We start from the raw sequence: 57185 nt of genomic DNA on the forward strand, positions 1-57185 counted from the left end.
GGACAGGTCGGCGGTCCACACCGCGGCAGCGAGGCCGTAGGGCGTGTCGTTGGCGATCGCCACCGCTTCCTCGGCGCTGTCGAAGCTGATCACCGAGAGCACCGGGCCGAAGATTTCTTCCTGGGCGATCTTCATCGCATTGTCGACGCCATCGAAGATGGTCGGCTCGACGTACAGCCCGCCGGTTTCCTCCAGCGTCCGCTGGCCGCCGATCAGCACCTGTGCACCCGCCTCACGCCCGGCGTCGATGTAGCCAAGCACGGTATTGAGCTGCTGGGTGTCCACCAGGGCGCCGACGTTGGTCGAAGGGTCCAGCGGGTTGCCCGGCTTCCAGCCCTTGAGCGCCTCCACCACCATCGGCAGGAAGCGCTCCTTGATCGAACGCTCCACCAGCAGCCGCGAACCGGCGGTGCAGACCTCGCCCTGATTGAAGGCGATGGCACCCGCCGCCGCCTGGGCAGCGGCCTGCAGGTCGGGCGCATCGGCGAAGACGATGTTCGGACTCTTGCCGCCCGCCTCCAGCCAGACGCGCTTCATGTTCGACTCGCCGGCGTAGATCATCAGCTGCTTGGCTACCCGCGTCGAGCCGGTAAAGACCAGCGTGTCGACGTCCATATGCAGCGCCAGCGCCTTGCCGACGGTGTGGCCGTAGCCCGGCAGCACATTCAGCACGCCGGCCGGAATGCCGGCGTCGATCGCCAGCTGGGCGATGCGGATGGCGGTCAGTGGCGACTTCTCGGACGGCTTGAGCACCACCGAGTTGCCGGTGGCCAGCGCCGGGCCGAGCTTCCAGCAGGCCATCATCAGCGGGAAGTTCCACGGCACGATGGCCGCCACCACGCCGACCGGCTCGCGCGTGACCAGGCCCAGCTGGTCGTGGGGCGTGGCCGCCACCTCGTCGTAGATCTTGTCGATCGCCTCGCCGCTCCAGCGCAGCGCCCGCGCCGCACCGGGGATATCCACCGTCAGCGAGTCGCCGATCGGCTTGCCCATGTCGAGGGTCTCCAGCAGGGCCAGCTCCTCGCGGTTCGCTTCCAGCAGATCGGCAAAGCGGATCAGCACCGCCTTGCGCTTGGCCGGCGCCAGCTTCGCCCAGCTGCCTGCCTCGAATGCGGTACGGGCGCTGGCCACTGCACGCTCGGCATCGGCCTGGTCGCAGCTCGCGACCTGGGCCAGCACTCGCCCGTCCACCGGGCTGATGCAGTCGAACTGCCCTCCGTCCGCCGCGGCGCAATACTCACCCTGGATAAAGGCGCGACCTTCGATGTGCAGGTCGCGGGCACGCTGTTGCCAGTCGGCGAGGGTCAGGGTGGGCATGGTGCATCCTCTCTCAGGTCTTCGGGCTGTGGAAAAGGCACCCTAAACCAGCGGCGCGGACCCTATCAATATTTTTTACGAACGGCCGGTCAATCGCCTTGTTTTGTTCGTTTTATTAAACATAGACTCGATCAAAACGCTGCGGCGCCGCTGCAGCATAGTCGCTCGTCGCCGGAGCCCGCCCCATGTCCCAGGATTTCCATCCCAACGTCTCACCCGATCATTTCTGGATGCCCTTCACCGCCAACCGTCAGTTCAAGGCCACGCCGCGCCTGCTGGAGAGCGCCGAGGGCATGTACTACACGGCGAGCGACGGTCGCCAGGTGCTCGATGGCACGGCCGGGCTGTGGTGCTGCAATGCCGGCCATGGCCGACGCGAGATCAGCGAAGCGGTAAGCAAGCAGATCGCCAGGATGGACTTCGCCCCGACCTTCCAGATGGGCCACCCGCTACCCTTCGAGCTGGCCGAGAAACTGGCCGCCATCAGCCCCGAAGGGCTGAACCGGGTGTTCTTCACCAACTCCGGATCGGAGTCGGCGGATACCGCGCTGAAGATCGCCCTGGCCTACCAGCGCGCCATCGGTCAGGGCTCGCGTACACGGCTGATCGGCCGCGAGCTGGCCTACCACGGCGTCGGCTTCGGCGGCATGTCGGTGGGCGGCATGGCCAACAACCGCCGCGCTTTCGGCCCGATGCTGCCGGGTGTCGATCACCTGCCGCATACCCTCGATCTGCAGCGCAACGCCTTCAGCAAGGGTCTGCCGCAGCACGGCGTGGAGCGCGCCGATGAGCTGGAGCGGCTGGTGACGCTGCATGGTGCGGAGAACATCGCCGCGGTGATCGTCGAGCCAATGTCCGGCTCGGCCGGGGTGATCCTGCCGCCAGTTGGCTATCTGCAGCGGCTGCGCGAGATCACTTCCAAACACGGCATTCTGCTGATCTTCGATGAGGTCATCACCGGCTTCGGCCGCGTTGGCGACGCCTTCGCCGCGCAGCGCTGGGGCGTCACGCCGGACATCCTCACCTGCGCCAAGGGCCTGACCAACGGCGCGATCCCCATGGGCGCGGTACTGGTCGCCGACCACCTGTTCGATGCCTTCATGAAGGGGCCGGAAAGCGTCATCGAGTTCTTCCACGGCTACACCTACTCCGGGCATCCGGTGGCCTGCGCGGCGGCACTGGCGACCCAGCAGATCTATCAGCAGGAAAACCTGTTCCAGAAGGCCATCGACCTGGAGCCCTACTGGCAGGAAGCGCTGTTCAGCCTGCGCGACCTGCCCAACGTGATCGATATCCGCACGGTCGGGCTGGTCGCGGGTATCCAGTTCGCCGCCCATGCCGATGGCGTCGGCAAGCGCGGCTACGAAGTGTTCCGCGAGTGTTTCGAGAAGGGCCTGCTGGTACGCGCCAGCGGCGACACCATTGCGCTGTCGCCGGCGCTGATCGTCGAGAAGGCCGAGATCGACCAGATGATGGAGCTGCTCGCCGACGGCATCCGCAAGGCCGGCTGACACAGCGCTGCGGAGGCGATGACCCGGCCTGTCAGATCAGGCCGGGCGCTAGTGGCCTGTGCGGTGAGTGGGTTGAGGCAAGTCCGGATGAACATGGCTCCGAGGCAAGGAGCAGCAACACAGTATCGGGGCCACGGGCGCCGAAATTGACCAACTGAACTCACCCAACAGGCCACCAGATCACAGCGACTCCAGGCAGTCCGCCAGGGTGTCGCCCAAACCTTCGAGCAACTGTTCGTAGCCCTTGGCGTCCGTCGGCAGGCCGACGCCCAATACGTCCAGTTCCGCCATCTTCACCGGCAGGCCGGCGGTCAGCGTTTCGGCCAGGCGCGGGCGCGCCGGCGGTTCGCTGAACACGCAGCTCGGCCCGGCCTGCTGCAGGCGCTCGCGCATCGCCGCCACATGCCGCGCGCCCGGCTGCGCTTCGCCACCGGCAGTGAACACGCCGGCATGGCGCAGGCCGTAGGCAGCCTCGAAGTAGTCGTAGGCTTCGTGAAAGACGAAGAACGGCTTGTTCTGCACTTTGGCGAAACGCTGCTTGAGGCGGGCGTCGAGTGCCTTGACACGCTGGGCGAAGGCCGAGGCGTTGGCCTGATAGCGCGGGGCATTGGCCGGATCGGCGGCGGCCAGATCCGCCGCCATGCGCTCGGCGATCACCACGGCGTTGGCCGGCAGCAGCCACAGGTGCGCATCGAGCGCACCCGGGCGATGGTCGTGATCATGCTCGTCGGCATGGGCAGTCCCGCCATGTGCGACCTCTTCATGCCCGTGAGCATCATGGTCATGGCCGTCGTGATCGTCGTGATCGTCGTGATCGTGATCGTGATCGTGATGCTCGTCCTCGGCATGCGCGTCTGCATCGCCGAAGCGCCGCAGGGTCAGCTTCGGCAGGTCCTGCACGGCCACGGTCGTACCGTCGCGAGCGCTGAGCGGCCGCGGCAGGAAGCTCTCCAGATCAGGGCCGATCCAGTAGAACAGTTCGGCTTCACGAATGCGCCGTACGTCGGACGGGCGCAATGAGTAATGGTGTGCCGAGGCGTTGGCCGGCAGCAGCACATCCGGCGTGCCGACGCCGTCCTGCACCGCCGCGGCGATCAGCTGCAGCGGCTTGATGCTGGTCAGTACGCGGACTTCAGCCTGAACGGAGGCGGCGCCAGCGAGCAGCACCGCCAGCAACGGAAGGGAGTAAAGACGATTCACGGGCATCACTCGAAGGGGTTGGATTGGTACATAATAACGTCTCGCCCCCAACACGTCGCCGCCCATGTCCAAGACCCCACTGGCCTGCACGCCCCATGACCACAACCACTGTGTCAGCCACGCGCTGGCCGAAGCCGACAGCCTCTGCGCACGCCAGGGCGTACGTCTGACCGCGCTGCGCAAGCGCGTGCTGGAGCTGGTCTGGCAAAGCCACCGGCCGCTCGGCGCCTATGACATCCTCGCCGTGCTGAGCGAGCAGGACGGCCGTCGCGCCGCGCCGCCCACCGTCTACCGTGCGCTGGACTTCCTGCTGGAAAACGGCCTGGTGCACCGCATCGCGTCGCTCAATGCCTTCATGGGTTGCAATCACCCGGAGCATCCGCACCAGGGCCAGTTCCTCATCTGCCGCAATTGCCACACCGCCATCGAGCTCGAGCAGCCGGCCATCGCCGCCGCCATCGACAGCGCCGCGGGCAGCGTCGGTTTTGCCGTCGAGGGCCAGACCGTGGAAGTCGTCGGCCTCTGCTCGAACTGCCGGAACGCCGCATGAGCGAAGTGCTGCTGAGGCTGGATGACATCCATGTGCGCTTCGCCAACCAGAACGTGCTGGAAGGCGCGCAACTGCAGGTGCATCGCGGCGAGATCGTCACCCTGATCGGCCCCAACGGCGCCGGCAAGACCACCCTGGTGCGTGCCGTGCTCGGTTTGCTCAAACCGGATCGCGGGCAGGTCTGGCGCAAGCCGAAACTGCGTGTCGGCTACATGCCGCAGAAGCTGCACGTCGATCCCACCCTACCCTTGTCGGTACTGCGCTTTCTGCGCCTGGTCCCCGGCGTCGATCGCGCCCGCGCCCTGGCGGCGCTAGGTGAAGTCGGTGCCGAGCATGTGATCGACAGCCCGCTGCAGAAGATCTCCGGTGGCGAAATGCAGCGTGTGCTGCTCGCCCGCGCCCTGCTGCGCGAACCGGAGCTGCTGGTGCTGGACGAACCGGTGCAGGGTGTCGACGTCGCCGGCCAGGCCGAGCTGTACCGGCTGATCGGCGTGTTGCGCGACCGCTATGGCTGCGGCGTGCTGATGGTCTCCCACGACCTGCATCTGGTGATGAGCGCCACCGATCAGGTGGTCTGCCTGAACCGCCACGTCTGCTGCTCGGGGCATCCGGAGCAGGTCAGCAGCGACCCGGCCTTCGTCGAGCTGTTCGGCCAGGATGCGCGCAGCCTGGCGATCTACCACCATCAGCACGATCACAGCCACGACCTGCACGGCAGCGTGGTGATCGGCAAACCCCACGTCCACGGCCCGAACTGCAAGCACTGACATGCCCGATTTCCTACTCAACGCCCTGCTCGCCGGCCTCGCCCTGGCGCTGGTCGCCGGCCCGCTCGGCTCCTTCGTCGTCTGGCGGCGCATGGCCTATTTCGGCGACACCCTGTCCCACGCCGCGCTGTTCGGCGTCGCTCTCGGCCTGATGCTGGACGTCAACCTGACGCTGGCGGTGACTGTCGGCTGCGTGCTGCTCGCCCTGCTGCTGGTGACCCTGCAGCAGCGCCAGCCGCTGGCCTCCGACACCCTGCTCGGCATCCTGGCCCACAGCACGCTGTCGCTCGGCCTGGTCTCGCTGAGTTTCATGAAGGATGTGCGCGTCGACCTGATGGGCTACCTGTTCGGCGACCTGCTCGCCGTCGGGCCGAGCGACCTGGCCTGGATCATCGGCGGCAGCGCCCTGGTGCTGCTGATGCTGATCCCGCTGTGGCGGCCGCTCTTGGCGATCACCGTGCACGAGGAGCTGGCCAAGGTCGAAGGCCTGCCGGTGGCCGGCATCCGCCTGGCGCTGATGCTGCTGATCGCCGTGGTGATCGCCGTGGCGATGAAGATCGTCGGCGTGCTGCTGATCACTTCGCTACTGATCATTCCCGCCGCCGCCGCACAGCGCCACGCGCGCACGCCGGAACAGATGGCGCTGGGCGCGAGCATCCTCGGAATCGTCGCGGTGTGCCTGGGGCTGACGCTGTCCTGGTACGAGGACACCCCGGCCGGCCCGTCCATCGTGGTCAGCGCCGCCGCACTGTTCCTGCTCAGCTTCGCCTGGCCGAAACGCGCCTGATGAGCGACCTGAAATACCTGCGCGGCTACCCCGAGCCGCTGCTGGCTCAGGTGCGTCAGCTGATTGCCGAGGACCGTCTGGGCGACTATCTGCAGCGGCGTTACCCCGCACGGCATGAGGTGCAGAGCGACAAGGCGCTGTACGGCTACGTGCAGCAGCTCAAGCAGGAGTACCTGAAAAGCACGCCGCCGATCGACAAGGTGCTCTATGACAATCGCCTGGACCTGACCCATCGGGCGCTGGGCCTGCATACCGCGGTGTCACGGGTGCAGGGCGGCAAGCTCAAGGCGAAGAAGGAGATCCGCGTCGCCGCACTGTTTCGCGAGGCGGCGCCGGAATTTCTCAGGATGATCGTGGTGCACGAACTCGCCCATCTGCGTGAGAGCGAGCACAACCGTGCCTTCTACAAGCTGTGCGAACACATGCTGCCCGGCTACGGGCAGATCGAGTTCGATCTGCGCCTGTTCCTGCACTGGCGCGAGCTGGAGGCGCTACCGGGCAAGAACGCCTAGCGCATCAGTGCTGCCAGGCGTCGATCCAAAATGTTGGGCTGCTCAGATCCAACCCAGCCAGCGCCACCAGGTCATCGCGAACAGCAACATGCTCAGATAACCGATCAGCGTCACCAGCACGCCGACCTTGGCGAACTGCCGGGCACTGAAGGTTTCGGTGCCCAGGCAGACCATGTTCTGCGGTGCGTTGATCGGCAGGATGAAGCCGTAGCTGACGACGAAACCGAGCAGCATGGTCATCCCCAGCCGGCTGAAGTCGCCCGGCAGGCTCAGCAACACCGAAATCAGGATCGGCAGCATCGCCGAGGTCAGCGCCGTGGCACTGGCAAAGCCCAGGTGGATCACGATGAGAAAGGCGCCAAGAATGGCAAAGATGCCCAGCGGCCCCACCACGCCAAGCCCGGTGTGGGCCACCACCTGCGCGCCGAGCCACTGTCCGGCCTGGGTCGTGAGCAATACCGTGCCGAGGCTGATCCCGACCCCGAAGACGATCACCGTGCCCCAGGGCACCCGTGTCTGGACCTCCTTCCAGTTCATCACGCCGATGCGCGGCAGCATCAGGATCACCAGGCCGGCGTAGGTGGTGCTGGTGGTGTCGAAGCTGTGCAGCTTGCCCTCGGTGGCCCAGCACAGCAGCAGCCCGATGGACACGGCGAGCAGGCGCTTCTGCGCCGAGGTCATCGGCCCGAGTTCGGCGAGCGAACGGGCCACGGCTTCCTTGCCACCGGCTATCCGCTCGGTTTCCGGCGGCAGCAGCTTGAGCACGATGAACAGCAGCACGAAGGACATCAGCACGGCCCAGGGCGCGCCAGCGATGAGCCAGTCGATCCAGCTGACCCGCTCACCCAGCAGTTTGTCCATGAAGCCCACCAGCAGCAGGTTCTGCGCCGCCGCGGTCTGGATGCCGATGTTCCAGATGCTGGTGCCCTGGGCGACGATGATCATCATGCCGGCGGCGAAATTCGAGCGTTTGTCGATGCCGAACGCGGTGATGATGCCGAGCATGATCGGCACCACGCAGGCGGCGCGCGCCGTGGCGCTGGGCACCACCAGGCTGAGCAGGACGATGACCACCAGCGTACCGCCGAGAATGTGCCGAGAACTGGTGCCGACCCTGGAGAGGGTCATCAGCGCAATGCGGCGGTCCAGCCCGGTAAGCGTCATCGCCGCGGCGATGAACAGCGCGCCCGCGACCAGGGCCAGGGCGGGATTGGCAAAACCGGAAAGCCCCATGCCGATCGCTTTGGAGGTGCCGTAGACCACCTCGGGGTTTTCCAGCGTAGGCGCCGTGCCGACGAGAAACGCCAGCAGCGCGGTGATCATGATTGCGCTGACCTCGTAGGACACCGCTTCGGTGATCCACACCACCACTGCAAACACCAGGATGGCCAGCACCCGCTGGCCGGCCACGGGCAAATCGGCAGGCAACGGCATCAGCAGCACGCCAATCAGCGCAAGCATGGCCACCAACAGGCCGATCGGGATGCCGAGCAGCCCCTGACGGGCTGCAGTTTGGGTATCGCTCATGGTCTGGCTCCATCCGCTGACAGATACGCCTGCAGCATGGGCAAGCCAGACCACCGCAACCATGACCTGCGTCTATTGCGGGGCTCTGCGGCGAATTAACCAAGTAAAAAAAGCAGAACGCCGGCATGCGCCGGCGTTTCTGGTCGATGAATCGCAAAGGTCCGAACCGGCGGATACCCGGTTCGAACCTGGCGCAAACCTCAGGCGGGGATGGCCTCCGCGGCGGCCTCGCGCGCCCAGACGCGATGCTGACCGAGTGCCTGGGCAAAGTTGCCGAACACCCCATCAACATCATCGCCTTCCAGCAGACCCGCGTCGGGCTGCAGGCCCAGGGTCGCCAGCAGCGGACGCGCGGCGCCGAGCATGACGATAGGTTTCAGGTGCTTGTAGGCCTCCAGCACGTAGTGCTTGGCTTCGCCGGACTTGGCCATGGCTGCCGCCGCATCGGCGCCGCCCGGGACGAACACGGCGTCGAACATCACCGAGGGCATGCCATCCATCGCGGCATCCACCGGCAGCATCGTGCCGTCCGCCGTTTTCACCGGAGCCGGTGACGGCCCGATGATCTTGGCCAGCGCGCCCTCCGAGGCCAGCTTGGCCTTGAAGGCGTCGATCGCTGCACCATCGACGCCGTTGGCTACCAGGATGGCCACCTTGCGCGACTTGATATTGCCCGGCGCATGGTTCATCAGGCTCAGCGCCGGCGAACTCTGCACGCTGGACGCCCTGGTGGTGACGGTCGGTGCGCTCGGCGCCGGCAGACCCAGGTCCTCGGCGACGCGGCGGGCCAGCTCCAGGTCGATGTTGGCGAGGATTTCATTGACCTGACGCTCGCGGATGAACACCCGCTCCACCTTGCCCAGCTCGAAGGTATAGGCGCCGATGATGTGCTCCTTCTCCGGGCCGCTCATGCTGTTCCAGAACAGCGTGGCCTGGGAGAAGTGGTCGCCGAAGGACTCGCTGCGGTTGCGGATCTTGTGGCCTGCAACGCGCTCGGGATAGCTCTCGAAACCGCCGCCCTGCGCCGCCGGCGGAGTTTCCTTGGGCCAGCCGCTGTCGATGGAGTTGGGCTCGTAGTTGGCGCGGCCCTTGTGGATCGTCTGGCGATGGAAGGCATCGCGCTGGTTGTTGTGGAACGGACACAGCGGGCGGTTGATCGGGATCTCGTGGAAGTTCGGCCCACCGAGACGCAGCAGCTGGGTGTCGGTGTAGGAGAACAGCCGGCCCTGCAGCAGCGGATCGTTGGTGAAGTCGATGCCCGGCACGATATGGCCGATGTGGAAGGCGGCCTGCTCGGTCTCGGCGAAGAAGTTGTCCGGGTTGCGGTTGAGGGTCATCTTGCCGAGCTTCTGCACCGGCACCAGCTCCTCGGGGATGATCTTGGTCGGGTCGAGCAGGTCGAAGTCGAACTTGTGCTCGTCGGCCTCTTCCACCACCTGCACGCCCAGCTCCCACTCGAAGTAGTCGCCCATCTCGATGGACTCCCACATGTCGCGGCGGTTGAAGTCCGGGTCCTTGCCGGCAATCTTCAGCGTTTCGTCCCAGACCAGCGAGAAGGCGCCGGCCACCGGCTTCCAGTGGAACTTGACGAAGCGGCTGATGCCCTCGGCATTGATCAGGCGGAAGGTGTGCACGCCGAAGCCTTCCATCGCCCGGTAGCTGCGCGGCAGGGCGCGGTCGGACATGGTCCAGAGCACCATGTGCGCCGATTCCGGCGTCAGCGAGACGAAATCCCAGAAGCTGTCGTGAGCCGACTGGGCCTGCGGGATCTCGTTGTGCGGCTCGGGTTTGACCGCATGCACGAAGTCGGGAAACTTGATCGCGTCCTGAATGAAGAACACCGGCATGTTGTTGCCGACCAGGTCGAAGTTGCCCTCGTCGGTGTAGAACTTGGTGGCGAAGCCGCGCACGTCGCGCACGGTGTCCGCCGAGCCGCGCGAACCCTGCACGGTGGAGAAGCGCGTGAAGACCGGGGTTTCCTTGCCTTCGGCGGAAAGGAAAGAGGCCTTGGTCAGCCAGCTGTGATCGGCGTAGCTCTGGAACACACCGTGCGCCGCGGCACCGCGGGCATGCACGATGCGCTCGGGGATGCGCTCGTGGTCGAAGTGGGTGATCTTCTCGCGCATGATGAAATCTTCGAGCAGCGAGGGCCCACGATCGCCAGCCTTGAGAGTGTTCTGGTTGTCGGCGATCTTCACGCCCTGATTGGTGCGCAGCGCCTCGCCGGTGGCGTCGCTGCGAAACTCTTCCAGCTGATCGAGCTTGGCGTTGTGATTGGCGCGGTCGACGGTATCGGTGCCGGCGAGTTCGCTCTGTTTGGGGGTCTTGTCGGTCATGATGGGCCTCGGTTAGCCGGTTAGCTGAACCGCGAACGATCGGCCCGACGTGGGGGCAGATGCGTGATCGATTCACGGCGTACCGGTTAGTGACCCCCGCAACGGCTGCAAGGTTGCCGGCTGCGACGATTTGCATTGCCTATGGCAGCAATATATTCAGTCAATCGAATGGGCGCATTCGAGCGACCCGACCGCCAAACGGGTAGAATGCCCGGCTTTCGCCGACTATCCCGGCAACGAACGCCGCACCCACAAGGTTCGCCCGTGATCGAATTTCATCAAGTCCACAAAACCTATCGGACCGGCGGCAGAGACGTTCCCGCCCTGCAGCCGACGCAGCTGGAGATCGCCTCCGGTGAAGTGTTCGGCCTGATCGGCCATTCCGGCGCCGGCAAGAGCACGCTGCTGCGTCTGATCAACCGCCTCGAGGAACCCTCCGGCGGGCGCATCCTGGTCAACGGTGAAGATGTCACCGCGCTCGATGCCGACGGCCTGCGGCGCTTCCGCCAGCGCGTCGGGATGATCTTCCAGCACTTCAACCTGCTGATGTCCAAGACCGTGGCCGACAACGTCGCCATGCCGCTGCGCCTGGCCGGCATCCGCTCGCGCAGCGAGATCGACGCCCGCGTCGCCGCCCTGCTCGACCGTGTCGGCCTCAAGGACCACGCACGCAAGTACCCGGCGCAGCTCTCCGGCGGCCAGAAGCAGCGCGTCGGCATCGCCCGGGCGCTGGCCACCGAGCCGAGCATCCTGCTCTGCGACGAGGCCACCAGCGCCCTCGACCCGCAGACCACCGCCTCGGTGCTGCAGCTCTTGGCCGAGATCAACCGCGAGCTGAAGCTGACCATCGTGCTGATCACCCACGAGATGGACGTGATCCGCCGCGTCTGCGACCGCGTGGCGGTGATGGACGCCGGTGCCATCGTCGAACAGGGCCCGGTGACCGAGGTGTTCCTGCACCCCAAGCATCCGACCACCCAGCGCTTCGTGCTGGAAGACGAGGCGATGGACGAAAGCGAGATGCACGATGACTTCGCCCACGTGCCGGGCCGCATCCTGCGTCTGACGTTCCAGGGCGATTCCACCTACAAGCCGCTACTGGGCACCGTCGCCCGCGAAACCGGCGTCGACTACAGCATCCTGTCCGGGCGCATCGACCGCATCAAGGACACCCCCTACGGCCAGCTCACCCTGGCGCTGATCGGCGGTGACATGGCGGCGGCGATGACCCGTCTGCAGGCCGCCGACGTGCATGTGGAGGTGCTGCGCTGATGGAAGCCCTTTTCAGCTCTTTGTTGGGGAATGTGGACTGGTACGAAATCTGGCTGGCCACGCTGGACACCCTGCTGATGCTCGGCGGCTCGCTGCTGTTCACCATCATCCTCGGCCTGCCGCTGGGCGTGCTGCTGTTTCTCAGCGGCCCGCGCCAGCTGTTCGAGAACGGCCCGCTGTACGCCGCGCTGTCGTTCGTGGTCAACGTGCTGCGCTCGCTGCCGTTCATCATCCTGCTGATCGTGATGATTCCGTTCACCGTGCTGATCACCGGCACCTCGCTGGGCGTCGCTGGGGCGATTCCGCCGCTGGTGGTGGGTGCTGCGCCGTTCTTCGCCCGCCTGGTGGAAACCGCGCTGCGCGAGGTGGACCGCGGCATCATCGAGGCGACCCAGGCCATGGGCGCGACGACGCGGCAGATCATCTTCAGCGCATTGCTGCCCGAAGCGCGTCCGGGCATCATCGCCGCCATTACTGTCACCGCCATCACCCTGGTGTCCTACACCGCGATGGCCGGTGTGGTGGGTGCCGGCGGCCTCGGTGACCTGGCCATCCGCTTCGGCTACCAGCGTTTCCAGACCGACGTGATGGTGGTCACCGTGGTCCTGCTGCTGGTGCTGGTGCAGGTGCTGCAAAGCGTCGGCGACCGGCTGGTGACGCACTTTTCGCGTAAATGAACCGCAACCAGGGCGAGCGAACCTTCGCACCCCGCTCAACCTACGAAGGAACCGAACGATGAAGAAACTGATTGCCGCCCTGGCCACCGTTGCCGCGTTTTCCGCCCAGGCCGCCGAAACCCTGACCGTCGCCGCCACCGCCGTGCCGCACGCCGAGCTGCTGGAGTTCGTCAAGCCGCAGCTGGCCGAGCAGGGCGTGACGCTGAACATCAAGGTATTCACCGACTACGTGCAGCCGAACATCCAGGTCGCCGAGAAGCGTCTGGATGCCAACTTCTTCCAGCACCAGCCGTACCTGGATGAGTTCAACAAGGGCAAGGGCACCGATCTGGTCAGCGTGGCCGGCGTGCACATCGAGCCCTTCGGTGCTTATTCCAGCAAGCACAAGTCGCTGGATGCGCTGCCCAATGGCGCCAACGTAGTCATCCCCAACGACGCCACCAACGGCGGCCGCGCCCTGCTGCTGCTGGCCAAGGCCGGCGTGATCAGCCTCAAGGAAGGCGCCGGCATCACCGCCACGCCAAAGGACATTGCCGACAACCCCAAGCGCATCAAGGTGCGTGAGCTGGAGGCCGCGACCCTGCCGCGCGTGCTGACCCAGGTCGACCTGGCGCTGATCAACACCAACTACGCGCTGGAAGCCAAGCTGAACCCGACCCAGGACGCCCTGGTGATCGAAGGCAGCGACTCGCCCTACGTGAACATCCTGGTGGCCCGTCCGGACAACAAGGACAGCGACGCCATGCAGAAACTGGCTGCCGCGCTGCACAGCGAGGAAGTACGCCAGTTCATCGAGGAAAAGTACAAGGGTGCCGTCGTTCCGGCCTTCTGAGCCTGACCGCGCAACCTGCGTCAGAAACCCCGCCTCGGCGGGGTTTTTCGTTTCCGGGTTCGGCCATCCGGTGGAAAAGGCTGCGCCGTTTTCCACCCTACGAAATCTTGTGCCGACGCATCCTGCGCGTCGCCCTTACGGCACCAGCACCGCAGCACCCTGAAAGCGCCCGTGGCGCAGATCATCCAGCGCCTGGTTGGCCTGCTCCAGCGGGTAGGCATGGGTTTCGGTATGGATGCCGACCTGGGCGGCGACCGGGAAGAACTCCAGGCCGTCCTGGCGGGTGAGATTGGCCACCGAGACCACCTCGCGCTCCTGCCAGAGGATGTCGTAGGGGAAGCTCGGGATATCGCTCATGTGGATGCCGGCGCAGACCACCCGGCCACCCTTGCGCAGCGCGCGCAAGGCGGCCGGCACCAGCTCGCCCGCCGGCGCATAGATGATCGCGGCATCCAGCGGCACCGGCGGCAGCTCGCCCGAATCACCGGCCCAGACCGCGCCCAGCGAACGGGCGAAATCCTGCGCGGCCACATCGCCCGGGCGGCTGAAGGCATAGACATCGCGCCCCTGCCAGCGCGCCACCTGCATGACGATATGCGCCGCGGCACCGAAGCCGTACAGCCCGAGACGCTTGCCGTCACCGACCTTGACCAGCGAACGCCAGCCGATCAGCCCGGCGCAGAGCAGCGGTGCCAGCGCCACGGGGTCGCCCTCCTCGCCGAGGGCAAAGGCGAAGCGGGCATCGGCCACCACGTATTCGGCGTAGCCGCCGGGCCGGGTGTAACCGGTGAACTGCGGCGCGTCGCAGAGGTTTTCCTCGGCGTGCTGGCAGTAGCTGCAGGTGCCGCAGGTGTGCCCCAGCCAGGGAATGCCGACCCGCTGGCCCGGCTCGAAGCCGGTCACGCCCTCGCCCAAGGCATCGACCCGACCGACGATCTCGTGGCCGGGAATGATCGGCAGCGGCGCCTCCGGCAGTTCGCCGTCGACCACGTGCAGATCGGTGCGGCAGACGCCACAGGCCAGCACCCGCACGCGAACCTCGCCAGGCCCCGGTGGCGGCACGGGCAGCTCGCGCAGCTGCAAGGGTTGGCCAATCTGTTCCAGCAACATGGCACGCATCGACGTCTCTCCTTTCGTCTCCGGTCTGCTGCAGGGTAGGCCGATCGGCGGAAAAAGGCTCTAGACTCGAAGCGTCCCACGCCCAGGAGTGCCACCTATGACGCTTTCGCCCTTCCATCTCGCCATTCCCGTCTACGATCTGGCCGCCGCCCGTACCTTCTACGGCGAGGCGTTCGGCTGTGCCGAGGGCCGCAGCAGCGAGCACTGGGTGGATTTCGATTTCTTCGGCCACCAGCTGGTGATCCACGAAGCGCCGAAGATGCCGCATCAGGAGGCGGCGCACAGCAACCCGGTGGATGGCCACGACGTGCCGGTGCCGCACTTCGGCGTGGTACTCGGCTGGGAGCAGTGGGAAGCGCTGGCCGAGCGGCTGAAGGCGCGCGGCACGCGCTTCGTGATCGAGCCCTACGTGCGCTTTCAGGGCCAGGTCGGCGAACAGGCGACCATGTTCCTGCTCGACCCCTGCGGCAACGCCCTGGAGTTCAAGGCGTTCAAGGACATCGGCCAGCTGTTCGCCAAGTGAGCGGGATCAGCCGCGCTCGGCGAGGTGCAGGTCCTTGAGCTTGACGTAGTTGCCGGCGGTATAGCTGAAGAAGCTGCGCTCCTCGTCGGTCAGCGGGCGCGCCTGCTTCACCGGGCTGCCGACATAGAGGTAGCCCGACTCGAGCGTCTTGCCCGGCGGCACCAGGCTGCCGGCGCCGATGATCACCTCGTCCTCGACCACCACGCCGTCCATCACGATCGAGCCCATGCCCACCAGAATGCGGTTGCCCAGGGTGCAGCCGTGCAGCGTGACCTTGTGCCCGACCGTGACCTCGTCGCCGATGGTCAGCGGAAAGCCGTCCGGGTTGTACGGCCCGGCGTGGGTGATGTGCAGCACGCTGCCGTCCTGGATGCTCGAGCGCGCACCGATGCGGATGCGGTGCATGTCGCCGCGGATCACCGTGAGCGGCCACACCGAGCTGTCGGCGCCGATTTCCACATCGCCGATGACCACGGCGGAGTCGTCGACGAACACGCGCTCGCCCAGTGTCGGAGTGCTGTTTTGGTAGCTGCGTATCGCCACGATAGAAACCTCTTTGGCTGCGGGAAGGGTCGATTGTAATTAAGATGGCCGGCATTGCCGCTGCGGACCCGGGCTGAGCAGCATGCCGCCCGCCGTGGTCAGAGTAACAACCGGCCGACCGGCGTTGAAAAAGCACGACAGCGCGTCCATCTAGGACATCTGCCTGCCACGTCCGGCCTCGCTCCAGCGAGCGGCCTGCAATCCTCTTCGTCACAAGGTGTCCCCGTGAGCGCGAACAATCCCCTGCTGCAACAATTCGACCTGCCGCCCTATTCCGAAATCCGTCCGGAGCACGTCGAGCCGGCCGTCGACACCATCCTCGGCGACAACCGCGTGGCGATCCAGGAGCTGCTCAGCCGCCCGGCCGAAAGCCTGGACTGGCAGACCCTGGTGGTCGGGCTGGACGAGCTGAATGATCGCCTCGCCCGTGCCTGGGGGCCGGTCGGTCACCTCAACGCCGTGTGCAACAGCCCGGAACTGCGCACCGCTTACGAGGCCTGCCTGCCCAAGCTGTCGGCCTACTACACGGAACTGGGGCAAAACCGCGCGCTGTTCCAGGCCTACCAGGCGCTGGCCACGAACCCCGCGGCGGCCGGTTTCGAGGTGGCGCAGAAGACCATCCTCGAGCATTCGCTGCGCGACTTCCGCCTGTCCGGTATCGACCTGCCGCCGGTGGAGCAGCAGCGCTTCGGCGCCATCCAGATGAAGCTCGCCGAGCTGGGCAGCAGGTTCTCCAACCAGCTGCTGGACGCCACACAGGCCTGGACCCGGCACATCACCGACGAGAGCCTGCTGGCGGGCATCACCGCCTCGGCCAAGGCGCAGATGGCCGAGGCGGCCAAGGCCAAGGATCTGGACGGCTGGCTGATCACCCTGGAATTCCCCAGCTACTACGCGGTGATGACCTACGCCGACAACCGCGGCCTGCGCGAGGAGGTCTACACCGCCTACTGCACCCGCGCCTCGGACCAGGGCCCGAATGCCGGGCAGTTCGACAACGGCCCGGTGATGGCCGAGATCCTCGAGCTGCGTCACGAGCTGGCCGGCCTGCTGGGCTATCGCAACTTCGCCGAGCTGTCGCTGGCGACCAAGATGGCCGAATCCACCGAGCAGGTGCTGAGCTTTCTGCGCGACCTGGCGGTGCGCAGCAAGCCGTTCGCCGAACGCGACCTGGCCGAACTGCGCGCCTTCGCCGCCGAGCAGGGTCTGGACGACCTGCAGAGCTGGGACCTGGGCTACTACGCCGAGAAGCTGCGCCAGCAGCGCTACAGCCTGAACCAGGAAGAGCTGCGCGCCTACTTCCCGATCGACAAGGTACTGTCCGGGCTGTTCGGCATCGTCCAGCGCCTGTATGGCATCCAGATCCATGAACTGGAGCGGTTCGACCGCTGGCACCCGGATGTGCGGCTGTTCGAGATCACCGAGAACGGCGAGCACGTCGGGCGCTTCTTCTTCGACCTCTACGCGCGGCCGAACAAGCGCGGCGGCGCCTGGATGGACGGCGCCCGCGACAAGCGCCGCACCGCAGACGGCACGCTGCAGACGCCGGTGGCCAACCTGGTCTGCAACTTCACCCCGCCGGTGGGCGAGCGCCCGGCGCTCTTGACCCATGACGAGGTCACCACGCTGTTCCACGAATTCGGCCACGGCCTGCACCACCTGCTGACCCAGGTCGAGCACGCTGGTGCGTCGGGCATCAACGGCGTGGCCTGGGATGCGGTGGAGCTGCCCAGCCAGTTCATGGAGAACTGGTGCTGGGACCCCGAAGGCCTGGCGCTGATCTCCGGTCACTACCAGACCGGCGAAGCCCTGCCACAGGACAAACTGGACATGATGCTGGCGGCGAAGAACTTCCAGTCCGGCATGATGATGGCGCGCCAGCTGGAGTTCTCCCTGTTCGACTTCGAACTGCACGCCACCCACGGTGACGGTCGCAGCGTGCTGCAGGTGCTCGAACACATCCGCGACGAGGTTTCGGTGATGCGGCCGCCGGCCTACAACCGCTTCCCCAACAGTTTCGCGCACATCTTCTCCGGCGGTTACGCCGCCGGTTACTACAGCTACAAGTGGGCCGAGGTGCTGTCGTCCGATGCCTTCTCGCGCTTCGAGGAGGAAGGGGTGTTCAACGCCGAGACCGGCCGCGCCTTCCGCGAGGCCATCCTGGCGCGTGGCGGCTCCCAGGAGCCGATGGTACTGTTCGTCGATTTCCGAGGCCGCGAGCCGTCCATCGACGCTCTGCTGCGCCACCTCGGGCTGGTAGCGGAGGCCGCAGCATGAGCAACGAAGTATCCCGAGTCACCACCAAGCGCTTCATCGCCGGGGCCGTATGCCCGGCGTGCAGCGGCACGGACTGCATCAAGATGTGGGATGTCGACGGTGTGCCGCACCGCGAATGCATCGACTGCGGCTACGCCGACACCCTCAACGCCCAGGGCCAGTCGGTACCCATGGAGCTGGGCACGCGAGTGAACAAGGTCCAGCCCAAGCCGGCCAACCCGCAGGTGCAGTCGGTGCAGTTTTTTCCTAATCCGAAGTTGAAGAAGCCGGAGTGATACGCCTCGGCTGAACCGAAAGGCCCGCCAATTGGCGGGATCGGGCTGGGAAGATCGAGAAGCAGGCTTCGCTTGGCTTTTGCGTTTTTGCTTTCCTTGCACGGCCTGCCAGGCGGCACCAACCGCCCCTTTCAGGAGGCCGAATGGAGTCCGCTTGGAGGGAAGCGAGCGGCATGGATGCCGCGAGAGGCGTAAAGGGCCATGGACGGCCCTTGTACGCCGGCCGCCGGAGCGCGGATGGAATGAGGGAAGTCGAGCGCAGCGAGAGCCGGATGGAGGGGCAAGCGTTTTTGCTTACTTTTTTGGCGACTGAAAAAAGTGAGTCGCCCAGCAGGGCGAAACCAAGCGCTCAAGCGGCTCGCAAATCGCCATCCAAGCAAAACGCTTAGTCAGCACCCACCAGCCCACCCGCAATCTCCAATTTTCAGACAGCGCCTGTGCGCCATCCGAAGACTCAACCATCGGCACTCGGCGTCGCCCGTCCCGGCTGCGGTGGCGAGGCAAACAGGCGCTTGAGCTTCATCGCCGGCGCTTCGATCAGGTGCCAGGACAGCGCGGCGAGGATCAGCGTCGGCACGAAGGCGATCAGCGTCAGGCCGAGCACGCCGACCTGCGGGCCGAACAGGTAGACGGTGAGCTGCTGGAACGGGAAGGCGTAGATATACAGGCCGTAGGAGAAGTCACCGTACTTGCCGAAACGCGACACCCAGGGCAGCGGCGCGTAGGCCAGGTAGAGCACCAGGTACGGCAGCGCGACGAAGTACACCAGCGGGCCGATGTCGGTGCGGAAGGTCGCCACCAGCGCGGCGAACAGCAGCGCCGCGATCCAGCCGCGCCAGGGAATGTCGTCGCGATAGAGGAACAGTGCCGAGCCGCTGTAATACAGCAGACCGAGCTTGAAGATGTTCTTGATGAAGTAGGACTCGATACCCAGCTTGCCCAGCAGCCAGACGTGTCCGACCGCCAGCACCACGATCGGCAGGAAGATCAGGCGGCGCTTGAGAAAGCCGGTCAGGCCGAGAATCATCACGCCGATGTACATCAGCACTTCCAGCGGCAACGTCCACAGCGAGCCGTTGACCACATCGGGATAGATGTTGCCGGTGAACACGCCGGGCAGTTCGTAACGCGTCACCAGCAGGATGTTCTGCAGGTAGGTCCAGGTACCGTCGGCGGCCAGATAGCGGGCGAGGCTGAACTGCGTGACCATCGGTCCGATGACGAAGACCGACAGCAGCACCGCCACGATCAGCGCCGGGAAGATGCGCAGTGCGCGCTTGAGCAGAAAGCTCTTCGGGCTGCTGCTGGCCAGCCAGGACGAGGCGATCAGGTAGCCGCTCATGACGAAGAAGATGCCGACGGCGATCGAGCCGCCCTTTTCATAGCCGGTCAGCAACGTCAGCGGTTCATCGCCACGGCGACCAACCAGTGGATAGCTATGGGCGAACAGCACCAGAGCGGCAGCAAAGAAGCGCAGGAAATCGAAATTGTTTTCCCGGGTGTGAAAGGAACCGGTGGGATGCATGGTCTGCTCCTGACTGTCGGCAGTGGCTGGAAGCTGGAGTGCACTGATAGTGCAAATGCCGGTACTGCCGGATCGGTCGCCAGGGGCGCCCTGATCATCCTTTTATTTGTCTGCCGGCCGGCTCCAATTCGGGCAGCGTGGAACCACAGCGCTCGCCCGATCAGCCTCCTTTGTCCGGACCTGTAAGCAAATGTTCCCGAGCCAACCGACGGGCGGTAGCGGTTGCCATCGATCAGCTGGGCTGGCGCACGGACGACGAGCCGTTTACTGTATATATAAACAGCATTCGACTCACGACCATGACCCTGCCTACTCCCACACCACGCGGCCGCGGTACGGCGGTCAACCCGGACAATCGCTTCGCGCCCATGCGCAGCGAGGCCTATGACGACGGCTGGGAACAGGACGTCCCGCCGACCCGCGCCACCGAGGTGCGCCGCGAAATCGCCAAGTCGGTGCTGACGCGCAACCAGTCGCCGGACGTTGGTTTCGATCGCTCGGTCAACCCTTATCGCGGCTGCGAACATGGCTGCATCTACTGCTTTGCGCGGCCATCGCACGCGTACTGGGATCTTTCGCCGGGCATCGATTTCGAGACCCGGCTGATCGCCAAGACCAACCTTGCCGAACGGCTGGAGGCCGAGCTGAGCAAGCCGGGCTACGTGCCGCAGCCCATTGCTCTGGGGGTGAACACCGATGCCTATCAGCCACTGGAGCGCGAGCAGCGGCTGACGCGCCAGGCACTGGAGATCCTGCTGCGCTTCAGGCATCCGGTGCACATCATCACCAAGGGTTCGCTGGTGCTGCGCGACCTGGACCTGCTGGTGCCGCTGGCCGAGCAGCGGCTGGTGAGCGTGTCGGTCAGCCTCACGACCCTGGACGATGAACTCAAACGCATCATGGAGCCGCGCGCAGCCTCGCCTTCGGCGCGCCTGCGGGTATTGCGTACGCTGCACGAGGCCGGCGTGCCGGTCAGCGTGATGTGCGCGCCGATGATCCCGATGATCAACGACATGGAGCTGGAGCGCCTGCTCGAAGCCGCCCGCGAAGCCGGTGCGCGTTCGGCCGGCTACGTGCTGCTGCGCCTGCCTCATGAGGTGGCCGGGCTGTTCGAGGGCTGGCTCGAGGAACACTTTGCGCAGCGCGCCGCCCATGTCATGAGCCTGGTGCGCCAGTCGCGCGGCGGCAAGGATTACGACAGCCGCTTCGGCAGCCGCATGCGCGGCGAAGGGCAGTTCGCCCAGCTGCTCGCCCAGCGTTTCCAGCTGGCCTGCAAGCGCCTGGGCTTCAATCGGCGGGATCAGAACTACGGCCTGGACTGCAGCATTTTCGCGCCACCCGGGCAGCAGCTGAGCCTGATCTGACCGGTTTTACCCCGGCGGGAGACGCCGCCGGGTGGCTGACGCTTACCCATCCACCGCACTGCACGCTGCCACGCATCGCCCTGCAACCCGCGCCGGACTGCGCGACTGCTTGCAGACGCGTGGAAAACGCTTCGCGGTTTTCCACCCTACGTTCGAGCCTGTGTCGCGAGAATCTGCCGCATTCGGTGAGCGGCCCCTCGGGGTGGGCTGCCCCCCCGGCGACACGAGCCTCCTGCTGTCTGCCGGGCATGTTCGCGAGGAACTATCCCCGGCCGCCGTCGCACCAATCCCTGTATTCCTGCATCGGAGGCATCGTGGACTGGATCGATCTGCTGCAATGGCCGGCCATGGTGGTCACGGTGATCGCCGCCTGGCTGATCGGCTCGCTACAACCTGGCCGGCGCTTCGTCGGCTTCTGCTGTTTTCTGCTGAGCAACCTGCTCTGGGTGATCTGGGGCTGGCACGCCGAGGCCTGGGCGCTGATTACGCTGCAGGTCTGCCTGGCGGCGATGAACATTCGCGGCGTGAAGAAGAACGACGACCCCGCACAGCCCGAGCCAGACACGCCGCGCGCTTAAATTGCGAGAGTGGGATCGCTGTCTATACTCCGAATCGTAGGCGTACCTGATTGAGTTCCGACTGCGCGTGCAAGCGTCCAGCTCAACCCCGAGCGTTTCGGTGGTCGTGCTGGGCAGAATCGGACTGATCGAGAACGTAGCTGGCATGACGGGAATGGTTTCCCCGGCCAGCCGATTCTCGGCGGTGCGATGGCGGTCGGCGGGATAACAAGAATCATAAGGGGAACCCGCAATGTCTCGACATCCATGCATCTGGATGGGGCTTGGGCTTTCGGCAATATTCGGCCAGGCCCAGGCGGCCTGGGACGTGAACATGCGCTCCGGCGCCACCGACGTCAGTCGGTCGGTGTTCGATCTGCACATGACCATCTTCTGGATCTGCGTGGTCATCGGCGTGCTGGTGTTCGGCGTGATGATCTATTCGATGATCGCGCACCGCCGCTCCAAGCGTCAGCACTCCGCCAACTTCCATGAAAACACCCGCGTCGAGGTGCTCTGGACGGTCATTCCGCTGCTGATCCTGGTGGGCATGGCGATCCCGGCGACGCGCACGCTGATCCACATCTACGACTCCAGCGAATCGGACGTGGACGTGCAGATCACCGGCTACCAGTGGAAGTGGCACTACAAGTATCTGGGCGAGGACGTGGAGTTCTTCAGCAACCTCACCACGCCGCGCGAGCAGATCAACAACCAGTCGCCCAAGGGCGAGCATTACCTGCTGGAAGTCGACGAGCCGCTGGTGATTCCGGCCGGAGCCAAGGTGCGCTTCCTGATCACCGCGGCGGACGTGATCCACTCCTGGTGGGTGCCGGATCTGGCGGTGAAGAAGGACGCCATTCCCGGCTTCATCAACGAATCCTGGACCCGCGTCGAGCAGCCGGGCATCTACCGCGGCCAGTGCACCGAACTCTGCGGCAAGGACCACGGCTTCATGCCGGTGGTGGTGGAGGTCAAGTCGCAGGAGGACTACGCCAGCTGGCTCGGCGAGAAGAAGGCCGAAGCCGCCAAGCTGGCTGAACTGACCAGCAAGGAATGGACCCTGGAAGAGCTCAACGAGCGCGGCCAGAAGGTTTACCAGACCGCCTGCGCCTCGTGCCACCAGGCCGGTGGCGAAGGCATCCCGCCGATGTTCCCGGCACTCAAGGGCTCGGCCATCGCCACCGGCGACATCGAGGCGCACATCGACATCGTCGTCAACGGCAAGCCTGGCACCGCCATGGCGGCGTTCGGCAAGCAGCTGTCGGAGGTCGATCTGGCTGCGGTCATCACCTACGAGCGCAACGCCTGGGGCAACAAGACCGACGACATGGTCACGCCGAAAGACGTGCTCGACTTCAAACAGGCCGAAGAAGCCACCCAGTAAGAGGATCAGGTGATGAGTGCAGTGATCGACGACCATGGTCATGTCGGGCATGACCACCACCACGGGCCGGCGAAGGGGCTCTCGCGCTGGCTGCTGACCACCAACCACAAGGACATCGGCTCGATGTACCTGTGGTTCAGCTTCTGCGCCTTCCTGCTCGGCGGCTCGATGGCCATGGTGATCCGCGCCGAGCTGTTCCAGCCGGGCCTGCAGATCGTGCAGCCGGAATTCTTCAACCAGATGACCACCATGCACGGCCTGATCATGGTCTTCGGCGCGGTGATGCCGGCCTTCGTCGGCCTGGCCAACTGGATGATCCCGCTGATGATCGGCGCGCCGGACATGGCCCTGCCGCGGATGAACAACTTCAGCTTCTGGCTGCTGCCGGCGGCCTTCGGCCTGCTGGTCTCGACGCTGTTCATGGAGGGTGGCGGGCCGAACTTCGGCTGGACCTTCTACGCACCGCTGTCGACCACCTACGCGCCAGAGTCGGTGACCTTCTTCATCTTCGCCATCCACCTGATGGGCATCAGCTCGATCATGGGCGCGATCAACGTGGTCGCCACCATCCTCAACCTGCGTGCGCCGGGCATGACGCTGATGAAGATGCCGCTGTTCGTCTGGACCTGGCTGATCACCGCCTTCCTCTTGATCGCGGTGATGCCGGTGCTGGCCGGCGTGGTGACCATGATGCTGATGGACATCCACTTCGGCACCAGCTTCTTCAGCGCAGCCGGTGGCGGCGACCCGGTGCTGTTCCAGCACGTGTTCTGGTTCTTCGGCCATCCCGAGGTGTACATCATGATCCTGCCGGCCTTCGGCGCGGTCAGCTCGATCATCCCGGCGTTCAGCCGCAAGCCGCTGTTCGGCTACACTTCGATGGTCTACGCCACCGGCGCGATCGCCTTCCTCTCCTTCATCGTCTGGGCGCACCACATGTTCACCGTCGGCATTCCGCTGACCGGCGAGCTGTTCTTCATGTACGCCACCATGCTGATCGCCGTGCCCACCGGGGTGAAGGTGTTCAACTGGGTGTCGACGATGTGGCGCGGCTCGCTGACCTTCGAGGCGCCGATGCTGTTCGCCGTGGCCTTCGTCATCCTCTTCACCATCGGCGGTTTTTCCGGGCTGATGCTGGCCATCGCCCCGGCGGACTTCCAGTACCACGACACCTACTTCGTGGTGGCGCACTTCCACTACGTGCTGGTGCCCGGCGCGATCTTCGGCATCTTCGCCTCGGCCTACTACTGGCTGCCGAAGTGGACCGGGCACATGTATGACGAGACCCTGGCCAAGCTGCATTTCTGGATGAGCTTCATCGGCATGAACCTGGCGTTCTTCCCGATGCACTTCGTCGGCCTTGCAGGCATGCCGCGGCGCATCCCGGACTACAACATGATGTTCGCCAACTTCAACATGGTCTCCAGCGTCGGCGCCTTCATGTTCGGCGCCACCCAGCTCTTGTTCCTGTTCATCGTCATCAAGTGCATCCGCGGCGGCGCACCCGCACCGGCCAAGCCCTGGGACGGCGCCGAGGGCCTGGAATGGAGCGTGCCCTCGCCGGCGCCCTACCACACCTTCCAGACGCCACCGGACATGAGCGATGTGCACGAGCACCGCAAGGGCACCGGCGGGGAGCTGACGCCGTGAGCAGGCATCAGAGCTTGGCTGGGGGTTGCCGGGTCGCCCGCAGCCATCCATCGGGGAGGCTGCCATGAACGAGGCCCTGTCCACGAGGCGCCTGGTCCGCCGCCTCGTGTTCGTTGTCATCGGCATGTTCGGCTTCGGCTTCCTGCTGGTGCCGATCTACGACGTGATGTGCCAGGCCTTCGGCATCAACGGCAAGACCGCCGGTGCCTACACCGGCGCGCAGAGCGCCGATGAAGCGCGCGCGGTGCGGGTGCAGTTTCTCGCTACCAACGCCGCCGGCATGCAGTGGCAGTTCGGCCCGCAGGCCGACCAGATCAGCGTGCACCCCGGCGCCACCCAGGAGATCCGCTTCGTCGCCTACAACCCCACCGACAAGCCGATGACCGCCCAGGCGATTCCCAGCGTCTCGCCGTCACGGGCGGCGGCCTACTTCCACAAGACCGAGTGCTTCTGCTTCACCCAGCAGGTGCTGCAGCCGGGCGAACGCATCGAGATGCCGGTGCGCTTCATCGTCGATCGCGACCTGCCCGCCGACGTGCATCACCTGACCCTCGCCTACACGCTGTTCGACATCACGTCCCGCCAGCCGCCGGTGGCCGTCAACGCCACATCGGCCCCGGCCAAGGAGAGTCTGCAATGAGCCAACAGACCACCCACGAGCAGTACTACGTTCCTGATCAGAGCAAATGGCCGATCATCGCCACCATCGCCCTGCTGGTCACTTTCTATGGCCTGGGCAGCTGGTTCAACGACCTCAAGGCCGCCCGTGATTCGTCCAACGGGCCGCTGATCTTCTTCGTCGGCGCGCTGCTGATCGCCTACATGATGTTCGGCTGGTTCGGCGCCGTGGTGAAGGAAAGCCGCGCGGGGTTGTACAGCGCACAGATGGATCGCTCGTTCCGCTGGGGCATGAGCTGGTTCATCTTCTCGGAGGTGATGTTCTTCCTCGCCTTCTTCGGCGCACTGTTCTACATCCGCTACTGGGCCGGCCCCTGGCTCGCCGGCGAGGGCGACAAGGGCATCAGCAACATGCTCTGGCCCGGCTTCGAGTACAGCTGGCCGCTGCTGAACAATCCCGACCCGAAGCTCTACCCGGCGCCGGAGGGCACCATCAGCGCCTGGGGCCTGCCGCTGATCAACACCATCCTGCTGGTGACGTCCAGCTTCACCCTGACCTGGGCGCACCATGCGCTGCGCAAGAACAACCGCCAGCACCTGAAGATCGGCCTGGGCCTGACCGTGCTGCTCGGCGTGGCATTCCTGATCCTGCAGATCGAGGAGTACGTGCATGCCTACACAGAGCTCGGGCTGACGCTCGGATCGGGCATCTATGGCGCGACCTTCTTCATGCTCACCGGCTTCCACGGCGCTCACGTGACCATGGGCGCGATCATCCTCACGGTGATGCTGGTACGCGTCCTGCGCGGACATTTCACGCCGGAGCAGCACTTCGGTTTCGAGGCGGCGGCCTGGTACTGGCACTTCGTCGACGTGGTGTGGATCGCGCTGTTCGTCTTCGTCTACGTGATCTAGGGAGCACTCAGAAACCGAAGGCGGGGCGCAGCTGCCCCGTATAGAAACCCCAGCCGATCAGCGCAACGGTCAGCGCGCTGAGGGTGACGCGGATGAACAGGGCCGTGATCACGCGGGAGGTACGCCCCTCATCCCTGACCAGGAAGAACAACCCACTGAACAGACTGACCAGCGTGGCCACTAACAACAGAACGATCGCCGCCTTGAGCATGAGCGATTCCACGACAGGGGTATTGGGGGTGGAGTATAGCCAGCCGTATCGACGCATCAGGGTGCCGGCCATGAACGGCTTCAGGCCGGGGCTGCTGCCGACCCTGCTGGTACTGGCCATGCTGCCGGTACTGGTGTGGCTGGGTTTCTGGCAGCTGGAACGCGGTGAGCACAAGCGCGAGCTGCTGGAGCGCCAGCAAGCCCGTCAGCAGGCCGCACCGGTGGCGCCGCACGAGATCGAGCGGCTGAACGATCCGGCCTTCGCCCGGGTGTTCCTGCAGGGTCGCTTCGATGCCGAGCACAGCTTCCTGCTCGACAGCCGCACCCGCGACGGCCAGGTCGGCGTCGAACTGCTGCAACCCTTCCATGACGAACTCAGCGGCCGCTGGGTGATGGTCAACCGTGGCTGGATTCCCTGGCCGGACCGCCGCGTGCCGCCGTCCTTCGACACGCCGACGCAGCCGTTGAAGCTCGCCGCCTGGGTCTACGTGCCGCCGGGCAAGCCGTTCATCTTCAGCCATCGCACGGCCGAGGGCTGGCCGCGACTGATCAACCATGTGGACATCGAGGCGATGTGGCAGCAGGCCGACCGCGAGGGGGTGATCCACGAGCTACGCCTGGAGCCGGGTCCGAGCGCCTATCGCGCCGACTGGGTGGTCACCAGCATGAGTCCGTCGCAGCACCTGGGTTACGCCGTGCAGTGGTTCGCCCTGGCGGCGGCACTGCTGGCGCTGTTCATCTATTTCGGTGTGCATCAGGCACGGGGGAAGCGCAGTGAGCACGATGAATCCAACCCTCTCCAGCGGTGAAGGCAAACGCGGCCGCGGTCGGCTGCAACTGCTGCTGATCATCGGCGTGGTGCTCGGCCCGATGCTGCTGGCTTCGGCCATGTACCGGTTCGGCTTCTGGGTGCCGGAAAGCCGCAGCTATGACGGCGTGCTGATCGCCAACGGCCAGGACCGCACGGCCATCGGCGTCAGCGCTACGGCTCCCGAGCGCCGCTGGGAGCTGCTGGTCACCGCGCCGCAGGGTTGCGAGGCCCAATGCCAGCAACTGGTCTACCTGGCCCGGCAGATCAATATCGGCCTGGCCCGCGAAGCGGCCCGCGCCGGCCATGCACTGGCCAGCGCGACGGCGCTGGACGAAGCCTACGAACAGCGCCTGCGTCGCGAATACCCGCAGCTGCAACGCCATGCGCTGGACGCCGCCGTCTATGCCCGCAACCCCGAGGCACCCGCCACACCCCAACTGTGGATCGTCGACCCCCACGGCAATCTGGTGCTGCGCTACGACGTCGGCGCCGACGGCAAGGCGATTCTCGACGACCTGAAATACCTGCTGAAGATCTCGCAGATCGGCTGAGGCACTGCGCCGCTGCGCTGCGGTCCCAAACAGGCCGCCCAAGGAGAACCCGATGGCCAGACCCGGATACCGCCTCGCCCTGATCGCCACCGCGCTGGCCGTGGTGGTCGTGCTGCTCGGTGCCTACACGCGGCTGACCCACGCCGGCCTCGGCTGCCCGGACTGGCCCGGCTGCTACGGTTTCCTCGCCGTGCCCATGAGCGAACACAAGCAGAACCTTGCCGCGCTGCGTTTCCCCGAGGCACCGCTGGAAGTCGTCAAGGGCTGGAACGAGATGATCCATCGCTATTTCGCCGGCGCCCTCGGGCTGGTGATCCTCGCCCTTGCCGTACAGGCCGTCCGCCGCCGCGCCGAACCCGGCCAACCTGTGAAATTGCCGCTGCTGCTGCTCGCGGTGGTCATCGCCCAGGCGATCTTCGGCATGTGGACGGTGACCCTGCAGCTCTGGCCACAGGTAGTCACCGCGCACCTGCTCGGGGGTTTCACCACGCTCAGCCTGCTGTTTCTGCTGTGCCTGCGGCTGTCCGGCGCACTTGCTCCCTTACCGGCCGTAGACGGTCGTCTGCGCAGATTCGCCGGCATCGCCCTGCTCGCGGTGGTGGCGCAGATCACCCTGGGCGGTTGGGTCAGCAGCAACTATGCGGCGGTGGCCTGCACCGATTTCCCCACCTGCCACGGCGAATGGTGGCCGCGGATGGACTTCGCCAACGCCTTCAACCTGACCCACCACGACATCGGCCCCAACTACCTCGGCGGCCTGCTCTACGGCGAGGCGCGCACGGCGATCCATGTCAGCCACCGCATCGGTGCGCTGCTGGTGACGCTGGTGTTGTTGCTGCTGGCCGCCATGCTCATGCGCCGCGGCCTCGGCCGGCTGGCCGGGCTGCTCATCGCCGCGCTGGCGCTGCAGGTCGGCCTGGGTATCAGCAACGTGGTGTTCAACCTGCCGCTGGCGGTGGCCGTCGCGCACAACGGCGGCGGTGCCGCACTGCTGCTGGTGCTGGTACTGGTCAATTACCGGCTGCGCCAGCCTGCACATGCCACCCGGCAAACCGAGCCTGCATCGATTTCGAACACGACGGGGCAGCTCGATCTGCCCCGCGCTTGACCACAAGGAGAACCCCCATGGCGACCCTACTCAGCGAACGCGGCGCCCAGGCCAGCTGGCGCGACTACCTGGAGCTGACCAAACCGAAGGTGGTGCTGCTGATGCTCATCACCTCGCTGGTGGGCATGTTCCTCGCCACCCGCGCCGGCGTGCCCTGGACGGTGCTGCTGTTCGGCAACCTCGGCATCGCCCTGTGCGCCGGCGGCGCGGCGGCGGTGAACCATGTGGTGGACCGGCAGATCGATTCGGTGATGGCCCGCACCCACAAGCGGCCACTGGCCGCAGGCCGGGTCTCGCCGGCGGCGGCACTGACCTTCGCCTTCGTCCTCGGCGTCAGCGGGCTGGCCCTGCTGCTGACCTTCACCAACGCCCTCGCCGCCTGGCTGACGCTGGCCTCGCTGATCGGTTACGCGGTGATCTATACCGGCTTTCTCAAGCGCGCCACGCCGCAGAACATCGTCATCGGCGGCCTGGCCGGCGCCGCGCCGCCCCTGCTCGGCTGGGTCGCGGTAACCGGCCAGGTCACCGCCGAGCCGCTGCTGCTGGTGCTGATCATCTTCGCCTGGACGCCGCCGCACTTCTGGGCCCTGGCGATCCACCGCAAGGACGAGTACGCCAAGGTCAACGTGCCGATGCTGCCGGTGACCCATGGCGTGCACTACACCAAGGTGCACATCCTGCTCTACACCGCCATGCTGCTGGCGGTCAGCTTCATGCCCTTCGCCATTCACATGAGCGGCCCGCTATACCTGGCCGCCGCGGTGCTGCTGGGCGCGCGCTTCCTCTACTGGACGATCGCGCTGTACCGCGACAGCCGGCCACATGCGGCAATCAAGACGTTCAAATTCAGCATCTGGTACCTGTTCGCGCTGTTCATCGCGCTGCTGGTTGATCATTATCTGCTACTCGATTTCTAGTGGCCTGTGCGGTGAGCGGGTTGAGGCAAGTTCGGATGAACATGGCTCCGAGACAAGGCGCTGCGACGAGTCATAGCGAGCTATGGCAAGGAGCAGCAACGCAGTGTCGGGGCCATGGGCGCCGAAATTGACCAACTGAGCTCACCAAACAGGCCACCCAGTCGCCCAAAGGACGTTCATGACCCGCATCCAGAAAACCGTCTTCATCCTCGTTGCGCTGATCGCGCTGGTCGTCGGGCTGACGGTTTCCAAGGTGCTCAACAGCCAGCGCCAGCTCGATCCCACCCAGCTGCTGGATGCCGGCATCGTCCTGCTGCCGCAGAGCCGCACGGTGCCGGCGCTGAGCCTGACGGATCAGGACGGCGAAGCGGTGCAGCTGGATGCATTGAAGGGGCAATGGACGCTGCTGTTCTTCGGCTACACCTTCTGCCCAGACATCTGCCCCACCACCCTGGCCGAGCTGCGCCAGCTCAACGGCATGCTGCCGGAGACGGTGCGCGGCCAGTTGCGCACCATACTGGTCAGCGTCGATCCGGACCGCGACACGCCCGCGCAGCTCAAGGAATACCTCGGCTACTTCAACGCCGGCTTCCTGGGCCTGACCGGTCCGCTGGACGATATCCAGACCCTGGCCAACGGCGTCGGCATTCCCTTCATTCCGGGGGATACCAGCAAGGAAAACTACACCGTCGACCACAGCGGCAACCTGGTGCTGATCGGGCCGGACGGCCGCCAGCGCGGCTTTATCCGTTCGCCGTTGCGGGTGCAGAAACTGGCCGAGCAATTGCCTGAGCTGCTCAAGCGCGAGCCCTGAACCCTCCGACTCCCCCGCACAGGGCGGGGTCTGCATACGGCTCTCGGGTTCGCTACGACGCCTCCGCCTCCGCTACCGCATCACGCCTCGCTGCTGCCAGCCGCCGCGCCGACAGCTTGCGCCACCAGATCACCACACCGGTCACCGACAGCACCGCGATCGCCACGCCCAGCACGGCGATCAGGATGCGACCCGGCAAGCCGAGAATGCGTCCGCCGTGGATCGCCGGTTGCAGCAGGTGGAACTGCTGCCCCAGCGTGCCCTGGCCAGGAATCTCCTGGCCGAGCAGGCGCCCGTCGGTGCCGTGGAAGAACAGCCAGGCATTGCCCTGGTTGCTGTCGTGCTCGCCGAAACCGGCACCATAGAAGTTGTACTCGAAGCTGTAGTACAGCTCGGTGATCGCTTCGGTCAGGCCGAGCTCAGCGGCGTGCTGCATGGCGTAGTCGTACGCCTGGTGGAAGTCGTAGGCGGTAGTGCCCAACTGCTCGGCCGGCATCCGCCCGCGGGCCTCGTAGACGCTCGGCTCAACGGGCGAGAACAGTGAGACCACCGGCTTGAACACCTGCTCCGGCAGGTTCATCGCCACGCTGCTGACCGCCACTGGCGTGAGCAGCAGCCACAGCCACAGGCCGCCGGCGCGGTGCACATCGTGGTTCATGCGCTGGCGCTTGATCTTCCAGGCCGTCCACCACTTGGAAAAGAACGGCCGGCCGCGAGGGAAGGTCAGCACCAGCGAGACGAAGCAATCGATTACCCAGGCGATTGCCACGATGCCCATCAACCACAGCCCCCAGTTGCCCGGCAGCGACAGGTTGTAGTGGAACTCGAGAATGAAGGGCACGAAGTTCTTGCGCGAGAAGCAGCACTCGCCCCAATAGCGCGTACCCACCGGCTCGCCAGTCACCGCATCGAGGTAATGCACCACGGGTCGTTCGTCATAGGGCTTGCCGGTCGCCGGATCGTCGCGCGGCACCAGCGCCATCAGCGCGGCGTGGCCGGGTTCGCTGGGAAACTCCATGTACCAGACCTGCATGCGCGGGTTGGCCTGCTCGACGCGCTCCACCAGCGTCCCCGGCGCCAGCACCGGCCCCTCACTGGTGGTGTGGTAAAACTCCGGGTTGAGCCATTCATCCAGCTCGTGATGGAAGGCCAGGATGCTGCCGGTAATGCCGGCGAGAAACAGGAAGATCGCCGTGGCCAGGCCGATGTAGCGGTGCAGGAGCACAAGAATCGAACGCATCGTCGGTTGTCCGTCTTTCAGAAAGCACAAAGCCGCCGGCCTTTGGGGACCGGCGGCTGGTTAATCGCTCAGAACTGATGCGTGATGGTCGCCACGACATTACGCTCCGCACCCAGGTAGCACGAGGACGCGTTGTAGCAGGATGCCACGTAGTACTCATCGGTCAGGTTGTTGGCGTTGAGTCGAATCGATGTGCCATTCAGCCCGACTCGGCTGAGGTCATAACCAATGGAAGCGTCGAACAGCGTGTAGGACGGCACTTTGAAGTCATGCGCGTCGTTGCCCCAGCTGTAACCGACATAACGCGCGCCGCCACCGATGTTCAAGCCCGCCAGCAGCCCCTCGGCAAAACTGTAGTCAGCCCACAGGCTCGCCATGCGTTCGGGTGTTTGATAAGGGGTATTGCCTTTTGCATCGACTACCTCACCGGCAGAGTTATAGGCGAAATAACTCTTGCTGTATTTCACATCGTTAAGTGTGACGCTGCCGAGTACGCGCAGGTGTTCCGTAACGTTCACCCTAGCCTCAAGCTCAACCCCTCGCGACTTCATGCCGCCGACACCTTTATAGAAGTTATCGGTGACCAGGCTGTTCTCCTTGGCGAACAGGTTCTCCATATCGATCGTGAAGAATGACAAGGTATATAGGTCGTCGCTACCAACCGGCTGATACTTCACGCCAGCTTCCCATTGCTTACCAGTAGTCGGCTCCAGTATCTGAGCCCCACTGGAATAGTTGGACGTTGGATTGAATGAGGTCGAATAACTCAGGTAGGGAGAAATGCCGTTTTCGAATGCATAGAGGACGCCGACATGGCCGCTAAGCTTTTCGCCCTGATTTGCATCCTTGCCGCTGATGGAATCATCGATTGATACGTCGTACCAATCCTGGCGCAACCCTGCCGAGAGGTTCCAGTTACCCAGCTCGACCAGATCCTGAATGTAGAAACCGGCTTGCTTTTGCCGGCGCAACGCATCCGCTGTAGCAAACGGAGATAACGCGAAGGATGGATAGCTTGAACTGCCAGTATCAAGCGTTGGCACCGTGCCGGGGCTTCTAGGGTCGTAAACAGAGCGGTCCGCGTCGTTGAAAATCTTGTTTTTCGTATATTGGTAATCCAGACCTACAACAACGGTATGAAGGGCCGAACCGGTAGCGAATTCAGCCTGCAGCATGTTGTCGACGATCCAAGCATGCAGGCTCTCTTCTCCCCCGCTAAAGCCCCGATAAAGCTCATTACTATCAGCGGGTGTCCAGTAATACCCACTCTGCCAGACCTGGCTGTTCTCCACCTCTGCATCCAGATATCGGAAATTCTGCCGCGCACTCCAAACATCGTTGAAGCGATGCTGAAACTCATAACCCAGCATGTTTTGGGTTCGCTTGAATTCCTCGATATCCGGATCGCCCTCGAAGAAACTGCCGGAAAGACGTCGCCCGTTGCGTTTTTCCAGCGTTCCGGAAGCCGGCAGACTTCCGTGATAACCACCGTTGGGATCGTGCTGAAGATAGGCATAGAGATTGAGGCTGGTGTCTTCGCTGAGGTTCAGCGTCAGGCTGGGCATAAGCGTGTAGCGGGTTTCTTCGACATAGTCGACCTGGCTATCGGCGTCTTTCGCCACACCGACTACGCGATACGCAACATTTTCATTCAGCGGTCCGGTGACATCGAAGCCGAGACTCTTGTAGTCATTGCTGCCGTAAGAGAGATCAATGCGAGCGGCATCAGTGAACTGCGGCCGCTTGGTCGTCAGCGACGCCAACCCACCGGGATTGCTGCGACCATACAGAACAGAAGACGGCCCCTTGAGCACGTCGATACGTTCGATGAAATAGGGATCAATCTGCAGGCTGCTGTAAGACCCAGGGTCACCCATGGACTTCAAGCCGTCGATGATGATGTTGTCGACTGCCCCATCATTGATTCCGCGCATCGCCAAATAGTCATAGCGCCGCGTATTGCCATAGGGGTTTGTGAGTACGCCCGGGGTATAACGCACAGCTTCAGCAACCGTCATCGAACCCTGCTTGTCGATCTGCTCACGCGTAACCACAGAAACACTCTGCGATGTACGCACCAAGGGCATGCTCGTCTTGGTCGCCACGCTGCTATGGGTCACGTTGTAGCCTTCCATCGAACCCAGCGCATTGCCCAGAGCGAAGCCTTCGACGGTCATCGGTTGCAGCTCGACGGCATCGCTCTGTGCCGTGCGGCGGCTCAGCGAGTAGTTGCCCTGGCCGTCGCGCACGGCTTGCAGGCCGCTGCCCTGCAGCAGTGCGGCGAAGCCGTCGTCGACACCATACTGCCCGCGCAGCCCATTCGATTGCAGGCCTTGCAGCAGGCTGCCGTCCACCGACAGCAGCACCCCGGCCTCGCCGGCGAAGCGGCTCAGTGCGCTGGACAGCGGGCCGGCGGGAATGTCGTAGCTGCGCACCGCCTGCTGCGTCGCGGACTGGGCGATGGCCAGACCGGGAGCGATGCTCAGGGGCAGGCACAGCAGCGCGGCGCGGATACCCAGCGCCAGGGCACGGGAACGGTCGGGAAGGAAGGGCAAGGCGGTCGAGCGCATGGGAAGTCCTGTTCGAATGACGGGTTTCGTCCTATGCCCGGCGAGAATCTGGAAAGGGAACTGCGGATGCGAATATTTTTTATTTGAATCCGTATCAGGCTATGCCTCGACTCGCTTGGCCGCGGGCTCAAGACTGACCCACCAGCCCATGCGGCGCTCGATGCGCACCGGCAAGGTGGCGGCCAACGCGTCGAGTACGCGCTCGGTATCTGCCAGGGGGAAGGCGCCTACGACGCGCAGATCGGCAATTCGCGGATCGCAGCCGAGGTAGCCATGCCGATAGCGCGACAGTTCGGCGAGGAAGTCTTCCAGGCGCTGGTTGTCGGCCAGCAGGACGCCTGAAGCCCAGGCCTGATGCTCGGCCCGCGCAGCCGAAAGTGGTGCGACATGGCGAGGGCCAAATTCGGTCTGCTGCCCTGCGCTCACGCTGGTGGTGGCGAAGCCGTCGAGCTGGATATCCACCACGCCGGTAAATACGCTCAGCCGCGTCCGACCATCCTCCTGCCGGAGCGAAAAGCGCGCGGCCTGCTCGCTGCGCACACGCCCTTCGCGACTGCTCAGCAGCAGCGGTCGCGCACGGCGGCTGGCCGGGGCATCGATCAACAGCTCACCGCGATAGAGCGCCAGCGATCGTGCGGTCGCATCGAAGGCGATATCCACTGCCGTAGCGGTGCTGAGCCATAGCCGCGAGCCATCGGCTAGCCGCAGGTCGCGTATTTCCCCCACCGCGGTGCGTTCATCGGCGGCCCACTGCCGCCAGGGCAGCGAGCCACCGGCCAGGCTGAGCGCAGCGCCACCACAGAGTACGGACAACACTTTCAGCGCCTGGCGTCGATTCGGCTGACGACCATGCAGCATGGCACCGGCGCTTCGTCCAACGGCATCCCTGGTCAGCGGCTGAAACTGGCCGCTGATGCGCTCGACCTTCGCCCACGCCTGAGCGTGTTCCGGCTGCTCCAGCCATGCCGCCCACGCGCGGCGCTCGCCCGCGCTGACCGAGCCGGACTGCAACAGGGCGAACCATTCGGCAGCCTGCTGCAACACGCGGTAGTCGCTGCCCATCAGTCCTCCGCCACCAGCATCAGGCAATGCAGCATGGCCTGCGCCATGTACTTCTTCACCATGCGCTCGGATACACCCAGTTCGGCGGCGATAGCCGCGTAGGTCATGCCGTGCAGCTGCGACATGAGGAAAGCGCTGCGCACCCTGGTGGGCAGTTGCGCCAGCATGGCATCGATCCGCAGCAGGGTTTCGACGATCAGCGCCTGGGACTCCGGCGACGGTGCCACCGGCTCCGGTTGCAGTGCCAGTGCATCCAGATAGGCCTGCTCGATCTGCCGGCGGCGCCAATGGTTGATCAACAGGCCCTTGGCGATGGTGTGCAGATAGGCCCGGGGCTCGCGGATCGCGGCCATGTCGTCGTCCTTGCTCAGCACCCGCACGAAGGTGTCCTGCGCAAGGTCGGCTGCACGCTGACTACAGCCAAGCTGACGGCGCAGCCAGCCATTCAACCAGCCGTGGTGATCAGCGTAGAACCGATGCAGCATCTGCTGCCGAAGCATACCTTCTGTTGCCATGCGGCCTCCCATGAGCGCTGCAGGCCTTAATGCTAACGCTTCTCAACAACATAAATCCACGAACAATCGCGCCGCCTGACCAGGCAGATGAGTGGCTCGATCCTGGCACCACGCTGTCGAAGCTCGGCTAGGCTTGAAAAAACGACTGATTGCCGGAGAACGAACCATGACTCAGCTGCCCCGTTTGGCCCTTCTTGCGGCCCTGTCACTGACCCTGCTTCCCGCCCATGCGCAGAAAATCCTGCCCGGCCTCTGGGAATTCAGCAGTGGCGATATTCAGGTGGATGGGCAGCAGATGCCGGGCATGGACGCGATGCTCGCGCAGATGCAGAACCTGCCTGCCGAACAACGCCGGATGATGGAAGAGATGCTCGCCGCGCAGGGGGTAAAGCTCGGCGGAAAGGGCGTACAGATCTGCCTGAGCAAGGCGCAAGTCGAAGCGGACGAGCTGCCGTTTCAGGACGACCCGGCCTGTACCCAGGAGATCACCGAGCGCAGCGACAAGATGTGGAAATTCCGCTTCGAATGCCCTGACGCGCGCGGCCAGGGCGAGACGCGCTTTGTCAGTGACAAGGAGTTCGTCAGTACCGTAACCAGTGAATACCGTCAGGGCACCGAAACCGGCAGTTCCAAGATCGAATCCCATGCGCGGTGGGTAGCCGACGACTGCGGCACGCTGAAACCGGCGCGGTGATAGGGCCGCCCTCCTGGCGTTCCACGTGAAACCCCCATGGACGCTGGGTTGGCGCTATTGACTCGCCCAGCTGCCCTGACTGTTCTGTTCGCATGCCGGCTGCAAAAAACGCGCATCGCTGGCGACACCGTAGTAATGGATGTCTTGGCGATATGGCATGTTGGAAACCTGGGCATTGCGGCAGATGCCGAACGCGCCATCCGGGCACTGCTCAACGAACTCCACCTGAACCTCTTGATCCTTCAGCTGCGGCTGGCAGAAGCCGCTGCGAAAAAGCTCGACGGGAATGTTGATATTCGCCTGACACAGCTTCACTTCCACCCGATCGTCGTGGCTGTGGATGATGCAGGCCTCGGCCATGACGTCGCCAGCAATGAGTACGCCGCAAACGGCTGTCAGCAAGAACGGTAACCGCACGATTTCATCCCTCTTCGAATCGCGGCGACTTTATCACGGGCAGGCTTTTCCCCTTCCAGCCGCTTCGCAAAATGCGCACCATAGCCGCCATGCTCGAACATATCCCGACCCATCTCATCGCCGGCCCGTTGGGCGCCGGAAAAACCAGCCTGATCCGTGATCTGCTGAGCCAGAAGCCGACCGACGAGCGCTGGGCTGTGCTGATCAATGAGTTCGGCCAGATCGGCCTGGATGCCGCGCTGCTGAGTACCGGCGCGGACGGCATTACGCTGGCGGAAATTCCCGGCGGTTGCCTGTGCTGCGTCAACGGCGTGCCGTTTCAGGTCGGTCTCGGCCGACTGCTGCGCCAGGCACATCCGGACCGGCTGTTGATCGAGCCCTCGGGCCTGGGGCACCCCGCCGAGCTGCTGCGCCAGCTCAGCCAGGCACCATGGCGGACAGTTCTGGCCGTTCAACCGACCGTGCTGGTGCTGGATGCCGATGCCCTGAGCCGCGGCCTGCCGCTGCCCGATAGCCAACAGCAGACCTTGGCTGACGCCGGCCTGCTGTTGATGAATAAAAGCGAATCGCTCGACGAGGCGGCACGGGTAGCGCTGAGCGGACGTCTGCCACGGCGCCCGCTGTTCTGGACCAGCCAGGGTCGGCTGCCTATCGCGCAATTGCCGGGAATCGAGGTGCGGGCCAGTGAACAATCGCAGGCGGTTGCGCTGCCAACGGGAGCGGCCTCGCTACCACAGGTCTGGCTCGATCCGAGCAAAGCGATCTGCCAGGTGCAGGCGACCCCGGAAAACTGGAGCATCGGCTGGCGCTGGCACCCAAGCCAACGCTTCGACCTCGAGAAAATTGCGCAGTGGCTGGCGCAGTGGCCGTGGCGCCGCGCCAAGCTGGTCGTCCATGGCGGCAACGGCTGGCAGTCGGCCAATGCCCTGGATGGCGATACGCTGGTCTTCAGCCCCAGCGAGTGGCGCCGCGATTCGCGGATCGAACTGATCTTTGCCGAGCCTCAGCCACAGGCCGAGCTGGAATGCGCCATGGACGGCTGTCGCATCCGCGCTTGAACTCAGTCGCGAGGCCGGCGCCAATCGTCCAGCTGGATCACCCGACCCGGCTCGTCGGCGGGCTGGAACGGATGCGCGGCCAGCTCGATCCGACCGACCTGGGCGCCGAACATGACGATGGTGCCCGGATGGCGCTGCTCACCGGTCACGGTGAACTCGAAACCGTAGATTCGCGCCAGCCGGCGCTGGCCACGCGCGTCCGGCAACAGGGTCAGCTTGCGAAAGGCGACATTGCCGTCGAGCAACTCGACATCGAGCTTCTTGCAATGCCGCCGCACGGCCTGCAGCGCCCGCTCGCGAATGCCATGGGAATGCCACAGCCAGGCGCCGGCGGCGGCCAGCAACATGAACAGGAACAGATTGCTCAGAGTCAGCATGGAGTTTCGGAAAGTAACCGGCGGGCGCACAGCTTAGCAGGCCGCGGCCCCGCTGCCGTGTCGATGCAGGCGCCCATCCGCCTCAGCTTTCCAGCCAGACGTCGCGTGCCCAGTGCCATACCGTTTCCCAGGTTTCCTCGGTCAGCTCGGCCTCGTCGCCGTCCCACAGCGTGACTTCGCCGTCCAGGTCGACCACGTAGTAGTCGCGCCCATCCTGGCAGATCGGGATCAGGTCGCGCGGCACGCCCGCATCCCAGGCGTTGGCAGCAACTTCCGGCAAGTAGGTATGCGATTGCGGGTCGGTGGCGGTGACCGGTTCCAGGTGCCCGTAGATGACATCGCTGACCTGCAGCAGGAACTCGCGCAGGCCGAACGGCAGGTTGATCAGCAGCTGCTCCTCGATTTCCACCAGCAGATCATCGTCCGGCAACTCCAGCGGTACCGGCACCGGCTCGTTGAGTTCGCGCAGCTGTTCGATGACTTCTTCCACATCCACCTCCTGTCGTATGCCCCCGGGCAAGGCCCCGTTTATACAGTCCGCCGGATTGGCGAGCCAGTTCTGTCGCGTTAAAGTGCAGGGCCAAGCGAAACACTCGGTTAAGACTTTCCCTGCAACCCCCACGATCAACCTGCACAATCGCAGACGTTAGGTAGCAACTCGCATTGGTGCCTGCCCGCCACCTCCGGTCCGTACCGGGCCTGAACAAGGACACACACAATGGCCACTACCGAAGCCCAGGACTTGCTCTCGGCGATCGACCGATGCGCCGATGAACCCATCCATATACCCGGCAGCATCCAGCCTCACGGGTTTCTGCTGGTGGTCAGCGAGCCGGAACTGCGCGTGCAGCAGGCCAGCGAGAACGTCCAGCAATGGCTTGGCGTCGACGCGCAATCACTGCTCGGTCAACCGCTATCGAACCTGCTGCCGACGGCACGCCTCGAAGCGGGCCTGGCAGGACTGACCGAGGATGACCACAACCCGTTCCACCTGAGCGATGTGAACATTCGTCTCGAAGGCGCGGGCGAGCAGACTTTCGCCTTGCTGGGCCACCGCCACGGCGGCCGGCTGATCCTCGAGTTCGAACGTGCCGACAACGCGCACCAGGCCTACGACGCCTTGTACCCGCTGATGCGCACCTTCGTCGTTAAGCTGCAGGAAACGCGCGAGCTCGACGCGCTCTGCCAACTGGCGGTTCGAGAGGTCAAGCGCATCACCGGCTTTGGCAGGGTCAAGGCCTATCGCTTCGATGCAGAAGACAACGGCCTGGTGCTGGCAGAGGTCGCCGATCCCGGCTATCCGAGCTACCTGGGACTGTGCTTTCCGGCCGCCGACATCCCGCAACAGGCACGCCGGCTGTATCGCGAGAACCTGATCCGCGTGATTCAGGATGCCAACTACACGCCCTCCCCCGTGGTGCCTGCGCTGAATCCGGATTCCGGCACGCCGCTGGACCTGAGCTTCGCCGCTTTACGCAGCGTCTCCCCGGTGCACCTGCAGTACATGCGCAACATGGGCACACTGGCGTCGATGTCGATCTCCATCGTCATTCGCGACCGGCTGTGGGGCCTGATCTCCTGCCATGATGCCGAACCCCGCGCGGTCAGCTACCAGACCCGCACCGCCTGCGAGCTGCTCGGCCGCATCCTCTCGCTGCAGATCGAAGCACGGGAAACGGAAACCCTCACTCAGCGCAAACTGGAGCTACGCCACCAGATCGTGCATCTGCTGTCGGCCATGGCCGACCGTGACAGCGTGGTTGAGGGCTTCCGCCACCTGCCGGACGTCGTACTGGGTTTCGCCGCAGCCGACGGCGCGGCGATCATTTCCGCGGACAAATGCGAAACCGTCGGCAATACACCCGACCACCAGCAGATCCTGCGGTTGACCGAATGGCTGGGCGAGCGACGCGACCAGCTGATCTTCCATAGCGACTGCATCAGCCGGGACATTCCCGACATGCCGGAGCTGGCCGAACACTGCGCCGGCGTCATGGCGATCTCCATCTCGCGGCTGCACGCGCATTACCTCATCTGGTTCCGCCAGGAGCAGATCAAGACGGTCAATTGGGCTGGCGAGCCGGAAAAACAGATCGACCGCCAGAGCGGTGCACTCAGCCCGCGGCACAGCTTCGCGCGCTGGCAGGAAACCTTGCGCGGCTATGCGCAGCCCTGGGACCCGGTGGTCATCGAAGGGGCGCTGGAACTGCGCAACGCGGTGCTTGGCATCGTATTGCGCAAGGCTGAGGAGATGGCCCAACTGGCCGGCGAACTGCGCGCCAGCAACAAGGAGCTGGAAGCCTTTTCCTACAGTGTTTCCCACGATCTGCGCGCGCCTTTACGGCATATCGCCGGCTACACGGAACTACTCAGCGAGATGGAGAGCAAGCAGCTGAGCGAACGCGGTATGCGCTTTCTCGACAACATTGCCGACGCCGCGCGCTTTGCCGGCACCCTGGTGGACAACCTGCTGAGCTTTTCGCAGATGGGTCGCGCGGCGCTGCGCCTGTCGGATGTGGATCTGGGAGCGCTGGTCGCCTCGATTCGCGAGGAGCTGGCCCCTGACTGCGAGGGCCGTCAGATCCAATGGCACCTGTTGCCGATGCCGATCGTCGTGGCTGATGCGGCCTTCATCCACATGGTGTTGCGCAACCTCATCGATAACGCGGTCAAGTACAGCCGTACTCGCGAGGTAGCCGTGATCGAAGTGGGGGCTGAACAGCGTTCCGGTGAAGTCGTGGTCTACGTGCGCGACAACGGCGTCGGCTTCGACATGCAGTACGCCGGCAAGCTGTTCGGCGTATTCCAGCGACTGCACCGCATGGAGGAATTCGAGGGCACCGGCATCGGTCTGGCCAGCGTACGCCGGATCATCGAGCGCCACGATGGCCAGGTCTGGGCCGAAGGCCAGCTGGACAAGGGCGCCACCTTTTATTTTTCTCTACCCAAACTGACTTATACGTCCTCCCTCCTGGACCGAGACATCTGATGCTGAAACCGATACTGCTGGTAGAAGACAACCCCCACGACCTGGAACTCACGCTGATCGCGCTGGAGCGCAGCCAGCTGGCCAACGAAGTGGTGATCATGCGTGACGGCGCCGAGGCGCTGAACTACCTGCAGCGCACCGGCGCCTACGCCGAGCGAGCTGATGGCAACCCTGCCGTGCTGTTGCTGGACCTCAAACTGCCAAAGGTCGACGGCCTGGAAGTGCTCAAGACCGTGCGCGAGACCGCCGAGCTGCGCAGCATTCCCGTGGTCATGCTGACTTCCTCGCGCGAAGAGCCCGATCTGATGAAAGCCTATGAACTCGGGGTGAACGCTTACGTGGTCAAACCGGTCGAATTCAAGGATTTTGTCGCCGCAATCTCCGATCTCGGTATTTTCTGGGCAGTACTCAACGAGCCGCCACCCGGTTCCCTGCGGCTCAAGCGTGTACGCAACAAAGAAGAAAAGAACTGAACGAGCCTCTGCCCGCCAATGCCTGGCGGGCCGTCACGACGACTCCTGCATCCTCGACAGGATAGATATGCCAGCGTCAAAGAACATCAGCGTCCTGTTCATCGAGGACAGCCCGCACGACGCCGAACTGGCCCAACTGGCCCTGGAGCGCAGTGGTTACACGTTGCACACCGAGCTGGTCTATAGCCACGCAGGGGTCGTGGAAGCGCTGCAGCGGCGATCGTTCGATCTGATCCTGGCGGACTTCATCCTGCCCGGTTTCTCCGGTAGCCAGGCGTTGCAGGAAGCACAGCGGCTGGCGCCGCAGACGCCCTTCATCTTTCTCTCCGGCGTGTTCGGCGAAGAGCACGCGGTCAACATGATGCGCTCCGGCGCCGTCGACTATGTGCTCAAGCAGAAACTCGGCTTCCTGCCCAAGGCCGTCGAGCGGGCGTTGGCGGAGGTCAACGAACGCCGTCGCCGGCTACAGGCCGAGCAGGCGCTGCGAGAAGTTGAAGTGCGCGCGCGCCTGGCCATCGACGCGGCGCGCCTGGGCATGTGGGACTACGAGCCGCAGAGCGGCACGCTGATCTGGGACCAGCGCTGTCGGGCCATGCTAGGAGTCGATGCACAGGCCCCGGTCGATATGCCGCTGTTCGAGCGTCTTTGCCACCCGGACGATCGCGAACGGATACGTGAACAGGTCAATCGTGCCATCTCCGGTGAAGACGCCGGCGAGTTCTGTACCACCTACCGCGTGCTTTTCGAAGACGGCAGCCTGCGCTGGATGGAAACCCGTGGCCAGGCCTTCATCGAAGGCGGCCAATGTTCGCGCTTCGTCGGCGTGGTGATGGACATCACCGAGCAACAACTGGCGACGCAGACCCTCAAGCAGCAGAACGAAACCCTTGGCGAGCGGGTGCAGCAACGCACGCGCGAACGCGACCGTACCTGGGAGCTGTCACGCGACCTGCTGGCCGTCACCGATCTCGACATGATGCCCGTTGCGCTCAACCCCATGTGGGAGCTGGCCTTCGACTTCCCCCTCGAGCAGTTGATGCAGCACGCGCTGACCTGGCTGGTGCACCCGGACGATCTGCAAGCGACGCTGGAAGAAAACATGCGCGTCGGCCGTGGCAAGGTCACCAATCGCTTCGTCAACCGCATGCGCCATCGCGATGGCAGCTATCGCTGGCTGTCCTGGTCGTCAGTGGCCGATGGCGGTCGTATCTATTCCGCAGCGCGGGACATCACCAGTGAAATCGCCGCAGTCGACAAACTGGCCGAAGCCAACCGCGAGCTGCGCGCGCAGATCCAGGAGCGCGAACGGGTCGAAGCCACCCTGCAGCAGATGCAGCGCCTGGAAGCGGTGGGCCAGCTGACTGCCGGGGTCGCCCACGATTTCAACAACCTGCTCACCGTGATTCTCACCAGCGCCAGCTTTCTGCAGAACGACCTGGAGCAAGGCGCGCCGGCCGAGCGCAGCCTGCGGCGGCTGCAATACATCCGCGAATCCGGCGAACGTGGCGCGACGCTGACCAGCCAGTTGCTCGCCTTCGCCCGCCGTCAGCAGCTGGCGCCAACTGCGATCGATCTCAACGACACCCTGGTCGGCCTGCTCAGCCTGCTGAAAAGCACCCTGGGCGGCAGCGTCAGCATCGAAACCGACACCCAGGCCAATATCTGGCATGCGCTGGTGGACCCAACACAGATCGAGATGATCATCCTCAACCTGGCGATCAATGCCCGCGACGCCATGGGCGACAGCGGTCGACTGACCCTGGGCACGCGCAACGTGCTGATCACCGAACCGGCGCTGCGCGCCGAGGACCCAGGCCCTGGGGAGTATGTCGTCCTTTCGGTCACCGATACCGGCACCGGCATGAGCGAAGAGGTGCTGAGCAAGGCGTTCGAGCCCTTCTTCACCACCAAGGAAGTCGGCAAGGGCTCGGGGCTGGGCCTGGCCCAGGTATTCGGTTTCGCCAAGCAATCCGGCGGTGGCGCACGCATCGAAAGCCGTCCGGGCGCCGGGACCACGGTAAAGGTATTCCTGCCGCGTACCGAGCCTCCGGAAGCATCGGAGCCGGCCGCTGCCCTGAGCGCCGGCAGTCAGGAAGACAACAGCCAGCACCGCATCCTGCTGGTCGATGACGATCAAACCGTGCGCGAGGTGACCGCACAGATGCTGCAGAACCTGGGCTTCGCAGTCATCGAAGCGGAGAGCGGCGAGCTGGCCTTGCAGCTGCTCGGAGAAGGCATGGGAGTGGACCTGCTGCTGGCGGACTTCGCCATGCCCGGAATGAATGGCGGCGAGCTGGCACGGGCGGTACGGGTGCGTCAGCCCGAGCTGCCGGTGATATTCGTGACGGGCTATGCCGAGCTGTGCGAATTGGGCCTGGTCGGTTACTCGATCATCCAGAAGCCGTTTCGTGAAGACCAGCTGGCCAACAAGATTCACCTCGCCTTGCGCGAAGGCAGCCTGACCGATGGCTGAGCTACGGACACGTCTCAGACAGGCGACGGCCGCCCTGCACGAGCAAGTCGATGCTGCCTATTCAGGCTTCGCACTGGACCAGCCGGACGACTATCGACGCTTCCTGCGTGCTCACGGCCGGGTGCTGGGTGCCACGGAAATTGCGCTGGAACGGGCCGGTGTCGCCGAGCTGCTCGACGACTGGCCGAGGCGCGCACGCCGTCACGCGCTGCTGGCCGATCTGGCTGAACTGGGCTGCCCAGCCCCCGCACCGCTGCAGACGCCGCGGATAAACGACCTGGCCAGCTGCTGGGGCGTGGCCTATGTGCTTGAAGGATCTCGCCTGGGCGGGCGTGTACTGGCCCGACGCATCCGCCAGGCCGATCCGACAGCACCGGTTCGCTACCTCGAGCATGGCGACGTCGCCAGGCTCTGGCCCGCCTTTCTCGCGCGACTGGAACAGACCGCTCCCGACTGTGCCTGGGCGCCGATGCTGGCCGCCGCCGAAGCGACTTTCGGCGTATTCACCGCCGCTGCCGCAATCGAGCGGAACTACGATTACAGCTGAACAGAAAAGGCCCCGCAGGGCCTTTTCCTTTTTTGCACACTTGTGGGACGAAAATAAAGTTTCATCCCAAACTATCGAAAAAAGAGCTGGAAATGGAAGTTTTGCCAGTTAAAGAATCATCCTTAAAGCTCAAGCACGCGCAATTCTGATGAAAAAATTGAAAATAAAGAATCATCCTAATGGGCCATGATGTAAAACCGCTACCGCGCCTCGAAGATTCTCCGCGCTACCGGTCCATACGTCGTGATCACCTGCTCGATGCCGTCCTGATCATCAAAACGCAACCCATCCTCGATCTCGAAAAAAGCTTTTTGCTCGGCCTCCCACTGCGCGATTTTGCTAGCGTCCGGCTGAGCCTTTTTGCTTTCGATGTAAATCCATTCAGCGCGAACAGCCATTAGGAATCCAAGAACCTCTTGCGCAGCTTCAAAGCGCGCCAAGCGTTCGGTCGTAGTCATGGTCAGACCTCCTATCAGCGCAAACGCATAGCCTGAGAGTTGTTCATCACGCTCCAATCCTTTCGAAATCTCAGTGTCGCGGTGAGAGTTCTTCATCACGCCCCTAACTTCCAGGTCAGGTGCACCACGCAAGGCCCCTTGTCCATTTTCGCGTCCGCGAAAATGCTCTTGCTCACTGCATCAGCTTGATTCGAACTGCCGCAAACCCTCAAGCACACCGCCAAATCTTTGGGAAAGAACCTCGTTAATCAATCACACAAAGGCTGCGGCCACCCCAGCAGCCATGTTTGCGGCAAAGACCCTGAGGGCTCCTGTCCTAGAAATTAGACGGCTCTCGATTTGAATGCCCACGATTTGCACCGCACCCACCACGGCCTTTTCAAAGACCGTGCACGTACCAATGGGCTGCTGGGCGTTACCTGGTTGTGCAGGATAGGCCAGCGCTACCAAGTTGCATCCGGTGGCCTTGGAGAAGGCTAAGGCTTCGTAGAGGTCTGCTTCACTGATACGAAGCTGCCCCTTCTCCACGTGTCCCTTGTACTTGGCATCCAACAGTATTCTGGGCCTTGTTCCATCAGGCTCAATCACACAGTCTGGGTACACTGAAAGCTTGCTCACAGTACCGGTGCTCATCCTGATCTTGGAGCCCAAGGGATAGCCCTGTTGCGGCACTACAGCACTGCGACCAAAGCTCAATCGCGCAGCCACCGTTAACAGATCTTCCCACACGCGCCAGGTATTCACTAAGTAACCAGGTGCATGGGCCTGCCCCTGCTTGTAGTTAAGCCCAAGGCCTCCGAGCACATCGATAGACAGCTCATGTAGCGGCTTCCACGCTCGGTGCCGTGCAGGAATGGGGTTTCGACGATTAGCAGCTACGTTCTGAGGCGAAAGGTCTTCAATCAAACGCACCAGCGAACTTGCAGCCGATGGGTCACTTACTTCAGGGAGTAGCTCCTTAGCCGCTGCCACGATGTCCCCGTTCCAACCGTTCTTACGATCAAAGCGAATGAGCTCTTGCTCAAAGCCATCAGGTGAAGGAAAGATGAGCTCCACCGGATCAGGATCCCCATCAATGAAGAAGTCTGCTTCACGCACCCTACGATAGCTGCGTAGTGGCCGACGTTTACGGGCCTCGTACATGCTCGTCATGGAACGAGCTACTAGCGTGGACAAGTCCCTTGGAGTACCACCTGATGCCGATAAACGCTCGGAAGCCAAGAGCCGCCCGTGACGTGAAAGCGTGGAGAGGAAAAAGAAATCCTCGCGCCACGCAGCATCGGTGTCGTCGAGCCCCAAAAACTTGGGCGCAACTTCCAGTTCCAGTGAAGGAGCCAAGCGAATGAGGCCCGCAAAATCAATGGCACGTGTGCCCTTGGCATCCACACTGATAGGGTTGTAGTTGAGCCTCAGGCTCGACGCAGCACGGCTCCCAGCCTCCAATAAAAGGCTGTTGGCCTTCGTGCGATCCACCCCAATGGCATCAGCAATCGCACGGCTCAGGTCAACGGGTGTGCCGTATTCAACAAGGGACAGCCGTGTTCGGGGGTTCACTACGTGCTACCCCCTGGGATTGGAAAATGCCCTGAGAGCCGCGTAAATATTGTTCTCAGCAAAATTCATGGGCCCTTCAAGACGAAAGCGCAAATCATCCGCAAAGGTCGTCTCGGTGAGCTTGAACGGATTAAAGGCTGGCCCATCGAGTGCATTAAGAGCTGCGGCGATACCTCGGGTGTCCCCGAAAAACACCTCTTCCACGTGTGCACGCACCTTGGCCCACCCTACACACAGTGTGCCCAAGGCTTCATTAAGGCCCAATGTTTGCGGCTTCACATCCGACATCAGCACGCCATGCCCGATCTGAAACTCGGGACCACGACCCAGGGCAATTTGCGCGTTTACAGCAACCCAGGCACTAACCGAAGCTTCCAAGGCATCGTCCACGCTGGCAGGCACATCAGGCAATACATTGGCACCCTTGGCACCCAGACCATAAAACGTCCGCAAAGCCGCTTCATCGGGCTCCAAACGCAGAGGCTCCCAACGACGCAAGAACGCGACATCCAAGGGCTCCACAGACGCATCGGCCTGATTCATCGCTGCCAGAATGTAGAGGTCATGAGGCAATGCGTACTCGATCACGTCACCAGAGATGGGGTCGAGCATTTCAAAGAACTGCGTTTCGGCACGTTTGGCCCCATCAGAGGCCAAGCGTTTGTCGGACTCAATGGCCACGATGGCACCACCGAACGCCTGCACCGCAGGGCCTCGGTTGATCTCATCGATGATCAAGAGCGCGGCCCCATTGGCGCCCTTCGCATGTTCACTGGCACGGTACAGTGTGCCCTTCACGATGGTGAAGTCAGGGGCACCTGCCACCTTGTTAACTGCTGGCGTGATACCCGACACAAAGTCGCGATACTTGGAGTTTTGGTGAAAGACCGTTCGAAATACCTTGCGGTCCATCTTCGTGGGAGCAGGAATATCTCTAACAGCCCCAGCAGCGGGTGGAATCGGTATACCGCCCCTAGGATTGAGCTGTGGTGGGCCACCTGCGGGAGTGACACCAAAACCCGTTTCAAAGGCCAGTGCAACTTCAGCCAGGAGCTTCGATTTTCCTGTGCCAGGTGGACCGGATACCAACACGTTGCGGGAGCGTGATAGCAGTTTTAATGCCTGCTTGCAGTCGTCACTTGCCATTGCAGTACTTGCCCAGGTTGGTGAAATCTCGGTAGCCGATCACTGCGCGATTAGCCGCACGTTTGGCATCCAAACAGCCCAGCAACTCGGCAGCAACCACGGGATCCCATTTACCCTCAATACGCAGCGTCTTTTCTTCAACGTAGTAAGGCCAAACAGATCCATCGTTCAACTGAATCAGTAGCAGCAAGATGCGGTTGCCCACCCCACCCCTGGGTACTAGGCTCGTGTCAAAACAGCCGTACTCATGAACCCGAGCGATGCGACCTTCTGATGGACGCACATCAGTAGGTGTCTCAAAGAAGGAGTCCTTGCGCATAACTTGGCCGCTAACGTCATGCCAAAAGAACTCGCCTTGGAACACGTCGATTTCTTCGACTACACCATCGCGCTTACGGTTTTCCTTTGCCTTCTTCGGAAACATCTCCGTGATAACAGGCAACAGTTGTTTAAAGGAGCCAAAACGAAAATCGCGAGCCCCTCCGCCCGTATCGGAATCGTTGGACTGGGCGAGAATTTTCCTCAGGTCTCCAGGGACAATTTCCTTGTACAAAATTCGAGCAACATGCCCAGCCCCATTAGCCATGAATTTTGGATCCTTCTTCTTCGATTTCTTCGCCCCCTAGGGCGAGCTCAGAGGGCACATAAGCCATAGCCCCCGCCGCACGAGCCTCCGCCGCACGGTGTGACCAAACTGTAGACTGGTTTCCTGTACGTTTTGCCATTGAAGCCAAAGCACTATCTCGGGTAATTGTGGACTTTACCTCACCAGGCAATACCACCTGGCCCCGATCCAAAAGCGGGAAGTCTTGGAGCATCAACTCCATGTCCTTTAAATCGAGCCCATAGGCCACGGCCACTTCCGCATCAATCTCTCCACGCAGCTGCGCCATACGCTCGTAGGTTTCACGAGTAGCCCCCGCACTGTCGAGTGTGCGCAATTCGCGTGCAGCACTCACCAGCCTCTTCCATGGCAAGCCATCTTTGGCGAGCTTTGGCATGGGCACGCTTTGCAACAGGAAGTAATTCACCGTCGTAGTGAGCACGCGCCGAAGCATCCAGTCAAAGGTAAAACTGTTGGCGATGGACACCCACACCAATAACCGCTCTTCCGATGGGTCATCAGGGAAAAGGATCGTGGGCACCTTATTGCCACAGATCACCCCAGCAGGAATTAACGAGGCCATGAGCGAGCGCTCATTGGTTTGACCTGCAATGTCGCAAAAACCCACACGCAGCACGTCCGCGCGGTGCTGATTAGCACGGGGCATGTCGGAGGGGCGAATCCAAAACTGGGGGGCAAGGCGTGAGCCTCCGATGGCATAGGCCTCCCACAACGCACTGCGACCAGTGCCAGACACGTACCCTTTTACACCAAAGCGATGAGCCTGCACCATTCGACCTTCCACCAGTGGCAAAGCGCCGGGCGTGGCACGCCCTAGGAACTTAGAACGCTCCTTGGTCATATCAACTTCACGGCAAAACTTCGGGGTCCAGCCATAACCAGGCTCTTCCCACGAGACACCAGCTTCTCCGATCTTCGAGAAGAGCTTCCACTCAGACAAGCTACGAACCTCGGGCAGGCTCAAATCGTCTCGAATACCCCCAAGTGCTGCACGCCCAATGGTGGCAGTTCCCGTAATCTCCAAGCCCGTAGGGGTGCCCCGCTCATGCATAAGGGTGATGGGTTCACTCTTGCTCTTTTCGGAACCAGCCTTCGTGAGAGCCACAGCCAGGAACTTAAAGCGTGTGTCGATGGCAAAGAACCGTGCACGGTTATCGATGATCGACATGGACACGCTTTGGCTCGCATCAAAAATTTTCTGCCGCATGGCGCGGGTACCTTGCGAACGGATGAGCCCACCAGGCACTAGTGCAGCTACCACACCCTGCTCTTTGCAGAGATCAAAGAAGAGGTCAGTGAAAGCGATGTAGAGGTCTGGCTCTCCATTGCCCAAATCGGGATAGCGCGCCAACAAGCGACGAGAGTAGTTCGCTACCTCATTGCGCTGCTGGGCAAATCGCTCTTCATCAAGCCCATGAATTTGGGCCCCGTAGTGGCGCTGGGTGCCTGAGGACTTCAAGAACTCGTGCCGTGAGAGCTTGACCTTTTCCCATGGTGGGTTGCCGATCACCGCATCAAAACCCTCAGGAGCCATAGCAGTCCAGACCTTGCGATCTGACATCAAGCTATCGCCACAGTACCAACGTGCACGCATAGCTTTAAGAGCCGATACATCATCAGTGAACGAAGCAAGTGCAAGCAGTGCCGCACGCAAAGAGTTGCCCGAAAGATCCGCTGCACACACACCGTGAGCCAACCAATGCGCCGTCTTGGCTCGATCCATCCCACACACTGCGTGGGTCAACGCTGTCAGCAAAATTCCTGCGCCGCAGGCAGGATCAATCACCTTGCTCCTGTACGTAAGCTTGGGAGCGGCGAGCTTCGCCAACCGTGTAGCTAGGCGAAAGTCCGTATGGTAGGCACCTGTGCTTTTTCGATCCTGCTCATGCAAGGCCTCTCGCGCCAGAGCACTCAGTGCCAAAGCCGGATGAATCGGTGAGTGCTCAATGGCACTTGCCACAGGTGCCGCAAGTTCCAAGAGCTCTGATGCTTGGCTCTTGCTTCTGACCCTAAAAGTCTCGTGAAACTCCGCCAGGTCAAACCCACCAAAACGCGCTGACACTGCCTCCAAAATTTGAAGCCGAAGCTCAAAGCTGGCGTGACCATGACCTCTACCAACAGCATTTGTGAGAGCTGCTTCTGCTGAGGCCAGATACTCTGCTTCAACGGGGCGAGGTGCGCTCATGCATAGCTCTCCACGAGGATGGGCTTAATGGTTTTAACAGCCTTGGACTGCGCTTTGGGCAGCTGTACCGTAGGCCGCTCCACCACCACCAAAAATTCGCTCACGTCAGAAGCAGTGCTACTAGCCACCTTATTGGGACGGTAGCGGCCAATGGCTCCCAGGGGATGCATTGTGGACGTGCCGATCTTCGAGAGCTCAGACCTAATGTCTTGCATACAGATGTGCCCTTCACTGCTGTAAGAGAGCAACACCTTTTGAGCCTTCAAGCCATGCACCAAGCGTGAGAGCGTTTGCAGAGCACGGGTCTTGTAGCAAAAATCTGAAGCCAAGTTTTTCCAAGGACGAAGCCCTGCAACCCCCTCCACCTCGGGCTCATCACCCAGAGCTACCGTTTCAAGGATGTGGTAATAGCTTGCGTACTGACGCTTTGTGTATGGGGGGTCCAAATAAACTAAGTCATGCGCCGCATTGGGCACGTCGAACACATCACCCACAGTGGCCTCAACATGCACGCCTCTCTTTTTGAGATTACGGCAGCGCATAGCGATTATGTCTTGCGATTGGCTTGTCCACTTGGAGAGGAAGCAGCCAAAAGTGCCAGCGATATTGGCCACCCTATTTAAAGCACCAAATAGGTCTGCGATGAGCAGGCGCTCTTCTACCTCATCAATAGCGCCAGCCCCCACCCAATCGGCGATTAGCGCCCGCATAGCATCGATTCGTGCTGCATTTTCTTGCGTGAAGTAGCGTCGCTCAAGGCCACAGGTATCCACCGATGCGGGGCTGTACTCGCGCCACATAAAGCCATGCTTGGGCTTGGCAGCATTGAGTTTGGCGATGGCCTTGGTGTAACCACCTAGCTTCTTAAAAGCCGCTTGATCAGCACTGATTAACCGTGCCCCTGCAGAAATCACCGCAGAGTGCAAACTGTCGTTGATACGCACGTCCCATCCCAGATCAGCAGCGGCTTCAGCCACCACCCCCGTGCCACAGAAAGCGTCCACAAAGAAGGCACCCTGTTTAGGGTGCCCGATATAGGTCGTTATCTGATCAATCAGCCTGGACTTCGAACCAATGTAGCGGAAGGTCATGCTGCTGCTCCCACGTGCGCTTTACGGTCTGCACGCGCCCGTTTGGGAGCAGGAGGATGAGTTTTTTTGTCCGGAGAGGCGATGCCATTGCGGTCGCAGTAGTCACACAGCAGCACTTCTAGCATGTTGACCATACTGCGTTGTTCGTGGTCTGCAGCCTCCTTCAAGACCTTCTTGAAGGTCGGAGAGACTCGCAGGTTGAGGGTTTCGCTCTTGGTGTCGGTGAATCTCATGGGTGGTGCCCCGCAAATGTCTGTGCAGTTGCGTTAGTGTACATACATCCAGCATTTTTTCCTCCTCAGAGATTCAAAAAATGCTAAAATCCTCGAAGACTGCAAATCTTTGAGCATCATGACTGATCAATTTCACTAACTCTTTTAGATCAGCGCAGCGCGTATCCGCTGTTTCCAATCAGCCGATCTGTTCTGATTAACGCCAGATGGATCATCCTTGGGGTGGTGTACCGACTGCAAAGGCTCACAGTACTTCGCCATTGTGCTAGGCCAACGCAATGAGCCTTTCACTATCCCTCTCAAGATCCTGTCTATACATTGTCTGGCGTCTTCAATGCTCACTTTGATGCCCATGATCCGCGTCGACATGCGCTTCCGGTTGCCTGAGGTTTCTATTTCCAGTAAGTAGCGCTCACTATGGTTTTCCAGCCTGAACCTCGCTAGCAGATAGCAACGTGGTGTCTCGTCATCAATCATGTGGTATCTGCATCGTGGAACCTGCGGCAGCGGTGCCACTTCCAGAGATAGCAACTCAATGTCTGATTCTTGAATTATCTGATTGATGAGCTCGCTGAGCTGAGAGAATCGTTCGGGGAACCGTTGCTGGATTTCTCTATCTCCCAATAATTGGAACTCTCCCGGCGCTATACTGCCGCTACTTACGGGATCAGCTACGCCGAAAACCGTGCTCTCTCCGCCCAATGGGTGTTCGTCGTCGACTCTCTTCCCATGAGTGCCGGCGCGCTCACCGTTGTAGGCGATCTTATTGATCAACTGACCATCAAAGTTAATCCCCTCAACGGGGAGATGAATCAACCTCGGTTCCTTGGCGGCAGTCGGCTCTTCGTCAGCATCCACCTCCACCTCTCCAGTTCCCGATGGAACCGGTACACAGCCTGTGTTCTCTCCTCTGACGGATAACTTGAGAGCAGGGTGGTGGAAAAAAACATCGCCACGATGGGTAAAACGGAGCCCCTGAAGCTTTTCGATCTCCCAGACCAGCAATTCGTTGCTTTCCGGATCAAAGGGACCTCGCACATCCATGCTGGTACCAGCAAGAGAAGGGGGTGCCTGAAAATCAAACTGCCACCTGGCATACGCCGAACCTTGTGGTACCCGCTCCTGCCCTTGGTTGAGGCTTTGCCATATTGATTCGAAGGATCGCTTCACATCCTGATTAAGCAGCAGCCAACTGAAATGGTCTCGGTATCCCTTGATTTTGAGAAGCTGGCTTGGCGCACCTGTCTTCGGGGGCGTATGGATATGAACAACATCGTCCTCTCTATAGAGCGTGAAGACCATGTCCAAACCATTCGGTGCGAACGCTGCACGCACGATGAAGGCAGCGTGGAAGAACATTTTTCGCGCCAACTCGAATTTCGGCAGCCAGACGGTCAGACCATCGACCTCGAACACAAAGCATCGCTGTCCTGATATCTCAGGATTTGCAGCAAGCTTTCTGGCAAGACGTGGGCACTCACCCAACCGCCGTTCCCGCCAGGTTTCTATTGCAGGAAGCACCACCGTCTTCTTGAAACCACTGGAACGGTAAGGAGCCCCTTCGTCTCCAAGAAACTCGCGACCAACAGCCAAGACACACGACATCTCCTTTGCGAACCGCTGCAGCTGCAACTGACCTTTACGTTCAAAGAGAGCAGCCAAACGCCACTCGGCTGACGGAGTCGGGGCCCTGAAAAAATTTCCAACGGCCAGCAATTTGGATCCGTTCGGGATTTGACGAAATACAGTCCTATTCAATCCATCTTCCTATCAATCGAATGAACGCAGTGGTCAGCGGTACCATCCTGCTTTTTTCCAATCCACAACGCTTTTCCAGCTCCCAGCGCCTGGACGTTATGCCCATCTGTACATCCTCCAGCATCACTGCAGTCAGGCGACGGATCTGATACTCGCCGACAGACTCTGCATAGCGATCCAGGAAGGTGCGGCACATAGGCAGTCGATCGAGATGGTGCTCAACTGATGCCCGATGGGGTAGCTGCTGTAGGAACCAGTTGCGGCTCCTGCGCGGAAGGCCCAGGTCTTCTTCGCTACCTCTGCCAATCCGTATCAGCCGGCGCACCAACCTTCTGTCGCGCGCTCCCCATTCGATGTGGCTGTTGTTGCCCTGTCGGTGCTGCCTGACCCGGTTCGCAGCCATCAACCAGTGTCGGTCATGACGATAAAGCCAGGCGTAACATGCCCCTGCTCCATCTTGCCTGGCTGCTTTGACTCCACCGTGATAAGCCAGTGCTTGCAGCCAAATGGTTCGGTATTGCTGCTTATGCTCAAACTCAGCAGGGAGCATCTGGACTGACCGGTCGGAGGCAAGGTCGATCTGGTGAGTATTCGCGTCACTGATCATCGAGCCAGCATGCTGACCAGGACGCAGGCTGGTCCAGACAATCAGATGCTGCAGAGCACTGAATCCCTTGCGATGCTTCCTGAACATCGCAAACAGCCAAGGTGGGCACTCTCCGGATGTCAGCAGACCGTTAGCAGCAAGCCAATCCCTGCGATTGGATGCCAAGATCTTCTCCCAAATGATTTCAGCCCTGACCTGTCGGCCGCGCCTGGCGCCACACTCTGTAGCCAGGTACCGGTACAGGTTGGTCCAGCGTCCGTAGCCAGGCGATTGCACCTCTTCGAGCGCCAGCAACTGCATAGCAGCCTTGGCGAGCCTGATAGCGTCTTCGCCCACGAGACTCACGCGAAGGTCACGAGGCAGAAACAGTGGAGAAGCTGGATGAAACTCATGCCGCTGCGCTCGACGGAATGGGATAGGCGAATTCAGGAGCTGACAGCCATGCTCGGAACAGGCATCTATCCCTTGGATCTGCCAGCTACGCCGCCAGTAGGGTTCACCGTAACGCACAGCCATATCTTCAAAGCAGATCGGGCAGTAACGCAGCCAATCGGGCCACTTGACCAAGGCCGTCGAGGCCCCAGACAGACCAATTGTCGGCCGGTCGGGAGCTAGCATGGCCTGAAAAAGATCGGTACGGCGCTCCGGCGGAATGAAAGGGGCATAGAGCGGGAACAGCGTGTGATTCAGGATCATGCCTTCCGCATCCATGCCGGTGTTGTTAGCCAACGCAGCCAGGTGTGTGGGCAGATCGGTGATCGCGGCAACCTTGCTGTCACCGAAAAGCATGTGCAGCAAAGTCTTGTGGTTACCCATCCCCAGATGTACCCGACACCGGGCAATACCGCTGTAGAGCAGTTCGTCCGGGTAGAGCCTGGGGAAGTACATGTCAGCCTGCCTTCAGCAGAGGTCGCAGATCGAAGATCAGGCCAGCCTGCTTGAATCTGTCATAGGCCTCGCTTTCAGGCCCATCGGCATAACGCCGACGCAGATCCTCCTCGGATAGATACCCCCACTGCGTACGCTTAACCCTGGAAATTCCAGACCTCTTGGGAACGTCCTGCGCGAGGTAGGCCGTGGCCTTGTGAATAAGGGCCGCCAGTGGGATGTCCGGATTCTCCGTCAACAATTCATCGGCCATAGGAATGGCGATATCCCTCGGAATTTCCATATCTTCGAGCAGAGTGGCCAGCCGCTTCGCCTTGTCATCAGCCGGAGGGGCCGGCGGCTTCGATTGAGCGACGTTATCCAGTGATCGCGTCAGGGTCAGCAACCGCCCCTCGATCTCTGGCATCAGCAGGTCGTCATACTTGGCAATCAGTTCGGGCCTACCGCTCCGCAAGGCCGCCAGCATTGGATGGACCGGTTTGAACTCATCCTCGAAAACTCTGCGCAACAATAGCGGCTTGATGCACTCGGCACCTGTCACTATCGCCCGGATCTGCGCAAGCGCGAATAGCTTGATGACGATGTCCATGACCCCTTGGGTTAGGTCGTACATGGTCGCCTCCAGTTCGTCATCCAGCGTCGCCGCATTGCGCAGCCACTGGTACTTCCAGAGCCGCTTCAACAGACGCCTCCAGTGCTCATCCCGAGGCAACCTATCCCAGCGGATGCTACCCAGCCCGGAGACCCGCCGAGCAGCCCGGAAAGTACGCTGGAAGAACTTGCTGGCCCGGTGGGTGCCGACCTGAATGATCGGAACACCTATGGTGTTCACCAGCGACACAAAGAAATTGTGCATTTTCTCGGCACCACCGGAGCGTGCCTCATTGAGGTTCTGAACCTCGTCGATAATCAGCACTCCGAGCGCGTGCAGATTGGCCACCTGGCACATGGATGCCAGCAGACGTTTGGTACCCAGCTTCTTGCGTCCGTGACTCCGGCTGTAGCGGGTACCCAGAATCTTGTCTACTTCGTTGAAGAAGCTCAGACACAGCTCATCCAGGTCACCGTCAATGGGACAGTCGACCTTCAGGTAGACCAGTTGAGTGATGTTGTATTCAGGGTGATGGAGAGCTTGGGGATACATACCCAGGATCCGCTCCAGCGTGCGCGTCTTGCCGCAACCGGAACAACCGAACAGCGACAGGCTGTTGGCCGTAGAAGAGACACTCTGGTACACCGCCGCATCCAGATCCTCCTCCTCGACACGACGATAGCCATTCTGCAGATGCGCATACCAGGCACCGCTAGCCGGATTCCGACCGATGTACCCCTGACGGATCATCAGGCTGATCTTGCTTTCCAGCTCCAAGTGATGGCTCAGCGGCTGGAAGAAACCATGCAACAGGCGGGCAATCGCATGAGCCCTGAGCCGACCATCCAGATGCGCCTCCTGCGGCTCAAAACCGGGAAGCTGCTGCAATAGACCGACCACCTCCTGCAAATCAGGAATCGGAGGCAATGCGCTGATGAGCGGATTGTCCTGATACTCGGGAAGCTGCTGCTCTTGGTAACGCGCCAGGGGAATAACTCCGCGCGGGAATCCTTCAGTCATCCTCTTCCTCCTTGAATATCAGGTCGCTAAGATCCGGGAAGGCATAGTCTTCCTGCTTCTCTCCCCGCAATGGGATCACCTCAGCCGGCTTTTCCTGCTGTATTTTCTCCGGTTTGAATGCTGTTTTCTGGCGTTCCTGGCGCTTTTCCTGCTGCTTGTTC

54 protein-coding genes (2 of these 54 cut by a window edge) are annotated in these 57185 nt (G+C 62.6%); 28 read left to right on the top strand and 26 right to left on the bottom strand.

The genetic code is table 11. The annotated features are described in order from the left end of the window. Positions 1–1317, bottom strand: the 5' portion of a protein-coding gene (locus EA798_RS11845; protein ID WP_122099066.1) for an aldehyde dehydrogenase. The gene continues 177 nt to the left of window position 1, outside the view; only the first 1317 of its 1494 coding nucleotides appear in the window; it begins with the start codon at positions 1315–1317; the stop codon falls past the left edge of the window. A gap of 185 nt (positions 1318–1502) precedes the next feature. Between EA798_RS11845 and aptA the strand changes: the two genes are divergently transcribed. Further along, on the top strand, positions 1503–2828 hold the full coding sequence (aptA, locus tag EA798_RS11850; RefSeq protein ID WP_122099067.1) for an omega-aminotransferase AptA: 1326 nt from the start codon (positions 1503–1505) through the stop codon (positions 2826–2828). Between the two features lie 180 nt (positions 2829–3008). On the opposite strand, the gene EA798_RS11855 is transcribed toward aptA, so the two are convergent. Next, on the bottom strand, positions 3009–4028 hold the full coding sequence (locus tag EA798_RS11855) for a zinc ABC transporter substrate-binding protein (protein ID WP_122099134.1): 1020 nt from the start codon (positions 4026–4028) through the stop codon (positions 3009–3011). Between the two features lie 64 nt (positions 4029–4092). Between EA798_RS11855 and zur the strand changes: the two genes are divergently transcribed. From zur to EA798_RS11875, 4 genes are read left to right on the top strand one after another with little or no spacing between them, the layout of a single operon-like run. Next, the gene (gene zur, locus EA798_RS11860; RefSeq protein WP_122099068.1) at positions 4093–4578 is read left to right on the top strand and encodes a zinc uptake transcriptional repressor Zur; all 486 of its coding nucleotides are present in this window, start codon (positions 4093–4095) and stop codon (positions 4576–4578) included. Next, entirely contained in the window at positions 4575–5345 is a 771-nt protein-coding gene (gene znuC, locus EA798_RS11865; protein WP_003282404.1) for a zinc ABC transporter ATP-binding protein ZnuC, read from the top strand. Before zur ends, znuC begins: the two co-directional genes overlap by 4 nt. A 1-nt stretch (position 5346) precedes the next feature. Then, complete coding sequence (znuB, locus tag EA798_RS11870) at positions 5347–6132, top strand: zinc ABC transporter permease subunit ZnuB (protein ID WP_014595334.1); 786 nt, start codon at positions 5347–5349, stop codon at positions 6130–6132. Then, a complete protein-coding gene (locus EA798_RS11875) occupies positions 6132–6644 on the top strand; it encodes a M48 family metallopeptidase (protein ID WP_122099069.1) in 513 nt (170 codons plus the stop codon). The genes znuB and EA798_RS11875 overlap by 1 nt, the downstream gene beginning before the upstream one ends. Positions 6645–6686: 42 nt before the next feature. Here the strand turns inward: EA798_RS11875 and EA798_RS11880 are convergent, their stop codons facing one another. Beyond that, entirely contained in the window at positions 6687–8171 is a 1485-nt protein-coding gene (locus EA798_RS11880; protein WP_122099070.1) for a DASS family sodium-coupled anion symporter, read from the bottom strand. Positions 8172–8371: 200 nt separating this feature from the next. Then, on the bottom strand, positions 8372–10507 hold the full coding sequence (katE, locus tag EA798_RS11885) for a catalase HPII (RefSeq protein WP_122099071.1): 2136 nt from the start codon (positions 10505–10507) through the stop codon (positions 8372–8374). A 264-nt stretch (positions 10508–10771) separates the two neighbouring features. Between katE and EA798_RS11890 the strand changes: the two genes are divergently transcribed. Genes EA798_RS11890 through EA798_RS11900 form a run of 3 tightly spaced genes read left to right on the top strand, consistent with a single transcriptional unit; the run spans position 10772 to position 13288 of the window. Next, positions 10772–11779 (top strand): methionine ABC transporter ATP-binding protein, encoded by a 1008-nt coding sequence (locus EA798_RS11890; protein WP_106157031.1) that lies wholly within the window; start codon positions 10772–10774, stop codon positions 11777–11779. Continuing rightward, the gene (locus EA798_RS11895; protein WP_106157029.1) at positions 11779–12456 is read left to right on the top strand and encodes a methionine ABC transporter permease; all 678 of its coding nucleotides are present in this window, start codon (positions 11779–11781) and stop codon (positions 12454–12456) included. The genes EA798_RS11890 and EA798_RS11895 overlap by 1 nt, the downstream gene beginning before the upstream one ends. A gap of 58 nt (positions 12457–12514) precedes the next feature. After that, positions 12515–13288 carry a MetQ/NlpA family ABC transporter substrate-binding protein gene (locus EA798_RS11900; RefSeq protein ID WP_106157027.1) on the top strand — a complete coding sequence of 258 codons (774 nt, stop codon included), beginning with the start codon at positions 12515–12517 and terminating at the stop codon, positions 13286–13288. A gap of 135 nt (positions 13289–13423) precedes the next feature. Here EA798_RS11900 and EA798_RS11905 read toward each other — a convergent pair whose 3' ends face one another. Further along, positions 13424–14407: a zinc-dependent alcohol dehydrogenase family protein gene (locus tag EA798_RS11905; protein WP_122099072.1), complete on the bottom strand. Its 984-nt coding sequence runs from the start codon at positions 14405–14407 to the stop codon at positions 13424–13426. A 97-nt stretch (positions 14408–14504) separates the two neighbouring features. Here EA798_RS11905 and EA798_RS11910 point away from each other — a divergent pair, with 97 nt between their 5' ends. After that, positions 14505–14930: a VOC family protein gene (locus EA798_RS11910; protein ID WP_106157023.1), complete on the top strand. Its 426-nt coding sequence runs from the start codon at positions 14505–14507 to the stop codon at positions 14928–14930. Positions 14931–14936: 6 nt separating this feature from the next. Here EA798_RS11910 and EA798_RS11915 read toward each other — a convergent pair whose 3' ends face one another. Next, positions 14937–15473 carry a gamma carbonic anhydrase family protein gene (locus EA798_RS11915; RefSeq protein WP_122099073.1) on the bottom strand — a complete coding sequence of 179 codons (537 nt, stop codon included), beginning with the start codon at positions 15471–15473 and terminating at the stop codon, positions 14937–14939. A 225-nt stretch (positions 15474–15698) separates the two neighbouring features. Here EA798_RS11915 and prlC point away from each other — a divergent pair, with 225 nt between their 5' ends. Further along, positions 15699–17750 (top strand): oligopeptidase A, encoded by a 2052-nt coding sequence (gene prlC, locus EA798_RS11920; RefSeq protein ID WP_122099074.1) that lies wholly within the window; start codon positions 15699–15701, stop codon positions 17748–17750. Continuing rightward, positions 17747–18025: a YheV family putative zinc ribbon protein gene (locus EA798_RS11925; protein ID WP_013984497.1), complete on the top strand. Its 279-nt coding sequence runs from the start codon at positions 17747–17749 to the stop codon at positions 18023–18025. The genes prlC and EA798_RS11925 overlap by 4 nt, the downstream gene beginning before the upstream one ends. Positions 18026–18479: 454 nt before the next feature. On the opposite strand, the gene EA798_RS11935 is transcribed toward EA798_RS11925, so the two are convergent. Continuing rightward, positions 18480–19550: an acyltransferase family protein gene (locus EA798_RS11935; protein ID WP_122099076.1), complete on the bottom strand. Its 1071-nt coding sequence runs from the start codon at positions 19548–19550 to the stop codon at positions 18480–18482. A gap of 299 nt (positions 19551–19849) precedes the next feature. On the opposite strand from EA798_RS11935, the gene EA798_RS11945 reads away from it, so the two are divergent. From EA798_RS11945 to EA798_RS11970, 6 genes are all read left to right on the top strand, one after another. Beyond that, the gene (locus EA798_RS11945) at positions 19850–20914 is read left to right on the top strand and encodes a PA0069 family radical SAM protein (protein WP_122099077.1); all 1065 of its coding nucleotides are present in this window, start codon (positions 19850–19852) and stop codon (positions 20912–20914) included. A gap of 347 nt (positions 20915–21261) precedes the next feature. Then, positions 21262–21492: a hypothetical protein gene (locus tag EA798_RS11950; RefSeq protein WP_276539295.1), complete on the top strand. Its 231-nt coding sequence runs from the start codon at positions 21262–21264 to the stop codon at positions 21490–21492. Between the two features lie 232 nt (positions 21493–21724). After that, a complete protein-coding gene (coxB, locus tag EA798_RS11955; protein ID WP_122099078.1) occupies positions 21725–22858 on the top strand; it encodes a cytochrome c oxidase subunit II in 1134 nt (377 codons plus the stop codon). Between the two features lie 12 nt (positions 22859–22870). After that, complete coding sequence (ctaD, locus tag EA798_RS11960; RefSeq protein WP_106157001.1) at positions 22871–24508, top strand: cytochrome c oxidase subunit I; 1638 nt, start codon at positions 22871–22873, stop codon at positions 24506–24508. Positions 24509–24572: 64 nt separating this feature from the next. After that, on the top strand, positions 24573–25148 hold the full coding sequence (locus tag EA798_RS11965) for a cytochrome c oxidase assembly protein (RefSeq protein ID WP_122099079.1): 576 nt from the start codon (positions 24573–24575) through the stop codon (positions 25146–25148). After that, on the top strand, positions 25145–26041 hold the full coding sequence (locus EA798_RS11970) for a cytochrome c oxidase subunit 3 (RefSeq protein WP_122099080.1): 897 nt from the start codon (positions 25145–25147) through the stop codon (positions 26039–26041). Before EA798_RS11965 ends, EA798_RS11970 begins: the two co-directional genes overlap by 4 nt. A gap of 7 nt (positions 26042–26048) precedes the next feature. On the opposite strand, the gene EA798_RS11975 is transcribed toward EA798_RS11970, so the two are convergent. Further along, complete coding sequence (locus tag EA798_RS11975) at positions 26049–26252, bottom strand: twin transmembrane helix small protein (RefSeq protein WP_013984507.1); 204 nt, start codon at positions 26250–26252, stop codon at positions 26049–26051. Positions 26253–26322: 70 nt separating this feature from the next. Between EA798_RS11975 and EA798_RS11980 the strand changes: the two genes are divergently transcribed. From EA798_RS11980 to EA798_RS12000, 5 genes are all read left to right on the top strand, one after another. Next, positions 26323–27060 carry an SURF1 family protein gene (locus EA798_RS11980; RefSeq protein WP_122099136.1) on the top strand — a complete coding sequence of 246 codons (738 nt, stop codon included), beginning with the start codon at positions 26323–26325 and terminating at the stop codon, positions 27058–27060. Beyond that, positions 27035–27613 carry a hypothetical protein gene (locus EA798_RS11985; protein WP_106156992.1) on the top strand — a complete coding sequence of 193 codons (579 nt, stop codon included), beginning with the start codon at positions 27035–27037 and terminating at the stop codon, positions 27611–27613. The genes EA798_RS11980 and EA798_RS11985 overlap by 26 nt, the downstream gene beginning before the upstream one ends. Before the next feature lie 52 nt (positions 27614–27665). Continuing rightward, positions 27666–28721 carry a COX15/CtaA family protein gene (locus EA798_RS11990; protein WP_122099081.1) on the top strand — a complete coding sequence of 352 codons (1056 nt, stop codon included), beginning with the start codon at positions 27666–27668 and terminating at the stop codon, positions 28719–28721. Positions 28722–28738: 17 nt separating this feature from the next. Then, entirely contained in the window at positions 28739–29638 is a 900-nt protein-coding gene (gene cyoE, locus EA798_RS11995; RefSeq protein WP_122099082.1) for a heme o synthase, read from the top strand. A 178-nt stretch (positions 29639–29816) separates the two neighbouring features. Further along, on the top strand, positions 29817–30452 hold the full coding sequence (locus EA798_RS12000) for an SCO family protein (protein ID WP_106156986.1): 636 nt from the start codon (positions 29817–29819) through the stop codon (positions 30450–30452). Between the two features lie 52 nt (positions 30453–30504). On the opposite strand, the gene EA798_RS12005 is transcribed toward EA798_RS12000, so the two are convergent. The 4 genes from EA798_RS12005 to EA798_RS12020 all read right to left on the bottom strand — a co-directional run bounded on the left by EA798_RS12005 (position 30505) and on the right by EA798_RS12020 (position 35839). Continuing rightward, positions 30505–31692 carry a PepSY-associated TM helix domain-containing protein gene (locus EA798_RS12005; protein ID WP_122099083.1) on the bottom strand — a complete coding sequence of 396 codons (1188 nt, stop codon included), beginning with the start codon at positions 31690–31692 and terminating at the stop codon, positions 30505–30507. Between the two features lie 68 nt (positions 31693–31760). Beyond that, the gene (locus EA798_RS12010) at positions 31761–34262 is read right to left on the bottom strand and encodes a TonB-dependent siderophore receptor (protein WP_122099084.1); all 2502 of its coding nucleotides are present in this window, start codon (positions 34260–34262) and stop codon (positions 31761–31763) included. A 99-nt stretch (positions 34263–34361) separates the two neighbouring features. Further along, a complete protein-coding gene (locus tag EA798_RS12015; RefSeq protein ID WP_122099085.1) occupies positions 34362–35324 on the bottom strand; it encodes a FecR domain-containing protein in 963 nt (320 codons plus the stop codon). Then, the gene (locus EA798_RS12020) at positions 35324–35839 is read right to left on the bottom strand and encodes a sigma-70 family RNA polymerase sigma factor (RefSeq protein WP_122099086.1); all 516 of its coding nucleotides are present in this window, start codon (positions 35837–35839) and stop codon (positions 35324–35326) included. Before EA798_RS12020 ends, EA798_RS12015 begins: the two co-directional genes overlap by 1 nt. Before the next feature lie 166 nt (positions 35840–36005). On the opposite strand from EA798_RS12020, the gene EA798_RS12025 reads away from it, so the two are divergent. Beyond that, positions 36006–36533 (top strand): DUF3617 domain-containing protein, encoded by a 528-nt coding sequence (locus tag EA798_RS12025; protein WP_106156975.1) that lies wholly within the window; start codon positions 36006–36008, stop codon positions 36531–36533. 54 nt (positions 36534–36587) lie between these two features. On the opposite strand, the gene EA798_RS20760 is transcribed toward EA798_RS12025, so the two are convergent. Continuing rightward, positions 36588–36950 carry an NADH:ubiquinone oxidoreductase gene (locus EA798_RS20760; RefSeq protein ID WP_122099087.1) on the bottom strand — a complete coding sequence of 121 codons (363 nt, stop codon included), beginning with the start codon at positions 36948–36950 and terminating at the stop codon, positions 36588–36590. A gap of 89 nt (positions 36951–37039) precedes the next feature. Here EA798_RS20760 and EA798_RS12035 point away from each other — a divergent pair, with 89 nt between their 5' ends. Further along, positions 37040–38008 (top strand): CobW family GTP-binding protein, encoded by a 969-nt coding sequence (locus EA798_RS12035; RefSeq protein WP_476748396.1) that lies wholly within the window; start codon positions 37040–37042, stop codon positions 38006–38008. A 2-nt stretch (positions 38009–38010) separates the two neighbouring features. On the opposite strand, the gene EA798_RS12040 is transcribed toward EA798_RS12035, so the two are convergent. Next, a complete protein-coding gene (locus tag EA798_RS12040; RefSeq protein WP_106156968.1) occupies positions 38011–38385 on the bottom strand; it encodes a DUF3301 domain-containing protein in 375 nt (124 codons plus the stop codon). Positions 38386–38467: 82 nt separating this feature from the next. Beyond that, positions 38468–38875 (bottom strand): SMI1/KNR4 family protein, encoded by a 408-nt coding sequence (locus tag EA798_RS12045; RefSeq protein ID WP_015278965.1) that lies wholly within the window; start codon positions 38873–38875, stop codon positions 38468–38470. 228 nt (positions 38876–39103) lie between these two features. Between EA798_RS12045 and EA798_RS12050 the strand changes: the two genes are divergently transcribed. From EA798_RS12050 to EA798_RS12065, 4 genes are all read left to right on the top strand, one after another. Continuing rightward, positions 39104–41374, top strand: coding sequence for an ATP-binding protein (locus EA798_RS12050; RefSeq protein WP_106156966.1), 2271 nt, complete (start codon positions 39104–39106; stop codon positions 41372–41374). Then, positions 41374–41847 carry a response regulator gene (locus EA798_RS12055; RefSeq protein ID WP_106156964.1) on the top strand — a complete coding sequence of 158 codons (474 nt, stop codon included), beginning with the start codon at positions 41374–41376 and terminating at the stop codon, positions 41845–41847. Before EA798_RS12050 ends, EA798_RS12055 begins: the two co-directional genes overlap by 1 nt. Positions 41848–41914: 67 nt before the next feature. Beyond that, positions 41915–44320: a response regulator gene (locus tag EA798_RS12060; RefSeq protein ID WP_122099089.1), complete on the top strand. Its 2406-nt coding sequence runs from the start codon at positions 41915–41917 to the stop codon at positions 44318–44320. Continuing rightward, a complete protein-coding gene (locus tag EA798_RS12065) occupies positions 44313–44867 on the top strand; it encodes a biliverdin-producing heme oxygenase (protein ID WP_122099090.1) in 555 nt (184 codons plus the stop codon). The genes EA798_RS12060 and EA798_RS12065 overlap by 8 nt, the downstream gene beginning before the upstream one ends. 200 nt (positions 44868–45067) lie before the next feature. On the opposite strand, the gene EA798_RS12070 is transcribed toward EA798_RS12065, so the two are convergent. From EA798_RS12070 to EA798_RS12120, 11 genes are all read right to left on the bottom strand, one after another. Continuing rightward, the gene (locus EA798_RS12070; RefSeq protein WP_122099137.1) at positions 45068–45325 is read right to left on the bottom strand and encodes a hypothetical protein; all 258 of its coding nucleotides are present in this window, start codon (positions 45323–45325) and stop codon (positions 45068–45070) included. 252 nt (positions 45326–45577) lie between these two features. Next, positions 45578–46879, bottom strand: a complete 1302-nt coding sequence (locus EA798_RS12075) for a 5-methylcytosine restriction system specificity protein McrC (protein ID WP_122099091.1) — start codon at positions 46877–46879, stop codon at positions 45578–45580. A gap of 6 nt (positions 46880–46885) precedes the next feature. Further along, positions 46886–48025 (bottom strand): AAA family ATPase, encoded by a 1140-nt coding sequence (locus tag EA798_RS12080; protein WP_122099092.1) that lies wholly within the window; start codon positions 48023–48025, stop codon positions 46886–46888. Then, entirely contained in the window at positions 48015–48611 is a 597-nt protein-coding gene (locus EA798_RS12085; protein WP_122099093.1) for a hypothetical protein, read from the bottom strand. Before EA798_RS12085 ends, EA798_RS12080 begins: the two co-directional genes overlap by 11 nt. After that, a complete protein-coding gene (locus EA798_RS12090) occupies positions 48604–50835 on the bottom strand; it encodes an Eco57I restriction-modification methylase domain-containing protein (protein ID WP_122099094.1) in 2232 nt (743 codons plus the stop codon). The genes EA798_RS12085 and EA798_RS12090 overlap by 8 nt, the downstream gene beginning before the upstream one ends. Further along, positions 50832–51926: a DNA adenine methylase gene (locus EA798_RS12095; protein WP_122099095.1), complete on the bottom strand. Its 1095-nt coding sequence runs from the start codon at positions 51924–51926 to the stop codon at positions 50832–50834. The genes EA798_RS12090 and EA798_RS12095 overlap by 4 nt, the downstream gene beginning before the upstream one ends. Beyond that, positions 51923–52159 carry a hypothetical protein gene (locus tag EA798_RS12100; protein ID WP_122099096.1) on the bottom strand — a complete coding sequence of 79 codons (237 nt, stop codon included), beginning with the start codon at positions 52157–52159 and terminating at the stop codon, positions 51923–51925. The genes EA798_RS12095 and EA798_RS12100 overlap by 4 nt, the downstream gene beginning before the upstream one ends. Before the next feature lie 144 nt (positions 52160–52303). Beyond that, complete coding sequence (locus EA798_RS12105) at positions 52304–53821, bottom strand: Tn7-like element transposition protein TnsE (protein ID WP_244221270.1); 1518 nt, start codon at positions 53819–53821, stop codon at positions 52304–52306. Between the two features lie 88 nt (positions 53822–53909). Then, on the bottom strand, positions 53910–55412 hold the full coding sequence (locus EA798_RS12110) for a TnsD family Tn7-like transposition protein (RefSeq protein WP_122099098.1): 1503 nt from the start codon (positions 55410–55412) through the stop codon (positions 53910–53912). Between the two features lies 1 nt (position 55413). Then, entirely contained in the window at positions 55414–57024 is a 1611-nt protein-coding gene (locus EA798_RS12115) for an ATP-binding protein (RefSeq protein ID WP_122099099.1), read from the bottom strand. Further along, a protein-coding gene (locus EA798_RS12120) for a Mu transposase C-terminal domain-containing protein (protein ID WP_122099138.1) crosses the window boundary here: on the bottom strand, positions 57017–57185 show its final stretch. The gene runs 1892 nt beyond the window's last position; only the last 169 of its 2061 coding nucleotides appear in the window; its start codon lies beyond the right edge, outside the window; it ends in the stop codon at positions 57017–57019. The genes EA798_RS12115 and EA798_RS12120 overlap by 8 nt, the downstream gene beginning before the upstream one ends.

The sequence above is a fragment of the Pseudomonas songnenensis genome (assembly GCF_003696315.1).
GTDB classification, from domain to species: domain Bacteria; phylum Pseudomonadota; class Gammaproteobacteria; order Pseudomonadales; family Pseudomonadaceae; genus Stutzerimonas; species Stutzerimonas songnenensis.

Bases quoted from the DNA above. Each gene is read 5' to 3' on its own strand.
- zur (WP_122099068.1), top strand. From the start codon at position 4,093: ATGTCCAAGACCCCACTGGCCTGCACGCCCCATGACCACAACCACTGT.
- EA798_RS12000 (WP_106156986.1), top strand. From the start codon at position 29,817: ATGACCCGCATCCAGAAAACCGTCTTCATCCTCGTTGCGCTGATCGCG.
- EA798_RS12005 (WP_122099083.1), bottom strand. From the start codon at position 31,692: ATGCGTTCGATTCTTGTGCTCCTGCACCGCTACATCGGCCTGGCCACG.
- katE (WP_122099071.1), bottom strand. From the start codon at position 10,507: ATGACCGACAAGACCCCCAAACAGAGCGAACTCGCCGGCACCGATACC.
- cyoE (WP_122099082.1), top strand. From the start codon at position 28,739: ATGGCGACCCTACTCAGCGAACGCGGCGCCCAGGCCAGCTGGCGCGAC.
- EA798_RS11880 (WP_122099070.1), bottom strand. From the start codon at position 8,171: ATGAGCGATACCCAAACTGCAGCCCGTCAGGGGCTGCTCGGCATCCCG.
- EA798_RS11895 (WP_106157029.1), top strand. From the start codon at position 11,779: ATGGAAGCCCTTTTCAGCTCTTTGTTGGGGAATGTGGACTGGTACGAA.
- EA798_RS11935 (WP_122099076.1), bottom strand. From the start codon at position 19,550: ATGCATCCCACCGGTTCCTTTCACACCCGGGAAAACAATTTCGATTTC.
- EA798_RS12080 (WP_122099092.1), bottom strand. From the start codon at position 48,025: ATGGCAAGTGACGACTGCAAGCAGGCATTAAAACTGCTATCACGCTCC.
- EA798_RS12060 (WP_122099089.1), top strand. From the start codon at position 41,915: ATGCCAGCGTCAAAGAACATCAGCGTCCTGTTCATCGAGGACAGCCCG.
- EA798_RS12025 (WP_106156975.1), top strand. From the start codon at position 36,006: ATGACTCAGCTGCCCCGTTTGGCCCTTCTTGCGGCCCTGTCACTGACC.
- EA798_RS11900 (WP_106157027.1), top strand. From the start codon at position 12,515: ATGAAGAAACTGATTGCCGCCCTGGCCACCGTTGCCGCGTTTTCCGCC.
- EA798_RS11965 (WP_122099079.1), top strand. From the start codon at position 24,573: ATGAACGAGGCCCTGTCCACGAGGCGCCTGGTCCGCCGCCTCGTGTTC.
- EA798_RS12090 (WP_122099094.1), bottom strand. From the start codon at position 50,835: ATGAGCGCACCTCGCCCCGTTGAAGCAGAGTATCTGGCCTCAGCAGAA.
- EA798_RS12110 (WP_122099098.1), bottom strand. From the start codon at position 55,412: ATGTACTTCCCCAGGCTCTACCCGGACGAACTGCTCTACAGCGGTATT.
- EA798_RS12035 (WP_476748396.1), top strand. From the start codon at position 37,040: ATGCTCGAACATATCCCGACCCATCTCATCGCCGGCCCGTTGGGCGCC.
- EA798_RS12055 (WP_106156964.1), top strand. From the start codon at position 41,374: ATGCTGAAACCGATACTGCTGGTAGAAGACAACCCCCACGACCTGGAA.
- znuC (WP_003282404.1), top strand. From the start codon at position 4,575: ATGAGCGAAGTGCTGCTGAGGCTGGATGACATCCATGTGCGCTTCGCC.
- EA798_RS12115 (WP_122099099.1), bottom strand. From the start codon at position 57,024: ATGACTGAAGGATTCCCGCGCGGAGTTATTCCCCTGGCGCGTTACCAA.
- EA798_RS11905 (WP_122099072.1), bottom strand. From the start codon at position 14,407: ATGCGTGCCATGTTGCTGGAACAGATTGGCCAACCCTTGCAGCTGCGC.
- EA798_RS11975 (WP_013984507.1), bottom strand. From the start codon at position 26,252: ATGCTCAAGGCGGCGATCGTTCTGTTGTTAGTGGCCACGCTGGTCAGT.
- EA798_RS12085 (WP_122099093.1), bottom strand. From the start codon at position 48,611: ATGGCTAATGGGGCTGGGCATGTTGCTCGAATTTTGTACAAGGAAATT.
- EA798_RS11910 (WP_106157023.1), top strand. From the start codon at position 14,505: ATGACGCTTTCGCCCTTCCATCTCGCCATTCCCGTCTACGATCTGGCC.
- EA798_RS11985 (WP_106156992.1), top strand. From the start codon at position 27,035: ATGAATCCAACCCTCTCCAGCGGTGAAGGCAAACGCGGCCGCGGTCGG.
- EA798_RS12100 (WP_122099096.1), bottom strand. From the start codon at position 52,159: ATGAGATTCACCGACACCAAGAGCGAAACCCTCAACCTGCGAGTCTCT.
- EA798_RS11980 (WP_122099136.1), top strand. From the start codon at position 26,323: ATGAACGGCTTCAGGCCGGGGCTGCTGCCGACCCTGCTGGTACTGGCC.
- EA798_RS12070 (WP_122099137.1), bottom strand. From the start codon at position 45,325: ATGACTACGACCGAACGCTTGGCGCGCTTTGAAGCTGCGCAAGAGGTT.
- EA798_RS12050 (WP_106156966.1), top strand. From the start codon at position 39,104: ATGGCCACTACCGAAGCCCAGGACTTGCTCTCGGCGATCGACCGATGC.
- coxB (WP_122099078.1), top strand. From the start codon at position 21,725: ATGTCTCGACATCCATGCATCTGGATGGGGCTTGGGCTTTCGGCAATA.
- EA798_RS12020 (WP_122099086.1), bottom strand. From the start codon at position 35,839: ATGGCAACAGAAGGTATGCTTCGGCAGCAGATGCTGCATCGGTTCTAC.
- EA798_RS11925 (WP_013984497.1), top strand. From the start codon at position 17,747: ATGAGCAACGAAGTATCCCGAGTCACCACCAAGCGCTTCATCGCCGGG.
- EA798_RS12040 (WP_106156968.1), bottom strand. From the start codon at position 38,385: ATGCTGACTCTGAGCAATCTGTTCCTGTTCATGTTGCTGGCCGCCGCC.
- ctaD (WP_106157001.1), top strand. From the start codon at position 22,871: ATGAGTGCAGTGATCGACGACCATGGTCATGTCGGGCATGACCACCAC.
- EA798_RS11990 (WP_122099081.1), top strand. From the start codon at position 27,666: ATGGCCAGACCCGGATACCGCCTCGCCCTGATCGCCACCGCGCTGGCC.
- EA798_RS12010 (WP_122099084.1), bottom strand. From the start codon at position 34,262: ATGCGCTCGACCGCCTTGCCCTTCCTTCCCGACCGTTCCCGTGCCCTG.
- EA798_RS12095 (WP_122099095.1), bottom strand. From the start codon at position 51,926: ATGACCTTCCGCTACATTGGTTCGAAGTCCAGGCTGATTGATCAGATA.
- EA798_RS11950 (WP_276539295.1), top strand. From the start codon at position 21,262: ATGGTGGTCACGGTGATCGCCGCCTGGCTGATCGGCTCGCTACAACCT.
- aptA (WP_122099067.1), top strand. From the start codon at position 1,503: ATGTCCCAGGATTTCCATCCCAACGTCTCACCCGATCATTTCTGGATG.
- EA798_RS11945 (WP_122099077.1), top strand. From the start codon at position 19,850: ATGACCCTGCCTACTCCCACACCACGCGGCCGCGGTACGGCGGTCAAC.
- EA798_RS11875 (WP_122099069.1), top strand. From the start codon at position 6,132: ATGAGCGACCTGAAATACCTGCGCGGCTACCCCGAGCCGCTGCTGGCT.
- EA798_RS12065 (WP_122099090.1), top strand. From the start codon at position 44,313: ATGGCTGAGCTACGGACACGTCTCAGACAGGCGACGGCCGCCCTGCAC.
- EA798_RS12015 (WP_122099085.1), bottom strand. From the start codon at position 35,324: ATGGGCAGCGACTACCGCGTGTTGCAGCAGGCTGCCGAATGGTTCGCC.
- znuB (WP_014595334.1), top strand. From the start codon at position 5,347: ATGCCCGATTTCCTACTCAACGCCCTGCTCGCCGGCCTCGCCCTGGCG.
- EA798_RS11970 (WP_122099080.1), top strand. From the start codon at position 25,145: ATGAGCCAACAGACCACCCACGAGCAGTACTACGTTCCTGATCAGAGC.